This is a genomic window from Streptococcus sp. E29BA (assembly GCF_041807805.1).
GTDB classification, from domain to species: Bacteria; Bacillota; Bacilli; order Lactobacillales; family Streptococcaceae; genus Streptococcus; species Streptococcus entericus.
Genome location: NZ_JBGTZA010000005.1, coordinates 1 through 56444 on the forward strand (window position 1 = coordinate 1; position 56444 = coordinate 56444).

A 56444-nucleotide genomic window follows, 5' to 3' on the forward strand; every position below is an offset into this window, starting at 1 on the left:
CACCTATGGTTAAGCGAGTTATCGCTTAACAAAAACACTTTATAAAAATTGTACAGAAAAGGGGTGCCTTTTCACCTGCTTGCTAAAATGTCAAAAGGGACAGACTCGAAGCTGAGTTTATAAAAGAGACCGTTTTTAAAGAGAAATTGAATAGTACTGTCAACGGTGTCGTCCCCTTGTAATTTTAAAAGAGCATAATACTCAAGTCGTCGATAATAAAGCGGTTCCCTACCTTGACTATCAAGGGGGTCGTAAAAGGTCAATAACTTCTGTAAATGGTCATCAATAGAAATCTTTTTTTGGAAGAGACACATCTGACAAAATTCGGCTCTTGACTTTTTTGATTTTGAAAATTTATCTAGAGAATCCTCAATCCAGGTTAAACTATTGCTAACTATAGCAAGTATATCATCTTTCCAATTCTTCATAATAGTGTCTTATTTAACTAAAAGCCAGAAGATTAAAATCTTGTAAATTGTCTTGTAAGGGATCGGTTTGCGTAATGACTACAAAAGCACCATCTTTACTAATAAATATTGTTACTCCACAGTTTATCGATAGCTCTTTAATATCGTCTGAAAATTTTGACAAAAAATTATTTTTCATATTTCTAAAATAGCATAAATTGGAGAGATGACAATCTTGCTTAAGAAAAGTTTACTAAATAAAAAGTATTCTGTCAATTAAAAAAGACAGAATTTTTAGTTTTTAGCTAATTATTTCATTGAAAATTCTAAAATGAAATTAGCCACTTGAGAGTATGAAAAAGTCTCTCAGAGCGATATAGTTGTAGTGCATGACAAATAACAATTACGGAGCCCCCCAAGAGACGAAGTAACAGTTGTTGCGATGATAGAACACACTGTGCATGCTGACCATGACCACGAACATGGCGAGGGCTGTAGTCATGAAGCGGTTGTTCACGACGATTATATTGACTATGTCCACGATGGTCACTTGCACCATAAGCATGACGACCACTGGGACGAATGCACGGTTAGTCATGAAGTGAGCTAGCGGTATCCGTCGTTCTAAGAGCAAACAGGTGAGGAAAAATTTGGGGAAGTTTTAAAAAGCAGCTGTCACCATACGTTATGTGACATCTGCTTTTTCTGATTTAAGTTGGAAAAAAAGAGATATTATGGTATAATAACTAAAAATTCTTATGCGGGTAAGGAGAAGTGAAATTGAAATACTTGAAATGGCTTAGTTTGTGGGTGTTTCCTTTACTAATGACGATGACTGTTTCTGCCAACGACGACTTGGTAAAAATGGCACAAGATTTAGGTTATCCGGCAACATCTGCTATTGCACCCAAGGGAGCGATTGTTATTGAAGCGGATACGGGTCAGATTATCTGGGGTCATGACATTGATTTGCAAAGCGATCCTGCGAGTACGACCAAAACTATGGTCATTTACCTCACAATGGAAGCGATAAAATCAGGTCAAATTTCTTTGGATACTGAGGTTGTAGCGACTGAAACGGACCAAGCGATTTCAAAAATTTTTGAGTTATCAAATAATAAAATAGTTGCGGGAGTAACTTATACGGTTCGGGAGTTGCTGACCATGACGGTTGTACCATCGTCAAATGTTGCAACCCTGATGTTAGCGCATTTAATTCATGATGGAACAGATGCCAGCTTTATCGAGCGAATGAACGCTACTGCTCAGGAGTTGGGAATGACCAATACGGTCTTCTATAATGGCACCGGTGCAGATATTATCTCATTCAAGGGTTATTATGCACCAGAAGGATATGACCCTGTACGCTATAATCTAACAACTGTCAAAGATTTAGCGATTTTAGCGCGAGCTTTATTGACCAAACACCCAGACATATTGGCATTTACCAATAGTGCTGAGGTGACTGTCAAATCAGGAACGCCTTATCAAGAGACCTTTAAAACCTACAATCATTCTTTACCAGGAGCTAGTCTGGCTTTTGAGGGAGTTGACGGCCTGAAAACAGGTTCCAGCCCAACTGCGGGTTACAATGCAATTGTCACTGCTAAACAAGGTGAACGACGTTTGATTGTCGTTGTGATGGGGGCAAGCAAGTGGGGGGATCCAGATGGGGAGCATGTGAGACATTACTTTGTTAATACGCTCTTAAATCACGGCTTCAAAGACTACGAAAAGAAAACCGTTCTGCCATCAGGAAGACAAGAAATAGAGGGAAAACCGTATCAAGTGCAGAAGCCCTTGGTGGTCACCCTAAAAAAAGCATCACCTCAACCAACTCTGGTCATTGACCATCAGCAGGCCACTGTAGCAGGTATTGCTGGTCTAACAGAAAGTATTGCCGTACCTATTGAGGAGGTTATCTCTTTATCAACAGAAAATAGCTCGAGCTCAGAACCTCCTATCAAAAAAGAAGCTGACGAGTGGGCGGCATATTTGAAAGTCATCGCTCTCGTGATTATTGTGATGATTGTAGTGGTGCTAGGGCTGATTATCCATGAGATAAAAAAACACCGTCATTCCTAAGTTGGGGTCAGGTCGTTTGAACACAAAGAAAGCAACAAATTGAGTCGATTATCAACTTAACAGTTCAGAGCAGGAAAGGCTGTCAACTTACTAGGTGAGCAGTCTTTCCTGCTTTTTTGTTTTACCGTAAAATCATGCATGTTTTGTGAATTTGTGGTAAAATGATAGAAAAGGAGAAAAAATGACAGTAACAGTAAAAATGTTAGCCGATAAGCTCAAGCTAAAGGTCATTTATGGAACGCCAGAGTTATTGGAAAAAACCATTACGACAGCGGATATTTCGCGACCGGGTCTTGAGATGACAGGTTATTTCGATTACTATACCTCTGAGCGCGTGCAACTCATCGGTATGAAAGAATGGTCATACATGATGACCATGACCATCCAAAACCGTTATGCCGTTTTGTGCCAGATGTTTCAACAAGAAACGCCAGCCCTTGTCGTGGCGCGTGATTTGGAAATTCCAAAGGAAATGCTACAAGCTGCTGAAGAAGAAGGCGTAGCTATTTTGCAAGGCAGAATGCCGACCAGTCGCTTGTCAGCCGTTATGTCATGGTATTTGGACACGTGCCTTGCAGAGCGGATTAGTGTTCACGGTGTGCTGATGGATATCTACGGCATGGGTGTTTTGATTCAAGGCGATAGCGGTATCGGTAAGAGCGAGACCGGGCTTGAATTGATTAAGCGAGGACACCGTTTAATAGCTGACGATCGTGTGGATGTCTATGCCAAAGATGAGGAGACCTTGTGGGGAGAACCTGCGGAAATCCTTCGCCACATGCTAGAGATTAGAGGCGTTGGTATTATTGATATTATGAGCCTTTATGGTGCTAGTGCGGTTAAGGATTCTTCACAAGTTCAATTAGCTGTGTATTTAGAACAGTCTTCTGAAATAGTCTTCGATCGTTTAGGCAATGGCAATGAAGACATTGAGCTTGCTGGTGTGAAGATTCCACGCGTGCGTATCCCTGTTAAAACAGGACGCAACGTTTCGGTGGTGGTTGAGGCAGCAGCGATGAACTATCGTGCAAAGCAGATGGGCTTTGATGCGACAAATACCTTTGAGGAACGCCTGACAGACCTGATTGCTAGAAATGGGGTGAACGCATGATTGATCCCGTTGCTGTTCAATTAGGCCCGATTAGCATCCATTGGTATGCGATTTGCATCGTGACAGGTCTGTTTCTTGCTGTTTACCTTGCCAAAAAAGAAGCACCACGCAAAAAAATAAAGCCAGACGATGTGATTGACTTTATTTTAATAGCTTTTCCGCTGGCCATCCTTGGGGCTCGGCTGTACTATGTCATTTTTCAATGGCAGGATTACGCAGCTAACCCTGTCAAAATTTTCGCTATTTGGGAAGGTGGACTTGCCATTTATGGGGGACTGATTACTGGTGCGATTGCCCTCTTTGTTTACTCCTACTACCATTTAATCGAACCGCTTGATTTTTTAGACATTGCAGCTCCAGGTGTGATGCTTGCTCAGTCTATAGGGCGTTGGGGCAATTTTATCAACCAAGAAGCTTACGGCAGTGCGGTTGATTCGTTGGCTTATCTGCCTGAATTTATCCAGAAGCAAATGTATATTGATGGTAGTTATCGTCAGCCGACCTTTCTTTATGAAAGCCTGTGGAATCTAGTTGGATTTATCCTTATCCTTATTTTGCGACGTCGCCCCCATCTACTTAGACAGGGTGAACCTACCTTCTTCTACCTGATTTGGTACGGAATAGGACGCTTTGTCATCGAAGGATTACGAACAGATAGTTTAATGTTCGCAGGTTTACGTGTGTCTCAATGGCTATCGGCCCTCCTAGTCATCGCAGGCTTTGCACTTGTTGTTTATCGTCGTTATAAACTTAACCCACCTTATTATCAAGAATAAAGGAGTATCTTATGGACTTAGTTGGAATCTCGTTACTTATTATTGCCATTGCTTTTGCTGCATTGGTTGTCTATCTCGTGATACTGTTAAAAAATGTCAATGAAACTGTCGGTGAAGTTCGCCAAACGGTCAAGCTCTTGACCAGTGACGTTGACACCACCCTTCACCATACCAATGCTTTACTAGCAAAGACGAATGTTTTAGTTGAAGATGTTAATGGGAAAATCAATACCATCGACCCAGTCTTTACAACTTTAGCAGATTTATCAGTCAGTGTGTCAGATTTAAATCAGCAGGCACGTAAATTAACTAGCAAAGCTAGCAACAGCAGTGCAAGCACATTTGGTAAGGTTGGCTCAGCAGCAGTTGTAGCTAGCAAATTATTTAAAGGGAGGAAAAAATAATGGGTAAATTATCTCGTAAAATCGGTTTAGGTCTGGTTCTTGGTGCCGCAGCCGGTCATTATCTGTCAACCGAAAAGGGTCAACAGCTAGTCATGAAAATAAAAAAAGGCTTATCCGCCTATCGTGAACAACCAAACTATTACCAAGAACAAGCCAAGGCTTTTGTTAGCGAACAAGTGGCTTATGTGAAAGAATTGGTCAAAGAAGAGTTTGGCGAGCCATCAGATGCCGAAATCCCTTCATCAGATGCTGAGGATATCATCATCACCTATACTGACGAAGACTTGTAACAAATAACTCACTCCTAGCACATTAGGAGTGAGTTATTTGTTATAATGATTAACAAGAAGTTCTTTGACGCTATAAACGGTCAATAAACTGCTCGCAATAGCAAGCGGTAAAGCAAAGAAGGCTGAGAGCTTAATCGCTAAGAAAAGGAAGGACAGCATAACCGTTAAGATGCAAAAAACTGACAGTTGAGCAAAAAATGCTAGTTCTTCAAAATCAATATCACTGGTGTTAAGATTAAGTTCATCAAATGTTTGGAATTTTGGGGTTTCTTGGATGATGTCGTCATTTAAGCGACTGTCATCGAGTTGTCTTAAGGGACTAGCCATACTTGCCTCCTTTCTATCATTCTTCTATGTGCTTCTATCATAACATAAAAAAGATGACTTTTTGTGATAAAAAGATTACAAAAATTTCTTTTATATTACAGATAAGAGACAAAAAACAATTGTTGCTGTAAAATGATTATATATCGGTTAAAGCTGTAAAATGATCATATATCGGTTAAAATTGGGAAATTTTTCCTATTTTTTGCTATAATTGTAGGAAAGAAGAAAAAGAAGAGGTAACACGATGACTTATCCGAATTTGTTGAATCGTTTCTTAGTTTATGTCAAAGAAAACACGCGTAGCAATCCTGCCAGCCAGACGACACCATCAAGTCAAAATCAGGTTGACTTTGCCTTAAATATTTTAAAACCTGAGATGGAGCGCATTGGTCTGACGGATGTCCATTATATTGAAGAAAACGGCTTTTTAATTGGAACTTTGCCAGCCAACGATCCAAGCTTCCTTTATAAGATTGGCTTCATCTCACACATGGACACTGCTGATTTCAATGCCGAAGGGGTAAAACCACAAATCATTGAAGATTATGATGGCGGTCATATTGAGCTGGGAACATCAGGTTATGTGCTATCTCCAGATGATTTTTCAAACTTGAATAAGTATCAGGGTCAAACGCTGATTACTACTGATGGTACAACCTTGCTGGGAGCTGATGATAAGGCAGGAATCGCTGAAATCATGACAGCTATGGAATACCTCATTGCTCATCCTGAGATTAAACACGGTGAGATTCGAGTGGGATTTGGTCCAGACGAAGAAATCGGTGTTGGTGCAGATAAGTTCGATGCGGCTGACTTTAATGTGGATTTTGCTTATACAGTTGATGGCGGGCCTCTTGGCGAATTACAATATGAGACCTTTAACGCAGCTGTAGCGGAGTTGACTTTCTTTGGTCGTAACGTTCATCCTGGCACAGCTAAAGATCAGATGATTAGCGCTCTTCAACTAGCGATTGATTTTCACAATCAGTTGCCTGAAAAAGACCGTGCCGAGCATACGGAAGGGCGCGAGGGCTTTATCCATTTGATGGACTTGTCAGGAAATGTCGAAGAAGCCAAAGCCACCTATATTATCCGAGATTTTGATGACGATGATTTTGACGGTCGCAAGATGCTTTTAGACCGCATTGCTGACCATATGAACGTTTTCTTTGGTATGGATCGCGTGGGTCTTGAGATCGAAGACCAATATTATAACATGAAGCGGATTATTGTCAGAGATATGACGCCGATTGAACTGGCTAAAAAAGCCATGGAAAAGCTGGATATCACTCCTATCATTGAACCAATTCGTGGTGGAACAGACGGTTCTAAAATTTCCTTCATGGGTATTCCGACACCGAACCTCTTTGCTGGTGGTGAGAACATGCATGGACGATTTGAGTATGTTAGTTTGCAAACCATGGAGAAGGCTGTTGATACCATTATCGGTATCGTCTCTCACAGGATTAACGCATGATTAAAATTTTTGGCAAAGTGCGTTACCACTGGCAGCCAGAGTTATCCTTAGCCATCATCTATTGGTCGCTGGCCTGGTTACCAACCTTTTTCGCTCTCTCTTTGATTTATGAACATAGCAGAGCGACGCATCTGATTTTTGGTGGTTTTTGGTTAACGGTTATCCTAACGATTTTTGGCTTTCATCGGTATTTTACTATCGGAGAGGATGGTTATCTTGGGATCACATCCCTCAATCCATTTACCAAGAAAAAAATACCGATTTCAGCCATTGAAAAGGTTGAAATTAGCAAGTATCGTGTGTCTTTACGCCTCACTGATCATCAAAAAAAGACCGTTTTCATGAGAAAATGGCCAAAAAAATATTTTTTAGATGCCTTGGCGATTCACCCAGCCTTCAACGGCGAAGTGGAATTACACGATAATTTGACCCGTCATGACTATTTCTGGGCTTATCGCAAAGATAAAAAACCTTCAGTCAAGGACTAACGCCTTGGTCGGGCAGGATTTAACAGCTAGTAGGGTATTGGGACTTTCTGGGAGAACCTTAACAAGGTCGTCACTGTCGGCAAACTTTACAATACCATCGTCATGGTAATCAAAAACAGCAGAATAGGTTTGGCAAAGACCACAGGCGATGCATTTTTCAGGAATCAAAGATACTTTCATAGCACTATTGTAATACGAAAACTTAGAATACACAAGAGGAAAACTGATGAAAAAATTATGGGATACCAAAGCCTTCTTGGCTGATGATAAATCAGGTCAAAAAAACAAGTCAATTGAATGGTTCAGTAGTTACTTTCTGACGATTTTATTGGCAGCTTTCTTGCTTATCGTGGTTTGTATACTGGTCTTTATTTTATGGACATCAAACGGCGGTAGCAATCAAGAACAAGCAGAACAAGCTTTTTATGATCCGAGCAAATCGAGCAGTTTAGTGTCATCAAGCACTGAGGCACCAAGTCAAACTGAAGAAAGAGAAACGACTGAATCAAGTACAGCTTCATCGACATCACCGTCAGCTACTGGCGAGACCCTAACAGTTATGTCTGGCGAAGGTGCTGGTCAGATTGCAGCACGAGCAGGAATTTCTCTCGAGCGTCTCTACGAGCTCAACCCAGACAAGATGGTAGGACCTGGTGGCACTTGGTGGGCAAATCCAGGTGACGTGGTTATCGTCAATTAGAAAGACAGGTATGAGAAAGATTAGAATTGCCATCGATGGACCTGCTTCAAGTGGTAAGAGTACCGTTGTAAAGATTTTAGCAAAAGAACTTGGTTACACCTACTTGGACACAGGTGCTATGTACCGCACAGCGACTTACCTAGCCTTGCGGGCAGGACTGAAAGGGCATCAGGTATCTGATATTTTGGCTTTGATCGATCAGTATCCAATTGGCTTTGGACTAGCAGAAGATGGCACGCAGACCGTCTTTGCTGGGGACGAGGACATCACCTTAGCCATTCGTCAAAACGACGTGACGGCCAATGTCTCTTGGGTTTCCGCATTGGCGGAAGTGCGAGAAAAACTGGTTGCGGAGCAACAGCGGATAGCCCGTGATGGAGGAATCATCATGGATGGTCGTGATATTGGTACAGTGGTCTTGCCTGATGCAGAACTCAAGGTTTTCTTGGTTGCGTCCGTTGAGGAAAGAGCTGAGCGCCGCTATAAGGAAAATATCGAAAAAGGTATTCCAGCAGACCTTAACCAGCTCAAGCAGGAAATTGCTGAGCGGGACTATAAGGACAGTACGAGAGCAGTTTCGCCGCTCAAACCAGCTGACGATGCGATTCATTTTGATACGACTGGGGTATCTATTGAGGGTGTCGTCGCATTTATCTCAAAAAAAGTAGCTGAAATCCTTGACAAGGACTAATAGATAACGTATAATAGTAACAATGAGAAAAGCAGAAGTGAGAACTTCTCGCCTTGCGACTTAGGTTGTCTGGCCCTGACATGTCAAGATTCCATCAGGAAGATTATGTGTGCGGGCTTGATTTATCAAGTCCGCTCTTGTTTTTCTCTAAAAATATGAAGAGGTGAAGAACATAGCTAAGAAGGATTTGTTCATTAATGACGAGATTCGCGTTCGCGAAATTCGTCTCGTTGGTCTTGAAGGTGATCAGTTAGGCATTAAGCCCCTGTCAGAAGCGCAAGCTCTTGCTGATCAGGCAAATGTCGATTTGGTTCTCATTCAGCCACAAGCCACACCGCCTGTTGCAAAAATTATGGACTACGGTAAGTTCAAGTTTGAGTATCAGAAGAAACAAAAGGAGCAACGCAAGAAACAGAGCGTTGTGACGGTTAAAGAAGTACGCCTCAGTCCAGTTATCGACAAAGGTGACTTTGAAACCAAACTCCGTAATGGTCGTAAGTTCCTTGAAAAAGGAAATAAGGTCAAAGTTTCTATCCGATTTAAGGGGCGTATGATTACCCATAAAGAAATCGGCGCTAAGGTGTTGGCTGATTTTGCTGAGGCGACCCAAGATATTGCCATCATTGAGCAACGCGCAAAAATGGATGGTCGTCAAATGTTTATGCAACTCGCACCGATTCCAGACAAGAAGTAACTTGTCGCCTGAAAAATTATTAAGAGGAGAAATCTATCATGCCAAAACAAAAAACACACCGCGCATCAGCAAAACGCTTTAAGCGTACTGGTTCAGGCGGTTTGAAACGCTTCCGTGCTTACACGTCTCACCGTTTCCACGGTAAAACTAAGAAGCAACGTCGTCAGTTGCGTAAAGCACGCATGGTTCACTCAGGTGACTTTAAGCGTATCAAGTCAATGTTGACGCGTCTTCGTTAATCTTAGCATTGACCCTTAGACAGATTAGAGATAGATATTTGGAGGAAAAATAAATGGCACGTGTTAAAGGTGGCGTTGTATCACGCAAACGTCGTAAACGTATTTTGAAACTGGCGAAAGGTTACTACGGAGCTAAGCATATCTTGTTCCGCACGGCAAAAGAGCAAGTGATGAACTCTTACTACTATGCTTACCGTGACCGTCGTCAGAAGAAACGTGATTTCCGCAAATTGTGGATTACCCGTATCAATGCAGCAGCTCGTCTTAACGGTTTATCATACTCTAAGTTGATGAACGGTTTGAAATTGGCTGAAATCGAAGTAAACCGCAAAATGCTTGCTGACCTGGCAGTGAACGATCCAGCAGCTTTCACAGCACTTGCTGATGCTGCTAAAGCAAAATTAGCAAAATAAAAAAAATAATCTGGAACATTTAGTTGTTCCAGATTATTTTTTTATAGTTCGGCTACAATGATTTCTTCAGTATCGTGTTTAAGTTCAGGTGTTTGCTCAATCGTCTTATCCATGTTGATAAGTGTCCATAAGGCTAGTCCGGCTAGAGGGACAAAGACAACGATAATCTCAATCCAGCTTCCAGAGCTGACCGGCTCATTAATGCTGGGCTGAAAATCGATAAGAAAATGAATTAGCATTGGCAACCAGAGGTTATTATACCCCACTCGCAGGGCCGCAAAGCTAAGACCAAAGCAGGTAGCGTAGAAAATCTGTTGAGCGACAGCAAGAGGCTCCGCTTGAGCAAGGTTTACAAGATGGAAGAGTCCAAATAAAACAGAAGTTGTCAGAGCAGTCTTGGTTAAGCTCTGCGATTGTGACCGAAAAAGTGAGAGAAAAGCGGTAAAGAATAGCCCACGTAACCAGATTTCCTCACCGATACCAGCAGTTGCAGCTGCCCAAAAACTTGGCAATATCAGTTCCCAACCGCCTTCAAATAGACCAATCAATCCAGGAATAAAACCGTTGTAAAATAATAGAGCAATGGCCGCGATAAGGTTGGCGTGAATGAGGTGGTTAATAGGTTTAGTCCAAACGATCTTGGGAGAAAAGAGTCGCTGTCCGTGGATGATTTTCCAAATAATAGCTGCAAAGATGAGCGTTAAGAAGAACATGACTTCTACCATGACCGTCTGACTTAGCATGGCAGAACGACCTGTTACCACCAAGAATAAAGAGACCGCTATTGATGATAAAATGATGGTAAAGAATCCGATGAATAAGAGTAGGGCTGCCTTGAAGAAGAGGCTTTTTGTATGTGTTTTAGAAATGATTGTATTGAACATAATGGTCGCCTCTTAGTTCTTAATTAGCTTCTTGAAGCAGCTTTGTCAAGATGTCTTCATTGGTGCTACCGAGCATGACTTGACCAACTGTACCGTCACTGTTGATGATGATATGAGTTGGGAAAGACGTGATGCCAAATTGACTTGCAAAACTATCTTTTGTGTCAAAAAGAACAGGATAGGTTATCTTACTGTCTTTGGCAACTGAGAGAATTTCTTGTTCACTGCTGTCCATTGGGCGTTGATTGTTAAACTTATTGTCGTTGGGAGAAACGACGGACAAGAAAACATAGTCGTCTTTATCTTTAAAGTTTTGGTAGACTTTTTCCAATTCAGGAATTTCTTGTTTGCATGGTCCGCACCAACTGGCCCAGACATTGATGTAGATTTTTTTGCCAGCATAGTCTTTAAGGGAAACCGACTTGCCATCTTTGTCGACGAGAGTGACATCTGGCGCAACTTGTCCCTTGCTAATGCCAATCGGTTCTTGACTTGGTAGGAGGAGTGAGCAACCACAAAGTGTGAAAAGGGCGACAGCCATCATGATGGCGAATTTAAATGATTTAAACATGATAGACTCCTTTAGTATGGTAATTAGTTGTTGTTTTTGATGATAGGTATTGACCTGATAACCATGTTAATGGAAGAAACGGCTGATTGTAGTGAATTGGCCTGTGATAATAGACAGCCCGATAAGAATCAGCAAGATACCAGAAATGCGTTTTGTGTGTTTCATCAGATGTTGGTGCTTTTTGAAATAGGCAAGAACTTTTTGAGAAAAGAAAGCAACTAAAACAAAGGGCAGGATGAAACCTAGGCAGTAGACGCTGATTAAAAGAACGCTAAATATCCCCTGATGGCTACTGGCGTAGAGAAAAGCGCTAGCAAGGATAGGACCGATACACGGTGTCCAGGAGAAGCTAAACGTAAATCCCATAAGAGTAGCAAGCAAAGGTGTGACCTGTTGTCCAGCTTGATAGACTTTGTGTTTGGCTGAAAACTCTCGCTTGGTCAGCATGGTTTGAAAGAGGTCAAGCTGGATTAGCCCCATGATGATGATGAGCAGGCCTCCGATGAGCTGAATCGTTTGCATGTGCTGGGTCAAGAGACGACTGAGCAGGCTGCTAGCAAATCCTAGAACAAAAAAGGTCAGAGTAATACCTAAAACAAAGCAAAGGGTGTTGACCAGGATGCGTCGCTGAACAGAGGAATGTTCTATTTTTTCAGATGACACTTGTCCTCCTAAAATACCAATATAAACTGGTAAAATAGGCAAAACACAGGGAGAAAAGAAGGATAATAGCCCTTCTGCAAATAGCGCTAATAATTTGAAAATACCCATAGGCGATACCTCTTTTATATCAATGTTTTTATGTACCCATAAGATAACACAAAAAGCGACCTTTGTCAAGATACACTTGATTTCTATCGATGCAATTGTTCATGAAGAAAGCGCAAACATACCTATGTAAGCGTTGTAACAGTTGACAGCAACGGCTGTTAAGTATAGAATGGAAAGTAACTGAATGAAAAGAGAACAATCCATGAAAAAGAGTGCTTTTCTGTCTCGGCATGAGCAGTTACGATATGATTATTTAACACAAAATATCCATTTTTTGGGTGAAAAAGAAAAAGCTGAGCTGACTTATTTGTCTGCAAAGGCTGAAGGAAATGAACCAAGAGTCGTTTCTTATGCTCAAGAAGAAAATCAGTTGACGGATAGACAATCTGAACTGTCCTCTCTGCGAAACTTAGAGTTAACGGATGAGAGACCTAGACGGTCGAAAAAGTCTGTCAATAAACAAGTTTCTGCACCAAAGAAGCCTGTAAAAAAGACCAGCTTTGGTCTTAAAGTGAAACGATTTGTCAAAGTAACCGTGGCTCTCATGTTGTTACTTGTCATTGGGATGGCAGTGATGTTTTTCAAGGGCTTGTTTGGTGTGACCTCAGGTCAAGAGAACTTAAAACCAGCCATGACAGAGTATTTTGCTGGTGAAAAGACTGCCGATGGGGTTAACATCCTGATTTTAGGTAGTGATAAGCGCATCACGGAAGAATCAACAGAAGCCAGGACAGACACCATTATGGTGATGAATGTCGGTAATAGTTCAGGCAAGGTAAAGCTAGTCAGCTTTTTGAGAGATACCCTGGTGAATATTGAGGGAGCTTCTTATGAAGGCATGGCTGATCACAAGTTGAATGCAGCCTTTACCATCGGTGAACAGGATAATAGCCAAGGGGCGGAATATGTGCGTCAAGTCTTGAAAAATAACTTTGACATCACTATTGAATATTACATCATGATTGACTTTGAAACCTTTGCTCTGGCAGTTGACACCCTCTTTCCTAATGGTGTAGAGATGGATGCAAAGTTTTCAACTGTGAATGGTGAGGTTGTTGGTGCTGTTGATGTGCCGGATGACTTGGGCTTTGCTTCTGGCGGTAGCCTTTATCAAACGATTCAGGTTGGTCCTCAACGGATGGATGGTAAAACGTTGCTTAACTATGCGCGTTTCAGAAGTGATGACGAAGGAGATAATGGTCGAACGCGTCGCCAACAGGAAGTTATGCAGGCTGTCCTATCCCAGATAAAAGACCCGACCAAGCTCTTTACAGGCTCTGAGGCTCTGGGAAAAATTTACGCATTAACCTCGACCAATATATCATTTCCTTTCATCCTATCTAATGGGCTTTCTGGCTTGACGGCAAGTCAAAAGGGCATTGAACGGATGAGTATTCCTGAGCAGGGAGACTGGATAGATGAGTATGACCTGTATGGTGGTTTAGGTCTACTGATTGATTTTGAGGCTTATAAGCAGCGTTTAGCTGAATTAGGCTTACGTTAGGGAGATGATATGGAAGAGAAAAAGCGCAAAGTCAAGTTAAAAGCCATTCGCTTGTTAAAAAAGGATAAGCTCTTCAGTGCGGTATTTAGCCGAGCGACGATTGTTTTTATCTTAATCCTTTTGCAATTATGGCTAATCTCCATTTCTTTTGGTTGGTTATTGGGAGAGTATCGGGTATTCTTTCAAATTTTTGAGGCTGTTATCACGGTTGCCAGTGTCCTTTATCTGGTCAACAGCCGTATGGATACGACTTCAAAAATTACCTGGTTAGTGATGATTATGCTGGCTCCACTACTTGGTTCCTTGTTTCTATTATATACCAAGCAGGATTTGGGTTATCGAACCTTGAGGAGACGTTTGAAAGAGGTTATTTTAAATAGCTCAAATCTTTTAAAGCAGGACGAGGAGGTTGTCCAAGAGCTCAGTACACAGCACAGCACAGCTTATAATCTTGTCGAATATTTGAGACGTAGCGATAATAAGTTTCCTGTTTATAAAGGGACATCGGTCACCTACTTGCCGACAGGTGAGAGCTTTTTTGCCAAGATGAAAGAAGAAATGCTCAAGGCTAAACAGTTCATCTTTTTGGAGTACTTTATCATTGATGAAGGGCTGATGTGGGGCGAAATTCTAGCCATTTTAAAGCAAAAAGCTAGTGAAGGGGTCGAAATCCGAGTGCTCTACGATGGGATGAACGAGCTGTCTCGCCTGTCCTTCGATTACACTGAGCGTTTGGGCAAATTAGGCATACAAGCGAGGGCTTTTGCTCCCATTACGCCCTTTCTATCGACCTACTACAACTATCGGGATCATCGTAAGATTTTAGTCATTGATGGACAGGTGGCTTTTAACGGTGGTGCCAACCTAGCAGATGAATACATCAATGAAATCGAGCGTTTTGGGCATTGGAAGGATGCAGGTGTCCTCTTAAAAGGTCCTGCTGTTGATAGTTTTACGGTGCTGTTCCTACAGATGTGGACAAGCATGGGAAGCGATGAATCGCTTGCGCCTTATATCGGCTTATCCCAACCAGTTAACAAGGCTGATGGTTATGTGATACCATACGGGGATTCTCCTCTTGATCGTGATAATGTTGGTGAAAATGTCTACATTGACATGTTAAACCATGCGAGAGAATACGTCCATATCATGACACCATATCTGATTTTGAGCAGCGAATTAGAACATGCTATTCGCTTTGCTGCGGAGCGAGGAGTTGATGTCAAGCTCATGATGCCAGGGATTCCGGATAAAAAAATTCCTTATGCTCTGGCAAAAACCTATTACAAAATTCTCATGGAATCAGGAGTGGAGATTTACGAGTACACGCCAGGATTTAATCACTCTAAGGTCTTTGTAGCAGACGGTGTTAAGGCTGTTGTTGGCACCATAAACCTTGATTATCGTAGCCTCTACCATCACTTTGAGTGCGCAACTTATCTCTACCGTTCACCAGCAGTCGCAGCTGTTGAAGCAGATTTTCAACAAACTCTGCTACTTTGCCACCGTGTGACACCAGATGAGCTGTCACAATTACCGATTCTTATGAAATTAACAGGTGTATTCGCTAAAGTCGTTGCACCGCTATTGTAACTAAGGAGTTATAAGGAGATCTTATGTTTAAGAAAATTTTTCAAGCATTTAAAGCTAAAACTGCGCAAAGTTCCCAGTCAACTTTGGTAGATGATTTGCCAGAAGCCATCGAGTGGACGGTAGACAATCTGACAGCTTCTGGTTATCTGGCTGACTTTAGCTTATCAAGCATCGCAGCATTGGATGACTTCTTTGAAACGGAGAAGCAGGAAGGCGGAGTTCTTAGACGACCAGATGGTGGGATTATTTTATTTGCTGTTGCGGCCTATCTAGGTGAAACCTTGATTGCTAACTATGGTGGCAAATGGGAACTGAGCGATGAAGTCTCAGAAGATGATTTGGACATGGTTCTGATACTGGATGGTAAGCCATTTTATCCTGTTAGAGTCTGCCAGCAACGACTAAAGACAGCCTCACCTGATGGGCTACAAAGAGCTGTTACCGAGTTTTTTCAACCAGTAGAACACAGGCCTTTACAAAATGACACAAATGAGTTAGAATAAAAATATGCGATGAGCCGAATTTGGTCACTGACCAAATTTACGCTAGGGAGGTCATAAAGGCAGGAGCCGACCTTGATGAGTTGTGTGAACCAACTGATCTCATCTCGTTTGAGATGCCCTTTCCCCCTTTGTGGGGGATTTTTTGTGTCTAAGAAGCGCAACAGGAGTTGTAGCTTATAAAGCTCCCTTGCCTAGCTGTATACTCTTCTAGGCTGGTCTTGGTTTTATTCGGGTATCAAAAAATCCCTCGATTATCAGGTCGAGGGATTTTGAGTCATAAGAGAGCCTTAGTTTTTCTTGCGACGAGTCAAGTAGTAGGCTGCAAGAGCGGTCATGCTAGCACCGATAAGTGTCAAGACACTTGTCTGGTCACCTGTCTCTGGCAGACTGGCTTTGTGAGAAGTAGCTGCTGCATAAGTTGCTAGATTGCTTGTAGCTGCTGGACGGGGAGCAGGAGCAGCTGGGTTAACGAAGACTTGCCTGTCAGTATTAACCAGCTGGTCAGCAAGTTTGTCCTTAGGATGATCTGGTGTTGAGGTATCTTTGCCACCCTGAACATCAGATGTTTCCTTATCTTTATCCTTCTGGTTATCAGGTGTTTCTTTATTTTCGTCCTGATTGGTAGGAGGTGTAGCAGGTTCCTCATTCTTGACAGGGAAACTGTTCTTATCCAATGGATTGGTGTTAGCATCCAGTTCTTGGCGGTTTGTGAAGCCATCCCCATCATAGTCAGCTTCTAAATCAAAGACTGGTTTATCGTCGTTAAGATTTGGATAACCGTTGTTGGCATTGTCACCAGTTGAGGTTTGTGGGTAAGTACCTGCGTGGAACGGATCGGTGCCTGCTGCCATTTCTTCTGCTGTAGTGAAGCCATCCCCATCATGGTCAGCATTGAGGTCAAAGGCTGGTAAGTCGTCAGCAGTTTCTGCTGCTCCTCCATTTTCTTGGTCACCTTTGGCTGTTTGAGGATAAGATGTAGCATCGGCAGGATCTGTTCCCAGAGTCAGTTCCTCTTGGTTAGAGAAACCATCATTATCTAGGTCAGCATTGGGGTCAAAGGCAGGCAAGTCGTCAGCAGTTTCTGCTGCTCCTCCATTTTCCAAATTACCTTTAGCTTGGAGGGACAGATTTTTAACAGTCAGTTTATCACCTGCGATGGTGTAGGTGAGGTTCTCAATAACGATAGGCTCACCACTTGAGAGGTCGACAGCCTGGTAGCCTGCTGGTAACTCGATGCTAATGGTGTAATCACCAGAGACGATTTTCTTCTCAAAGATGTCCTTGGTGTAACGACCTTGAGGGAGCTCGGTGCGTTTGCCCTTGCTGTCAACGAGGTAAACTTTAGTCCCTACTGGTGGAATGGTGTCAAAGTCCACTGCGAAACTTGTGCGAGACAGTGGTGTTGCCTTGAAGTAGACACCAACCAATGAATGTTCTTCATCAACGGTGAAGGATTTGATGCGTTCATCAATCAAATAGGCTTCATCTTCATCGTGAAGAATCAATTCAACAGTGTAGTCTCCAAATGGGAGGCTGTGGAAAGGTTCGGCAGGGTTGACAGAGGTTGTTTCAGCAGTAACATCGTTGCCTTCTGAATCACGGATAATGTAGCGGAAATCTGCTTCAATCAATTGCTGTGTTTCTGGATTTGAGATACCCAGACGGACTAATCCGCTTTCTGTTCCACCTTGGACAATCTCTGGTAGGACAGCCGACCAAGAGTTTCCTGCACGGTTTTCGATGCGGTACCAGAAATCAGTGATGCGGAGTTCTTTTCCGTTGATGTCGTGTGTCGGCAGGGTGTAAACGCCGTTTTCATCTGGCTTGATGTAGATACGGACGGTGTTTGACCGCGTTACTTCACGACCATTTTTGAGGACTTCCTTGTAATCCTCGGCATTGACATTATAGTAGAGGGTTTCACGATAAATCTCGGTTGCTCCCCATGCAATACCTGGACGTGGTTTGAAAGTACGCGCGTCTTCATCGTAGATTGAAGCAGTGGTAATGGCAGGGCGTGAGGTATCAATCAAGATGTTAAAGCTTATTTCCTGAGATTTTGCACCAGGAACGGTTGGACGATAAGTTACGACGTAGACATATTTACCATCTGGAAGAACCTTGCCGTTATTGTCTTTACCAGCCCAAAGCGTGTTATCAAGAATAGTTGATTTGGAGTTGGCAGGTTTGCCGCCGTAGTAGTTTTTAGTTCCTGCTAGGCTATTCTCGCTGACCCAAACAGGATTAGTACGGTCGATGTCTTCGTCGCGATAAACAGCTGCAGTAACATCTGTAAAGTTCCGTAGCATGACAGCACGTAGCATGACAGCATCACGGTTATTATCACCGTTTGGTGAAATAATGTAGTATGGCTTACCTGTTTCATCACGGTAGAGGATATACTTGCCGTCACTATCTAAGTAAGTTCCAGCAATAATCGGTGTTTCTGGCGTGTAGATCCCCTTATTGTGGTCCCATTCGGATTCTGATGTCAAGAGTGTGGTGTACTCTTCGCTTTCAGTGAAATTCAGCTCGTCTATTTTTGAGCCTTCTTTGCGTTCAGGATAGTAGAACGGCAGGTCACCGTTATTAAAGTCAAATTCACCGATTGGTTTTTCGATAACAGCTAGGTTTTCAAATGCTCCCTTGAAACCAACAAAAGGAATGCTGACCTCATCACCGCCGTCAACAGGGTTGACAAAGCGCACAAAGCCCTCAAGGAAATAACCATTGACCATGAGTTTGCTGAGCTCTTCTGTAAAGGCTGAGCTGTCCACAGTAATCGGAATCAAGACACTGCTGTTGGCAGCTACTGTGACCGTTCCGGTTGTTTGGTTCAGTTCACGTGGTTTGAGGGTGACGCGACCGTCAACAATCTCATCAGTATTCAGGTGAGTGATGTAGTTGAGGGTCTTGTCGCTGTTTGAGGTGTTATACAGACGCACATTAAAAGTAAAGCTGTCATCAACATTCCCCAGAACGATGCTGGTCAGGTCATCGTCGCCTGTCAAGTAAAGGTCAGAGTGAATAGCCTTGTGGGTATCTGCGATACCAGCACCTTGTTGACGAGGAGAAGTATAGGCCTGAGTATCAGTGTTAAAGTGTGGCAGAGCAGTGCTCATCAAAAGCTGTTTGATACGAATTTGCAGATCCTCAGGGCTTAAATCAGGGTATTTTTTCTGAAGAGCCTGTTTCATGAGGACAATAACACCAGCGATATGTGGCGATGCCATGCTGGTACCGTCCATGCTTGCATAACCATTGTTGTTAATGGCAGAGTAAATCGCTCCACCTGGTGCAGAGACATCAGGTTTTAATTCACCATCAGCAGACAAGCCCCAGCTGGTAAAGTCAGACATTTTTCCAGCTTCAGGATTGACCACCGTTTCGTAGGCTTTGTTGAACTGGAACTTGTACTTGCCTGTGCCTGACTCTTTAGCTAACTCTTCACCGAATTGGATAGGGATAAAAATTGATGGGTAAAGCGCTGTTTCAGGTCCAGGGATGTTCATGGTGAAGTCCAGTGTTTGGGTCACGTTGTTGAAGACCACAGCACCGATAGCTCCAGCTTTTTTAGCATTGGCTACCTTGTCAGCAAAGCTGATTTCACCACGTTTGATGAGGGCGATTCTGCCAGTTAAGTCCTGTCCTTCAAAGTCTTCGGTTTTACCTAGTCCAACATAGAGGTAGTCATAGGCTACATTTTCAGCGAACTCTTTTTTACTGTTTGACCCCTTGGTAAAGTTGACCTTACCAAAGTTGAGCTCAGCATTATCTTCCATACCGAGAATGGTGGCAACTTCACGAGTGAGGTGGGTGTTGTTATAAGAAGCGACCGCAATACCATCTCGGGCTGTGGCTGGTGTTGCAACAACAGCATAGTCAGGGTTATCGGCGTAAGGCAAGGATTTACCGTCCCCAAATACCGTATCGTTACCTGCTGCAATGACAACGGTAACCCCTTTTTTACGAGCATCATCAATGGCACGCGTGATGTGGTCGCCAACATCAATCAGGGAGCCGTTTGGTGACCCCAGACTGAGGTTGATTGAGTCAGCACCGAGTTTAACGGCATCTTCGATAGCACGAGCGTAGAGAAACGGAGCTGTACCCCCGCCACGAGTATCAGAAAAGACCCGCATAAACATCAACTGGGCTTCTGGGGCAACCCCAACGATGCGTGTACCACTGCTATCCGTTTGAGTCGGATTACCCACTGAGATACCAGAAACGTGCATACCGTGAGAACGCACATCGCTTTCTTTTAGTTCGGTATTGCTGTCAGTATAGTTGTAGCCAAAAACAACCTTGTCGTTGTACCATTGACCGTAGTTGATACCAGCTTCAGCTTTCTTGGCCTCCATTTCCTCTTCGCTCTTGAATTTAGCAGTGGAAATATCGCTAAGGGTCAAGGCATTGTGCTCAACGTCAAGCCCTGAGTCGATAACAGCAACGACCATGCCTTGCCCCTTGATGTTTTCTTCCCAGACAGGCTGGACATTGATAATAGCATTGCTTTCAACAGATAGGGTCTCGGCTTCTGTTTTAGCATAAAGCTCAGCAAGAGCAAAGTTTGGCTGATTGCTCTCTGATGACGTGGTGCTTGCTTGTGGCTCTGGTGAAATCGCAGAGCTGGTAGCCGTTTCAGCTGTAGTGCTGTCAGAAACAGCTGTGATGGCTGGGCTAGTAGAAGCAATAGTCACATCATCATTAGCAGCTACTGAGTAGCTATTCAGACTAAAGGCTACCAAGGCAGTAAGCAAGGTAGGGCCTAATAGCCTAACTTTTGATGTCATTTGACGACTCATCATCAAACCTCCTAAACATAATTTCCTGAAAAAAATCTTAAAGTCAGGTAAGATGAATTATCGCACATTTTTTTATATTCTGCAAGAGATTATTTAAATTTTTTTCAGAAAATTAGCAAAAAGTGAATAATTGAGTGATTTGCAAAAATAATCTCTTTTCATTGTTAAAGAAAAATAGTATAATTAGGCGTATCAGCAAAGACTGCTGGAAATAAAATTATCTAAAAAAGATAACGGATAAAATTTTTACTAACCTGTAGAAAAAAGAGGTAAAGACATGGGCTATACAGTTGCCGTTGTTGGTGCGACAGGCGCCGTTGGAACACAGATGATTAAGATGTTGGAGGAGAGCACGCTTTCGATTGACCAAATTAAGTTGCTGTCGTCAGCTCATTCTGCTGGTAAGACCTTGACTTATAAGGGACAAGAGGTGACGGTCGAGTTGACCACAGAAGATAGTTTTGAAGGCGTTGATATTGCCCTCTTTTCAGCTGGTGGGTCGACATCGGCTAAGTTTGCACCTTATGCGGTGAAAGCAGGTGCTGTAGTGGTGGACAACACCTCTTACTTCCGTATGAATCCAGATGTGCCTTTGGTTGTTCCAGAGGTCAATGCCCATGCCATGGATGACCACAAAGGCATTATCGCTTGTCCAAACTGCTCCACCATCCAGATGATGGTGGCACTGGAGCCTGTCCGTCAGCAGTGGGGCTTGGAACGCATCATCGTGTCAACCTACCAAGCGGTCTCTGGGGCAGGTATGGGAGCTATCTTGGAAACACAGGCGCAGTTGCGTGCGGTGTTGAATGACGGCGTGGCACCAAAAGAGGTAGAAGCAAACATCCTTCCTTCAGGTGGCGATAAGAAGCACTACCCTATTGGCTTTAATGCACTGCCACAAATCGACCTCTTCACGGACAATGCCTACACCTATGAAGAGATGAAGATGACCAAGGAAACCAAGAAAATCATGGAAGATGACAGCATTGCTGTTTCTGCGACCTGTGTGCGGATTCCAGTTCTCTCTGCCCACTCTGAATCTGTCTACATCGAAACCAAGGAAGTCGCAGACATTGAAGCGGTAAAAGCAGCGATTGCGAGCTTCCCAGGTGCTGTTTTAGAAGATGATATTGCAAACCAAATCTACCCACAAGCCATCAATGCGGTCGGTAGCCGTGATACCTTTGTTGGTCGTATTCGTAAGGATTTGGACAAGGAAAATGGCATTCACATGTGGGTGGTATCTGACAATCTCCTCAAAGGTGCTGCTTGGAATTCTGTTCAAATCGCTGAGACCCTTCACGAGCGTGGTTTGGTGAGAAAAACGGACGAGCTCGTATTTGAGTTGAAGTAGAGTGATGAGATGGCTGGCAAAATCGTCAGTCATCTCGAATCAGTAGCATCGTTAGAAAGGAATTCTTATGTCCATCGAGCAACTACGACAGGCTAAAATCATCACAGCCTTGGTCACGCCTTTTCATGAAGATGGTACCATCAATTTTGAGGCTTTCCCAGCTCTGATTGAACACTTGCTGGCGCACCATACAGATGCCATCTTGCTGGCAGGGACGACGGCAGAAAGTCCGACCCTGACCCATGAGGAAGAGCTAGAGATTTTCAAAGTTGTGCAAGCTATTGTTAAGGGCAGAGTGTCCTTGATTGCAGGGATTGGAACCAATGATACGCGGGATTCCATCGAGTTTGCCAAGGAAGTGGCTAAATTTGGTGGTTTTGCGGCGGGCCTTGCCATTGTTCCTTACTATAATAAGCCATCTCAAGAGGGGCTTTACCAGCATTTCAAGGCCATTGCGGACGCGTCTGACCTGCCGATTATTCTGTATAATATCCCAGGACGAGTCGTGGTGGAGTTGACGCCTGAGACCATGCTTCGCTTGGCAGAACATCCCAATATCATCGGAGTCAAGGAGTGTACAACCCTTGCTAACATTGCCTATCTGATTGAGCACCGTCCAGATGATTTTCTCATCTATACAGGAGAAGATGGCGATGCCTTCCATGCCATGAATTTGGGAGCAGATGGGGTAATTTCGGTAGCCTCTCACACTAATGGTGACGAGATGCACGCCATGTTTGAAGCTATTGAGCGGAGCGACATCAAGGCTGCTGCAGCTATTCAGCGCCAGTTTATCCCTAAAGTCAACGCTCTCTTTAGCTATCCGAGCCCTGCTCCTGTTAAGGCGGTGCTGAACTATTTGGGCTTTGATGTCGGACCGCTTCGCTTGCCCCTTGTTGCAGCACCAGAAGAAGAGGCCAAGCGCATTATCAAGGTCGTCGTTGATGGTGATTATGAAGCGACAAAAGCAACCGTGACAGGTGTGATTCGTCCACGGTATTAAAGCGTGATAATACCAGAGAGCAGAAAATCCTGCTCTTTTTTTGTGGAATATAGTATTTCCATATCGAAATAGTTGACAAAGAAAAAAGGAGATGCTAGAATTATCATTGTTCTATATAGAAATAAAAAAGAAAGGAGCTCCTATGACAAAAGAACAAGGGGGCTATCGCGCGACCCACATTAGCCTCTTGAATGGTCGTCTGTTTCAGCACTTGCTGGCACAGGAGCCAGAGGCACTTTACACGGGAGAACAAGGGAAGATTCTCCACTGTCTTTGGTTACATGGTGGGAGAGGAACTGCGACAGATATTGCCATTCACACAGGGCTTGCCAACAATACCTTAACCTCTATGCTCAAACGTTTGGAGGAGCAAGGCTTGATTGTGCCACAGCCCTGTCCCAATGACAAGAGAAAAAAAATCTGGCACCTGACGGATAAGGGCTGGGGGCAAGAAGTCATCGGAAAGCGGGTTAGCGAGTGCTTGTCAATCATCTTTTACGAGGGATTTAGTGAGGAAGAGGTGACCACCTTTATCAGCTACCAAAAGCGGATTTTGGATAACCTGAGACGAGGTTTGGATAGAAAAGACAAGGACGACGAGGAGGTTGCTCATGTGGACTAGACTGGTTGATTACCTAGCACACAACAGCCACCAATACCTGACCTATCTTTGGGAGCATATCTGGATTAGCCTTCTGGCTCTGGGAATCGCTCTGGTTTTTGGGACCTACTTGGGTTACCTGGCTTACCAGCGCTCCAAACTCCGGCAAGCCATCACAGGCCTGTCTGGTGGTCTGCGGGTCATTCCCTCGCTGGGTGTGCTGTTCTTCCTCATTCCCCTCATCGGTGTTGGGCAAATGCCAGCCCTTATCGCCCTTGTCCTGCTGGGCTTACCGCCCATTATCCTACAAACCTTGGTCGGCTTGGTGCAAGTCCCAGAGAGTTTGAAAGAAGTCGGCAAGGGGCTGGGGATGACCGACAGGCAGGTCTTGCTCAAGGTCGCTTTTCCACTAGCCCTTCCCCATCTCTTGACCGGGCTCAAGTTGGCTCTAGTGGAAATCATCGCCTCCGCTAGCCTAGCCACCTACATCGGAGCAGGAGGACTGGGCACTCTGATTTTCACAGGGTTGGGGCTCTATCGCTACGATCTCTTACTCTTGGGCGGTGGCTCCGTTGCCCTGCTCTCGCTCATTGCCATGTTGAGCCTTGATGGGCTCATTCATCACATCAAACAAACCCACTAAAAAGGAGTTAAACATGACAAACAAAAAACGCCTCGGAGGCCTGTTAGCCCTCCTTGTCCTAGCTGGTTTAGGATTATTTGCCCTCTTTGGGCAAAAGCAGAGCGCACCTGCAGCTGGTGACAAACCAGTCGTGCGGATTGGTTCAAAAGATTTCACAGAAAACCTCATCGTTGCAGAGCTCTATGCTCTAGCCTTGGAAGATGAAGGCTACACCGTTGAGCGCAAGTTTAACATCGCCAGCTCTTTGGTGCATACGTCCTTGACCAATAAGGAAATCGACCTCTACCCAGAGTACACAGGGACAGGTCTGTTGGCTATTTTGAAGTTGCCATTGGAAACCGACCCTGAGCAGGTCTATCAGACGGTTAAAACCGCCTATGCCAAAGACTTTAAGCTGACGTGGTTAGACTACGCCCAAGCGACAGACAGTCAGGGCTTGGTCATTCGGACAGCCGTGGCGAAGCAGTTGGGCATCAAGACCATCTCTGACCTGCAACAACATGCGAGCGAACTCCGCTTTGCGTCCCAAGGGGAATTTGACCAGCGTGAAGACGGCTTGGCAGGCTTGAAGACGGCTTACGGTGAGTTTAACTGGAAATCTTCCAAGGTCTACGACAACAGCCTGAAATACAGCGTGCTGAAAAACGACGAAGCAGATGTGACGCCAGCCTATACTACAGAAGGTCAGCTCATTCAGACAGATGAGTTTACCCTGCTGGAAGATGACAAGGCCTTCTGGCCACCTTACAACATCGCTCCTGTTGCCCAGAGCGACTTGCTTGAGAAAGAGCCAAACCTTGCGACAGCCTTGAACACGATTTCCAGCCAATTAACGACTGAAAAAGTCACCGAACTCAACGCTCAAGTCGATGTTGACGGTAAGGATTATACGGCTGTTGCCAAAGACTTCTACAAGAGCATCGCAAACTAAGGAGACCAGATGACGCAAGCATTAGTGACCTTTGAGGGGGTGGGGAAAACCTACGGCGATACCCCAGTCTTGTCCGATCTGACCTTTACCCTCTCTAAGGGTGAGTTTATTACCATTTTAGGGACATCAGGATCTGGGAAAACGACGACGCTCAAGCTCATGAACCGCCTCTTAGAGCCAGATACAGGGCAGATTTTGTTAGATGGTCAGCCTTTGTCGGCGACCGATCCTGTTGCCCTCCGTCGGCAAATTGGCTATGTGGTTCAGCAGATTGGGCTCTTTCCCCACCTGACCGTCCGAGACAATATCGCCACTGTCCCTAAACTCTTGGGCTGGGAAAACGAGCGGATTGACCAGCGTGTGGAGGAGTTGCTGACCATGGTGCAGCTCCCTGCCAGAGACTTTGCCCATCGCTACCCCAAGGAACTCTCTGGTGGACAGCAGCAGCGGGTCGGAGTAGCCAGAGCACTAGCTGCTGATCCGCAGATGGTGTTATTTGATGAGCCCTTTGGGGCGGTGGACGCCATCACCCGCCATCACCTGCAAGACCAGCTCAAGACTCTCCACCAGTCCTTGGCTGACAAGGCCTTTGTTCTCATCACCCATGATATCCATGAGGCTCTCTATCTGGGCGACCGTGTCATGGTCATGGACCAGGGGCGGTTGGTGCAGTTTGATCGTCCGCAGGAGATTATTGCTTCCCCTCGGACGGATTTTGTCAAATCCCTGCTCGAAACGGTTCAGCGGCAGGACAGGCTAGTAGGAGGATTGACCTGATGGAGTACGCACTCAGCCATCGTGAGGCGCTTTTTCGCTTGGTCTTGGAACACCTCCAATTGACCTTGCTGGCTCTGGGATTTGCCTTGGTTTTTGGAATTGGGTTAACCCTGCTCCTCTGGCGCTTTCCACGCTTGCAGCAAGTATCCGTCTATCTCTTGTCTGTCTTGTATGCGGTGCCCTCATTTGCCTTTTTTGCCCTGCTGATTCCCTTGACAGGTCTAGGGCAGACCACCACGGTTATCGTTTTGACCCTCTATGCCCAGTATATCTTGGTGCGGAGCTTTTTATCGGGCTTGATCGAGATTGACTCAGCTCTTTTGGAGGCGGGACGCGGCATGGGCATGACGGAGGGACAGTTGTTAGTGGCTGTTCAGCTACCCTTAGCCGTACCTGCTCTCTTTGCAGGCATTAAGCTAGCAGCGACCTCCATCATCGCTATGGCGACCATTGGGGCGACCATCAATGCTGGAGGGCTTGGGACGCTCTTGTTTGATGGCTTGCGCACCGCATCTCTGACCAAGCTCATCTGGGGTATCGGACTAACAGTCAGCTTGAGTGGGCTTTTTTCCCTCTTGATTGATTTTTTAGAAGACTTGGCGACGCCGAAACAGTCATCTCTATCAGAAAAGGAGAATTAAGATGACCATCACCACCCGTTTTGCAACACCAGCTGACGCAGCTACCATTTGTGCTATCTGTTCGGCCGCTTGGCGTGTGACCTATAAGGACTTGAATCCTCCAGGGTATATCGAGCAGGTGATCGCTGACTTTTACAACCTCGACCGAGTGACCAAAGAATGCTCAACCAGTGATCAGCACTGGCACGGCTACATGGTCGCTGAGCTAGACGGTCACATCTTAGGGGCTATCGGTGGCGGTGTCAGTGAGGGTAATTTTGGGCATATCTATGTCCTCTATGTTCACCCAGAGCACAAGGGTAAGGGATTGGGACGTGCTCTCGTTAATTTTCTGACCGACCACCAGAAGGCGACTTACGGGATTAACCGCCAACAAGTCACCGTTGCTAAAAACAACCAGATGGGTATCCCTTTTTATGAGCGGATGGGCTTCGTCTGCCAAGGAGAAATTCCTAGCTGGTACGATTCTCAACGTCCCAATAACCTCACCTATGAGCGAGAGGTGGACAGTACAGTTGGGGATTAAAAACCAAAACATCGTAAGAGATGTCTAAAAAACTAGCCACCAAGAGACTGGTTGTAGTCTGTTTGTTGTGACAGCATGAGTAGTGACAGCTTTGCGACTTCACTTGTTGATGGTATTAGTCGTATAGTTACCAGAATAAAGCAGCTTTTTAGCTGTTTTTATTTTCCCTTTTTTGCTATAATGGTAGGAGTAATCGCTCCCTGTTACCTAAGGTGTTTAGGACCACAATAGTCCTATGTGATTAAATTCTTCGCCATGACTGGGAGTTTTAGATCAGATTAGCCATCAGATAGACTGGTATTAAAAGAGTTAAGTCTAAGTCTGATGTTGAAAACCTAATTGATAATTTTCACAAACTGCCATTTCTTAGAAAGTGACCTGTAATGTTCAAGACGATTTCCTCTATTGAGAGACACATTGATTATGTCCTGCTGTTGCCAGTCTTTTTCCTGCTATTGACAGGTTTTTTTTCAGTTTTTATCGCGACAAGTCATGATTATCCAGACCGTGTGGGGATTGTGATGATTCAGCAACTCGCTTGGACAGCTATCGGTCTACTGATGGCTTTGGTGGTCATGCTCTTTAGCAAATCATTTCTCTGGAAGGTCAGTCCCCTGCTCTATGTGTTAGGGCTAGGGTTGATGGTCTTGCCCCTGATTTACTTTGATGCGGGGCTGGTTTCGTCAACGGGTGCTAAAAACTGGGTGACCCTTGGTGGTGCGACTTTATTTCAGCCATCTGAGTTTATGAAAATCGCCTATATTTTAATCTTGGCGGTTGTGACTGTGTGGTATCAAGAGCAGTTTCCTCAGGTATCTATTGCAAGGGACTTGAAATTGCTGGGTCTATACGGGTTATTAACGGTTCCTGTGTTTATCTTGTTAGGTCTTCAGAAGGATTTAGGCACATCTCTTGTCTTTCTGGCAATTTTGTCCGGTATCATTCTCTTATCAGGGGTCAGTTGGCGGCTTATTTTACCTGTTGTCGGAGGATTTGCTGCGGGAATTGCAGGTTTTTTATGGGTATTTACACAATCGTGGGGCAAGGATTTCTTTTTTAACTTGGGAATGGATACCTATCAGATTAACCGAATTTCGGCTTGGCTAGATCCTTTTGCTTATGCTGAAGGCATTTCGTACCAGCAAACCCAGAGCATGATTGCAATCGGTAGTGGTGGCTTGACTGGGAAAGGATTTAACGTGATTGACCTAAATATTCCTGTCCGGGAGAGTGACATGATTTTTACGGTTATCGCAGAGAATTTTGGGTTTATCGGCTCTAGTCTGCTTTTGATTCTTTATCTGCTATTGATTTATCGCATGTTAAAAATCACGCTGGTTTCTAATAATCGGTTTTATGTCTATATTTCGTCCGGCTTCATTATGATGATTCTCTTTCATATTTTTGAAAATATCGGAGCAGCAATCGGTCTTCTTCCCCTAACAGGTATTCCCTTGCCGTTCATCTCTCAAGGGGGGTCTTCTCTAGTTACAAATTTAATCGGAGTCGGTCTAGTCTTATCCATGTCCTTTCAACAATCACTAGAACAAGAACAGAAATCATCATAAACACAGGGCAAGGAGCTGTTGCCAAGTTCCTTGCCTTTTTTCTGTGTAGTCATGAGAAAATATTGGCTAGGTCTCTTTAACTGTCAAACGAGCAATAGACAGAGATTGTTTATCTGGTAGTTAGGAGATACGAAGTGAGTCAAACGGTTATCGTTGCCGTTTTGATGTCGTCCTAGTGATTTTTGCTGGATTAGCTTTATGATTTTCTGAAAATGTGGTAAAATAAAACTATGGTAAAACGTGATTTTATTGCAGGGATATTGTTGATTGTAACAGTCATTCTTGTTTTTGTCGGGCTTCAGTCTTTTGTCTTTGGGACTTATACGATTCAGGAGAGAGATAGCAATTCTTTCCTTAACACAGGTGATCAGGTCTTGTTTTCACGACGAGAGACACCTGATTATGGCAACCTTGTGATTTATGAAGTCGACAACGAGACTCACATCGGGCGTGTCATAGGGCAGGCAGGCGATCAGCTGATGTCTGTTGAGGATATTTTATACCGTAATCAGGAAGTGGTTGAACAGCCCTATATCGAGGAGATGAAACGGGCTTACCTGTCAAAAACAGGTCATGAGATGCCCTTTACGCCAGATTTCAGCTTGGCAATTTTACTGGATGACCCAGATGCTACAGTGCCTAAGGGGCAGTACTTTGTCTTGAACGACAATCGTCAAGAGATGACCGATAGCAGAGAGTTTGGTCCGATTGCTCGTCAGGACATCAAGGGTGTCCTCATCTTTCGCTTGAAACCGTTCGAGAGTTTTGGCTTCTTACGAACAGAGTAACATCAATTATAAAGGATAACGATGACAGAAAAACATATTCCAGCGGTGATGTCCAATTTGCGACGTGAGATTGTTCAAATTCCCAAAGAGATTGCAACTTGTAGCGGCATTTCTATTTATGGGCGTGTGATTAAATCTGTTTTATTTTCCACAGACGTGGCAGTTATCGCCAATAATAATGCGGATGCCATTTTGGTGGTTTATCCATTTACACCACACCCAGCTATCTTAAAAAGTGTCATGTTAGTTGCCTCTGTTCCTGTTTTTGCAGGTGTTGGCGGTGGTTTAACGACAGGTGACCGATCGGCGAATATGAGTTTGTTTGCGGAGTCTGAAGGAGCGATGGCTGTGGTGGTTAATGCTCCGACCGATAGTGACACGATTAAAAAGATTAACAATCGTATTGACATTCCGATTATCTATACCTTGGTTTCAGAGCATTCTGATTTGCCATCACGTCTGAAAGCTGGTGTTGATATCGTTAATGTTAGCGGAGGAGCTAAAACCGCAATGATTGTTAGAAAGATTCGTGAGCAATACCCAGACCTTCCGATTATCGCAACGGGCGGTCAGAGCCGAGAGAGTATTCTAGAGACCATTGCCGCAGGCGCCAATGCCATCAGCTTTACCCCGCCGACCAATGGCGAACTTTTCAAAGAGAAGATGGACAAGTACCGTCAGTTGGCAGAGGCAGAGTGCTGATTAGATGATGCTTGCAATTTTTGTCAAATCACGGTACAATAACAAGGCAAGGTTCCCTTAGTTAAATGGATATAACACCTTCCTCCTAAGAAGTAGTTATCGGTTCGATTCCGGTAGGGAATATCATCTAGTGCCCCTTGCCTTCTGGCGAGGGGTTTTGTGTGCAAGAAGGGAGAAAACATGCGTCAACACCTCTCGGGACTAATGGTATCAGGGCTCGCCGGCATCTTTGCTATTTGGCTGAGTTCATTTCTACCTCTGGTAGATAGTAGCATCCTCTCTCTGGCACTGGGGCTTAGCTTGTCAGGTCTACTGAGACAGGAGAAACACTTGAGCTCTGGGCTAGGGTTAGCCAGTAAACTTGGTCTCCAGTACAGTATTATTTTGCTAGGATTCCGACTGTCCTTTGCAGATATAAAGTCCCTAGGTCTGTGGTCGTTTCAATTAAGTATCCCCCTTCTCTTTCTCGCCTTTGCTGTTGCGCTGGTTTTGGGAAGACAATTAAAGCTTAGTCACAATCTGACCTTGTTGATTGCTTTTGGGACGGCAATCTGCGGAGGATCAGCTATTGCGTCAGCAGCACCTATCCTTGACGCTGAAGAGGACGACATCGTCCTCGCTCTATCGACAGTGTTTTTGTTTAATTTGCTGGGGCTATTGATTTTTCCTGCTCTTGGGCAAGCCCTCGACCTCAGTCAGCAAACCTTCGGTATTTGGGCAGGCACAGCTATCAATGATACTTCCTCTGTTGTTGCCGCAGGTTATAGCTATGGTCAGGTGGCAGGCGATGTGGCAGTGGTGGTCAAATTAGCGCGAACACTATTGATTTTACCAGCCTGTGTCTTTTTTGCTTTTCGACGTTTTGAAAAAGGACAGAGCGGCAGAACACGCCAACTGAGACAGGTTTTTCCGACCTTTGTTTTCCTGTTTTTACTCGCTTCTTTACTGACAAGCTTGGGGCTGATACCGGATGCCTTGAGAGACCTTAGTCAACCCCTATCGAAATGGTTGATGGCTATGGCCCTCTTTGCTGTCGGCAGTAAGCTGTCCATTGCACAGATTAAACGTGCAGGTCTAAAACCGATGTTATTGGGTGCGATGGTCTGGTTTAGTATTGGATTAGCAAGTCTGCTATTGCAGCAAGTGATGACGCCATGACAAGCTTGAACATGGCTACCTTGGCAATAGCGCGAAAAAACTTATCCAAAGCCAGGTTGTGAAAAAATAACTTTCCTACTACCGTATTGAGGGATAATATGGTAAAATGGAAAGGATAAGAAGCAAATAGAAAAGAGGACCTAAAAATGGTGCAACCCAAGTACAATCGTGTCTTGATTAAGCTATCAGGCGAAGCTCTGGCTGGTGAGCGTGGTGTTGGTATTGATTTACCTACCGTTCAGAGCGTAGCGAGAGAAATCCAAGAAGTAGCAGAATCAGGCATTCAGATTGCTTTGGTTATCGGTGGCGGTAACCTCTGGCGGGGTGAGCCAGCGGCAGCAGCTGGTATGGATCGGGTATCAGCGGATTACACTGGCATGCTTGGGACAGTGATGAATGCGCTGGTGATGGCGGACAGCCTCAAGCAGTGCGGTGTAGATACTCGAGTACAGACAGCGATTAACATGCAACAACTGGCTGAACCCTATATTCGAGGGCGTGCCCTTCGTCATCTGGAAAAAGGACGAATTGTTATCTTTGCTGCAGGGACAGGGTCTCCGTACTTTTCAACTGATACGACAGCTGCTCTACGGGCTGCTGAAATTGAAGCGGATGCCATTCTCATGGCGAAAAATGGGGTAGACGGTGTCTACAACGATGACCCTCGTAAAAACGCTGATGCCATCAAGTTTGACGAGCTAACCCATATCGAAGTCCTCAAGCAAGGCTTGAAAATCATGGATTCGACCGCTAGCTCCCTGTCTATGGACAATGACATTGACTTGGTGGTCTTTAACCTCAATGAACCGGGCAACATCAAACGTGTTGTTCTGGGGGAAAATATCGGAACAACTGTTTCCAACCGTTGCTAATCAAAAAAGGAGAATACAATGACAATTATTGCCAAAGCTAAAGAACGTTTTGAACACTCTCACCAGTCCCTCTCTCGTGAGCTTGCTGGTATCCGTGCCGGTCGTGCCAATGCTAGTCTCTTGGACCGCATCTCAGTAGAATATTACGGGGCACCGACACCGCTCAATCAGCTAGCTTCTATCACTGTGCCTGAGGCGCGTGTGCTCTTGATTACTCCCTTTGACAAGTCTGTCTTGAAAGATGTTGAGCGTGCCATCAACGAGTCAGACCTCGGCATCAACCCAGCCAATGATGGCTCAGTTATTCGTTTGGTCATTCCAGCCTTGACAGAGGAAACTCGTCGTGACTTGGCCAAGGAAGTGAAAAAAGTTGGTGAAAACAGTAAGGTTGCTATCCGCAACATCCGCCGTGATGCCATGGATGAGGCTAAAAAACAAGAAAAAGCTAAAGAAATCACTGAAGATGAGCTTAAAAAATTAGAGAAGGATATCCAAGCAGCGACAGACGACGCTGTTAAACACATCGACAAGATGATTGCCGACAAGGAAAAAGAATTGTTGGACATCTAAGCCGTTAGTTAAGAAGAGAGAAAAAGATTTGGCAGGGTGGCAGGTTGGTCGCTCTGCTATTTTTGATAAAGATGACGACAGATTAACGAGTGCTGCGACGACTAGCTGATGTTAGTAGCGCTAGCCCTTGAAGCTCTTGTTGGATCTGCAAAATGATGACAGACATGGAGATTGAGCACGATGAGGTATTATTTGGCTAGGGTATTAACCGAAATGGTATTTGACCCTCCTCGGTCGGATTATTCGTCTTTTTCGGAGTTGATCATCATCGGTCGTGCTAAAATGAATCTGGATTATTCAAGGGTTTTATATGATGACAGACGAGATATTCTTGACCAGCTCTTAGCAGAGTACGAAAACAGCTTAGCTCTCAGCTACCAGACAGCAGACAACCACCGTTTGACCAGATGCTTGCGTGAGATTGTTAAGTTGGAGGAGATTTTAGACCATATCAGTCTTGGTCAAGAGCTGATTGAGGTTGATGAGCGCCTCTATACCTTTGACCATGCCTTATCGTTTGAGGCTTTTAAGACCATGTATGAGTTTGGGCAGTTTGGTGGCTAGCTTAGCACTCAGAGCGCTATAACCTTGTCTAAAAGAGGCTGATAGAAATCTTTTGATGACCAGAGGTGCTTAGCCATGACAAAGGAATGTGACACAAAGAAAGGAACATGATGACGATACAATTAGCAAAAACCATAACAGCCATGGTGACCGATGAGAACAAGGACTACTATTTTGTTCAAAAAGACGGGGTCACCTATGCGCTAGCAAAGGCGGAAGGGTCCCATCAACTCGGTGAGATGATCACTGGCTTTGCTTATCAGGATATGACACAGAAAAATCGCCTGACGACCCTAGAGCAGACAGCAACCCAGACCAGTTATGGCTGGGGGCAGGTGACTGATGTTCGTAAGGATTTGGGTGTCTTTGTCGATACAGGCTTACCAGATAAGCAAGTTGTGGTGTCTCTTGATGTCCTACCTGAGCTCAAAGAACTCTGGCCTAAAAAAGGCGACAAGCTTTATGTGACATTGACTGTTGATAAGAAAGACCGACTCTGGGCCTTGCCTGCTGAGCAAGAAGTTTTCCAACGCTTAGCTGGTAAGGCCTACGACAACATGCAGAATCAGCAGTTGAGTGCCATTGTTTACCGTCTGAAACTGTCAGGCACCTTTGTTTACCTGCCTGATAATAACATGTTGGGCTTTATCCATCCTAGTGAGCGTTTTACAGAACCGCGTCTGGGGGAGGAATTGTCGGTGCGTGTCATTGGTTTCCGAGAAGTTGACCGCACGCTCAATCTCTCGCTCAAACCACGATCGTTTGAGATGTTGGAAAATGATGCTCAGATGATCTTGACTTACTTGCAGGGACAGGGCGGGTTCATGACCCTGAATGATAAATCCAGTCCAGATGAGATCAAGGCTACCTTTGGTATTTCTAAAGGGCAATTCAAAAAGGCTCTCGGTGGTCTGATGAAGGCTGGCAAGATTAAACAGGATGCCTTTGGAACAGAAGTGATCGGTTAAGTCAGAGCACACTCCTTGGTTGCTGTAAAATCCAAGACAGGAACATGATATAGTGCTTCTGTTTTAAAAACAGTTGAAAGCAGAAAATCTTGTTCCTCTATCAAATGATAGTCTGACATTAACGATTAGTCTTTTAAGAGTGGAATGATGATAAAAACCGACCTGAATGGATTTAAGGGCTCCAGTTCAGGTCGGTTTTTTGTCTAGGTCATCTCAAGGTCAATCCATTTTTCTGAGCTATTGAGGCTCTCCTGATGGCTGACGAGGAGAATGGTTTTGTCTTGCTGTTTATCAAGATAGGCGTTGATGGTCTGTCGACTGATTGGGTCAAGGGCTGAGGTGATTTCGTCCAGTAACCAAATCGGTTTATCCTCTAGGGCACCTCGTAAAAAGCTCAGCCGTTGTGCCTGTCCGCCTGATAAGCTCTCCTGACTAATCTGACTATCCAGCCCATCTGGTAGCTGCGCTAGCCATTGCCCCAAACCGATAGCGACTAAGCCATCGAGCAGGGGCTCATCAGGGATAGTCCGCCCCAGTGTGAGGTTGTAGCGGAGGGTGTCGGTGAAGATAAAGCTGTCCTGAGGGACATAGGTGGTCAGTTGGGTCAGCGCCCTTGTCCTAGCAGGTAGGCTATCCATCGTTAGCTGTCCTGTCGTCGGGGTCAAGCGACCAGAGAGGAGCATGAGCAGTGTGGACTTGCCTGAACCAGACGGTCCCATCAGGCGGTAGTGCTTGCCCTTAGTTAACGTGATATTAGGAAAGTCAAGGATCAGCTGCTCGTTGACCATCAGTTGTATATCATGGGTTGTGAGCGCTGTGCCCATGGTTGTTATCTGGTCTGCTCCAGATTTGGTCGCTTCAGGAATGTTCTGGAACTTCGTAAAAATTGGCGCAATCGATCGCACTTCTGCCCAGTTGGCAAAGAAGCCAGTCAAGCCAGCAAAGGTGATGGAGGCAAAGTAGGGGCTGCTGGACACTGCACCGATGGGCACCTGATTAAAGGCAAAGAGGAGACCAGCCTGAGCCAAAATGGTCAGCTGACTGAGAAAACTCAGTCCATTTTGTGTCGCCATCATCTTGCCCAGCGTCTGCTGATAGCTCACTCGGCTAGCGGCGTAGGCAGCTTCTGGCGCGCCCACACGCCGCACCAATTCACTTAAACGCCCAGCTCCAAAGAGTGTACCATAACCCTTCAGGGTGTGGTTGATGCTGGTAAGCAGTTGGTCATTTTTTTCGGAAAATAGCAGAGCTTTGTCTGCCAGTTTCTGCTCAAAGCGTTTAGGCAGGAGGCTCATCAAGCCAGTGAGAAGCAAAACTGAGAGGGCAAAACTTGGGTGGTAAGAGATTAAGGTTATTGCAGAAAAGATAAGGTTCAGCAACTGCGTCAGCATGAGCTCTAAGGTTTCAAAACCCAGCTCGTTGATTGTCAGAATGTCATTGGTCAACCAAGAGGTGTAGGTATCCGCAGACTCACGCTGGAACTGCTCATAGTTGGTCTGACTCAGTCGTGTGAGAATATCCGTCCGCATCTCATGGTTCATGGCTTGTAGGGCATGCTCACGAGCAGGGACAATCTGTTTAATCTGAAGCATCCAGAGTAAGTAGACCAAGAGGTTCAGACCTGTAGACATGAGAAAAGCTCGAACATCTTGGGCGACGAGATTGGTCAGAGCTTGGGCAGACAAGAGCCCGTTTGCCAAGACACAAAGCGAGTTAAGGACAAGCCAAAAGAGCAGTTTGGCATTCTCCCGTTTGCAACGAAGAAGATAAGTTGTGATCGACATGTTTTTCCTTTCACAGGGCTAAGGAGGGAAATCCCTCAGGCAAAGGAAAACAAGCAGAGAGCAGACAAAAAGGCAGGCAAGCGCCAGCCTCCAATCGCTATCGTCCATCGGTCGATGACTTGTTCATCAGATGTTTCATGAAAAAGCTGATGTTAACAAGGCACTAGACCGTACGTGTTTTCCTGACGACAATGAGTTGGGGTTGGTGTCATCATATTTAGCATAGTCTAGTCCTCGCTTTCGTTTAAGATAGGTTTAGTATAACATAGCTGGTTTTAAAATACAAGGGGAATGATTTAAGTTGTGACAATAGAGGGTCAAAAAATATAAAACCACACTGATACGCTGTCTTGAATATTTTTTCAAGACGTGGGTACAGTGTGGTTTTGAGGTTAGTTTTTGTTTGAGTTATGTGTTGAACAGAATTGGCATTACTTCAAAAAATCTGCAGCAAGGTAAGGAATCCCCTCATGGTAGTAATAGAAGCCTTGATTGCTAGACTGTCCAATGTGGGCATTTGCGATTTTTTCCTCGAGTAATTGAAGTCGAGGTATTGGTCACAAAAATAGCTTGTTTGGGTGCAAGATCTGCAACAGATGACCAGAAGGCTTTTTTGATATCCAGGCGTTCAGCGACTGCTTCAATGACCAAGTCAACAGTCGTAAAAGCTTCTGTAATATCTGTAGTATAGGTGATAGACTGCTCTGCTTTTTCCAAAACTGCCAAGGGGGTCCCTAAATCTTGATGGTGCATGTTAGCCCAAGTGTGGATTTTTCCCTTGGCTGTTTCTAAAGCCTCTTGACTGATGTCGTATAAGGTAACCTCAAAACCATAGACAGCCGCTTGGTAAGCAATTTGACTACCTAGAACACCGCCACCAGCAACGGTTACACGCTTGATAGACATAAAGGATACTCCTTATAGAAATTATTTTCATGCTTACTATTTATTTTACGATAAAACGCTTTCAAAAGCAATTAAAAAACAGACAAAAATTATTTTTTGTGCTAGACTAATAAGAACATTGAAGGAGGTTTGAGATGAACGGGTTGATGATGCAATATTTTGAGTGGCATACCCCAAACGATGGTGAGCACTGGAATCGTCTGGCAGCTGATGCCGAGCATTTGGCGGAGTTGGGAGTGACAGCGGTTTGGCTACCACCCTGCTATAAGGGTGGTGATCAAAATGACGTTGGCTATGGCGTGTATGACTTGTATGATTTGGGGGAGTTTGACCAAAAAGGAACTGTCCGGACCAAGTACGGCACGAAGGCGGAGCTTTTAGTAGCTATTGATCGGTTGCATGAATGTGGCATTCAGGTCTATGCTGATTTGGTGCTAAACCACCGAGGAGGAGCCGACGAGCTAGAGCGTTTTACAGTTGTTGAAGTTGACCCAAATAGCCGTCAAGAGGTTTTAACAGATCCTTACGATATTGAGGGTTGGACAAAGTTTACCTTCCCTGGACGTGGCGAAACTTATTCATCCTTTAAATGGCACTGGTACCATTTTTCAGGTTTGGATTTCAATAATGAAAACGGCAAGTCAGCGATTTACATGATTCAAGGTGACGGTAAGGGTTGGGCGGACAACGAGATGGTTGACGGTGAAAAGGGCAACTACGACTATCTGATGAATGCGGATATTGATTACAGCCACCCTGAGGTCATGACTGAAACTAAAAAATGGTTGTCGTGGTTCATCACCCAAACCGGTGTCGATGGGGCAAGGTTAGATGCGGCCAAGCATATTGATGCGACTGTCTTAGAGGAGTTAATAGATTATGTTCGGCAGGAACATGGTGATGATTTCTTTTTTGTGGCGGAGTATTGGCATCATGACTACGGGCAACTAGACGAATTTTTTGGATTGACCTTTGGAAAAGTGGATAGTTTTGATGTACCCTTGCACCAACACCTTAGACAAGCCAGCCTAGAAGGTAGAAATTACGATTTACGTCAGATATTTGACGGCACAGTTGTCGTCCAGAACCCGACAAGGGCGGTCACTTTTGTGGATAATCATGATTCGCAACCTGGGGAGGCCTTAGAATCATTCGTTGACGCCTGGTTTAAGCCGCATGCTTATGCCTTGATTTTACTGAGGGAAGCAGGTTTTCCTTGCTTATTTTACGGTGATTACTATGGCATAGACGGGCAAGAAGGGCACAAAGAAGTATTGGATAAATTGCTCCATCTTCGTAAAGAACATGCCTACGGTGCTCAAGATGATTATGCTGATGACCCGACTTGCTTGGCTTGGGTTAGACGAGGAAGAGCAGAACATCCAGGTGCTTGCGCAGTTTTGGTGAACACAGCAGACCAAGCACAGAAACGTCTTTTTGTCGGGGAAAATAGAGCAGGTGAAGTATGGTATGATGCCATGGGGCATCACGAAGAAACAGTTACCATCGCCCCTGATGGCTTTGGTGAGTTTACAGTACCAGCGGGTCAGGTATCCGTTTGGATCAATCAAGATAAAGGAGAATAGTATGGAACGAGCAATTTTTGCAGGTGGTTGTTTTTGGTGCATGGTTAAGCCTTTTGAGCTGACGGACGGTGTTCTCTCTGTCCTGTCGGGTTATACGGGTGGTCATGTTGAAAACCCGACCTATGAGCAGGTCTGCAGCAAAACGACAGGGCACACCGAGGCGGTTGAGATTATCTTTGACCCTGAGAAGATTTCTTACAGCGACTTGGTTGAGCTTTACTGGCGCCAGACGGATCCGACCGATGCTTTTGGCCAGTTTCAGGATCGAGGGGATAGCTACCGCCCTGTGATTTTTTATACGACCGATGCCCAGCGGGCAATAGCAGAGCAGTCTAAGCAGGCGTTAGCTGATTCTGGACGCTTTGATCGCCCTATCGTGACTACGATTGAGCCAGCCCAGACCTTCTACCCAGCGGAGGGCTATCACCAGGCCTTTTACAAGACAAATCCTGTTCGTTACAAGATGAGCAGTGGGGTGCGTGAGGCCTTTATTGCGAGGAATTGGCAGTGAGAACATCCTTCTACCATTGGTTGATGACGCAACGCCATCCGAAATCAACTGCCCCAGTAGCGATACTGGCTGATTTGGCTTTCTCAGAGAGTGATTTTCCTAAGCACACTGATGATTTTGACACCATCAGTCGTTTCTTGGAACAGGAAGCTAGTTTTAGCTTTTCACTCAGTGATTTTGACCAAATTTGGGAAGACTACCTCGCCCACTAGGATAGGGTCGACCAGTTAATTTTGATGTCGTTTCTATGTTGACAACTGAGTTGTTTTAATGATACAATAGTCCAATTTTTTTAAGAAAGGGCATTTTTTATGAAACACTTAAAAAGACGTGAGCTAACGATTATCATTAGCTTAGCTCTGCTATTTGCCATTTGGAACCCTTTGGGCTTTTCGTTCAATCAGACCGTGTTAGTGTCAAGTCTTATCATCACGGTTGCCTCATGGGCGACCGATGCGGTGCACAAGAGCCTAGCTTGTCTCTTTTTACTAGCGAGCTTTATCATTTTTGGACAGATGCCTCCTATCGAGATATTTGGCTTTCTCTGGGGAGATATGAACCTGCTGATCATGAGCACGACCTTGCTCAGCATGGGCATGATGAAGACAGGTCTGATTCAGGCCTATGTGGAAAAGTGGCTGGCGACATCAGCTAACAATACTAATCTCTTGTTGTTAGTGCCCTACGCTTTGGGTTTGGTCTTGATTATCCTGATTCCTCAGGCCTTTGTGCGTGTGATTATCTTAGGGACTATTTTGGACGGTCTCTTGCAGGCCAGAACAACAGAGGAAATGGCTGCCAAGCGAGTGTTGATGATGAACGGTTTTATCGGTGTATCGATTGCCTACATGCTGGTGCGGCAGGGTGATATCTTGCTCAATTTGTCAGCTATCAGTTTCGGTGGCCAAGACGTTGCAGCGACCTTGACCAGCTGGAACTGGTTCAAACTCATGAGCTTGCCAGTTGTGGTTACCGCTGCTGTGACCATCTTAGTGACCAAAACTCTCTTCAAAAAAGAGTTATCAGCTTTTAGCTCTGCCATGCTCCTAAAACCAGATAAGTCTCATCAGAGTTTATCTGCCAACCAGCAGCGTCTCAGCCTGCTAGTCATCGCAGGGGTTGTGCTTTCTTGGACAATAGTTGGATGGCACCAGCTGCCAGCCTGGTTGCCGGTCGTGGTTGGTGTGGTCATCTTTTTTGCGACAGGCATTTTGACCAAGGATGATTTGTCTGCCATCAACCCGCACTTTATCCTTTTTTTAACGACTATTTTCTCGATTGGCAAGGTGCTGGGACAGGCTGGCATTACCGGGCTGGTCTTTGAACAGATGAAGGTTCTGATTCCCAGTGGGCAGTCACCCATCTACCTCTTGGTGATTATCGTGATTATCATGCTGTTTCATGTCTTGATTGGGTCATCGGTCGCTACCATGTCGGTTGTTCTGCCGATTGTCGCGCCTCTGATGGCGGCCGCAGGTTATCAAGCGCACTTAGTGACCTTGATGACTTATACCCTTGTCAACATTCATTTTCTCTTGCCCTTCCATCATGCGATTATCCTCTTGGGGATTGGCAAGGGCTATTACCCTGACCACTACATGCTCCGCTACGGGATTGTCATGACGGTCTTGACACCGCTCTTGCTCCTTGGCATTTACTGGACTTGGTGGAGGTTATTCTGATGAGAGAGATTAAACGCGGGCAGGCTCCTGCCCTTTGTGGCATTATCAATGTGACCCCTGATTCTTTTTCTGATGGGGGAAAATACCTGGCGGTAGACGCAGCGGTCCAGCAGGCCGAAGAGCTGATTGCAGCGGGGGCCACGATGCTTGACATCGGTGGTGAATCGACCAGACCAGGATCAACCTATGTTTCCGTGGCTTATGAGATTGCTCGTGTTGTCCCCGTTATCCTAGCCATTCGAGCCATCAGTGATATCCTCATCTCCATTGACACGTGGAAAGCAGACGTCGCGGCGGCTGCTCTGCAAGCAGGGGCAGATGTGGTCAATGACATCACAGGCTTTCTGGGAGATCCCAAGATGGCTCAGGTGGTCGCCCAGCATGGCAAACAGGCCATTCTGATGTTTAATCCAGTCATCGCTCGTCCCCAAAATCCGAGCAGCCAAATTTTTCCGACCTTTGGGACAGGCTGGGCCTTTACCGCAGAGGAGTTGGAAGAGTTTGCGGAGCTACCGATCCTTGACCTGATGCAGGCTTACTTGTCTCGCTCGATAGCAATAGCAGAGCAGGCAGGGATTTCAGCTGATCGCTTGGTCTTAGATCCAGGAATTGGCTTTGGATTGACGCAACGGGAAAATTTGTTGTTATTACAACACCTATCTGTGCTTCATGATAGGGGTTATCCCATCTTTCTCGGAGTATCTCGTAAACGGTTCATCATGAGCTTGCTAGAGGAGGCTGGGTTAGAGACTGATGTCGCTAGCCCAGCAGGCTTTGCCAATCGTGATCTGGGTTCCTGTTACCTAACTGCTATCGCTGCCAGTCAGGGGGTTGAAGTCCTGCGTGTCCATGATGCGGCGGCTCACCGTTTGGGTCTACTGATGGGCTCTGCCATTGCCCAAGCCCAACAACAAACGGATAAGCATTTATCAGCTTACAAGAAATAAGGAACAGCCCCCTGAGGGCTGTTTTTAGCTTGAAAGTGCTTTGAAAAAAGGGTAAAATAAAAAGATAAAAAGAAGGGGGTTGCCATGGATTTAGGCAAGATTGAAGCAGCAGTAGAACAGATTATTGAAGCGATTGGAGAGGACAAGCAACGGGAAGGCTTGCAAGAGACCCCAGCCCGTGTGGCGCGGATGTATACGGAGGTGTTTTCAGGTTTGGGACAGACAGCCGAGGAGCACTTGACTAAGTCTTTTGAAATTGTTGACGATCACATGGTCATCGAGAAGGACATCACCTTCACCTCCATGTGTGAGCACCATTTTCTTCCTTTTTATGGTAAGGCTCATATCGCTTATATTCCTAACGGCCGTGTCGCAGGGCTGTCCAAACTAGCGCGGTCAGTCGATGTTTATGCCAAGAAACCTCAGATTCAAGAGCGTCTGACCATGGAAATCGCTGATGCCCTCATGACCTACCTTGATGCCAAAGGAGCTCTGGTCGTTATCGAGGCAGAGCACCTGTGCATGACCATGCGAGGGGTTAAAAAACCAGGAACGCTCACAGTAACCAGTGTTGCTCGGGGGCTTTTTGACACCGATAAGGACTTGAAAAACGAGGCCTACCGCCTCATGGGGGTCTAGGATGGACAGGCTAGAGATTTTAGGATTGGAGATTTTTGCAAACCATGGGGTGTTCCCAGCGGAGAAAGCATTAGGGCAGAAGTTCATCATTGACCTGACACTGACTTATGATATGACTAAGGCAGCAAGGACAGGCGATTTAACGGCTTCAATTCATTACGGTGAGCTCAGCCAGCAGCTGACGGACTGGTTGCAGGAGACCAGCCATGACCTGATTGAGACGGCGGCTTATCGGCTAGTGGAGCAGATTTTTGAGCATTACCCGATTAGTCAGTCAGTCACCCTTACCCTCAAAAAGCCTTGGGCACCTGTGCATTTGCCCTTAGAGACTTGTTCGGTCGCGCTCACGCGTGAAAAGAGCAGAGCCTTTATCGGACTTGGCACAAACTTGGGGGACAAACAGGATCACCTGACTCAGGCCGTAGAATTGATGAGGCAGGCGGGTCTAACCATCGTTAAGCAATCTAGTGTCCTAGAAACTGAGCCTTGGGGCGGTGTGGAGCAGGATAGTTTTCTCAATCAAGTGATTGAAATTGAAACCTGGTTGACACCGGAAGCCTTGCTTGACACCTTATTGGCTATTGAAGCTCAGATGGGCAGGATACGTGAGGTCAAGTGGGGTCCTCGCGTCATTGACTTGGATATTCTATTTGTTGGTGATAAGACCCTCTACACAGACAATTTACTTGTGCCCCATCCCTATGTGGCTGAACGAGAATTTGTTTTGCAGTCGTTAGCGGAAATTGCCCCTCATTATACCCATCCAGTTCTGAACAAGACAATGCGCCAACTCTTGGCAGAATTAGTGCGCCAGTAGGATAATATGGCTGACAGTGATAGCCAAAATTTATCAGTTACTAGGTAGCAAATAGGGTCAATATGTGTTATACTAATAGTCATAATGAGTCCCGAAAAGGTAGTTTGGGGTCAGTCTTTGTACGGTTGGTCGGAGCAATTGCTTGCTCATGACGAGCATTGTTTATGAGGGACTGACCACAAGCTAGTGCTTTGTAACTCGTTTTAGGGGGGATAGGCTGTTTTTTGCTGTGTCCTCCCGTCTTGGTGCTGGTGGTTGACCTAGTCAATACGAGCATACATCATTTTAGGGGGGACATTTTATGTCAGAACGGAAATTATTCACGTCTGAGTCAGTATCGGAAGGGCATCCTGATAAGATTGCTGACCAGATTTCAGATGCGATTTTGGATGCGGTTTTAGCCCAAGATCCAGATGCCCACGTGGCAGCAGAGACGGCTGTTTACACAGGGACGGTGCATGTTTTTGGGGAAATCTCAACGACAGCCTATGTCAATATTGACAAGGTGGTACGAGATACCATCGCAGAGATTGGCTACACTAAAAATGACTATGGTTTTTCAGCTGAGTCGGTCGGGGTACACCCATCCTTGATTGAGCAGTCTCCAGATATTGCCCAAGGGGTCAATGAAGCTCAAGAGGTGCGGGATGGTGATATGGATAGCCTGAGCCTCATCGGTGCGGGAGACCAAGGGCTGATGTTCGGCTTTGCCATTGATGAAACGCCTGAACTCATGCCGCTGCCTATCTCGCTGTCCCATGCCTTGGTTCGGAAATTAGCCGAACTCCGCAAATCAGGCGCCATCAGCTACCTACGACCAGACGCCAAATCGCAGGTGACGGTGGAGTGTGATGAAACCGACCGCCCAGTCCGCGTAGATACGGTGGTTATCTCGACCCAGCATGACCCAGAGGTGACCAATGCGCAAATCCGCAAAGATATGATCGAACAGGTGATTAAGGCGGTGATTCCAGCTCAGTATCTGGATGAAGAGACCAAGTTCTTTATCAATCCGACGGGTCGCTTTGTGATTGGTGGACCGCAGGGAGATTCTGGTCTGACGGGTCGAAAGATTATCGTGGATACCTATGGTGGTTTTGCTCGTCATGGTGGCGGTGCTTTTTCTGGCAAGGATGCGACCAAGGTTGACCGTTCCGCTTCCTATGCTGCCCGTTACATCGCTAAAAATATCGTCGGTGCAGGTTTGGCTAAAAAAGCAGAAGTCCAACTGGCCTATGCCATCGGAGTTGCCCACCCTGTCTCTGTTCGCATTGATACCTTTGGTACTGGACAGGTAGCGGAGAGCCAACTAGAGGCTGCGGTTCGAGAGGTTTTTGACCTGCGACCAGCTGGCATCATCCAGATGCTGAATCTCAAACGTCCGATTTATCGTCAGACAGCGGCCTATGGCCACATGGGGCGGACAGATATTGACCTCCCGTGGGAGCGCTTGGACAAGGTGGAAGATCTGAAAAAGGCAGTGCAATAAGACAAAGATGAGAAGACTAGCCACGGCTGGTCTTTTTTGGTAAAATAAAGGGAAAGATTAAGGAGAGGCTTTGTGCAGATTACCATTCAAAATAAAATTCAGATAGATGATGATGTCGAGCTGATTCACGAAACGCATACAGGCGATTTAGTCGTCAAAGGTGACTGGCTATACTTGATTTACCATAACAGCGAGGGGGAGAAAGTTATCATCAAGCTCAACACTAATGAGTTGCTGATGACTCGTTATTCCGCTCCCTTGACGCAACTGAGGTTGGTTGCTGGCGGCATCGGTACGGCCAATCTTCCGACACCGATGGGGGTTCAGCGGTTAGTGACCAATAGCAGAGCGTTTAACTTATCGGCAAGTCAGCAAACCGTTCTTGTCAGTTATGACCTCTTGCCCTCACCAGAAGCTCAGCAGCCTTTTGCTAGTTATGAGTTACACATTTCTTGGCAAAAATAAACTGACGAAATTCTTGCTATTTTGCTGATGATTTGGTAAACTAGTAGACATATTCAAGGGAGTAGCAGCAGCTGGCAACAGCTGGGCAGGGTCGTCATTCCGAAAATTATTTTCCGGCGCTGTCTGAAACCGCGAGACTTGTTTTAGAAAAAACAGGTCTTTTTCTATTGGCATGGAAAAAGACTAGAAAAGGAGAACACATGTCAAAAGAACAAAAACGTGACGCCTATTATGCCAAGCATGAAGACGTCGTGTTGGCAGAGTTGGAGGCCAGCATTGATGGTCTGACCAATGATCAGGTGAAGGCTCGTCTAGCAGACTATGGTCGCAATGAGCTCGATGAGGGAGAAAAACGCACCCTCTTGCAGAAATTTATCGACCAATTTAAGGATTTGATGATTATCATCCTCTTGGCAGCGGCGATTTTGACCGTAGTGACAGAAGGGATGCACGGCTTGGCGGATGCCATCATCATCTTAGCCGTTGTCGTTCTAAATGCTGCCTTTGGTGTTTACCAAGAAGGACAGGCAGAAGCTTCCATTGAAGCCCTAAAGAGCATGTCTTCGCCTGTTGCCCGCGTCCGTCGGAACGGTCATGTCATCGAAGTGGACTCAAAAGACTTGGTGCCTGGCGACATCGTCATGCTAGAAGCAGGGGATGTGGTGCCAGCGGATATGCGTCTCTTGGAAGCCAACTCCCTGAAAATCGAGGAAGCTGCTCTGACGGGTGAGTCAGTTCCTGTTGAGAAAGATTTGACAGTCACCTTGGCTGCGGATGCTCCGATCGGTGACCGTGTCAACATGGCCTACCAGAACTCAAACGTGACCTACGGTCGAGGCTCTGGTGTCGTGACCAATACAGGGATGTACACTGAGGTCGGTCATATCGCTGGTATGTTGGCAAACGCAGATGAGAGCGATACCCCGCTCAAGCAAAACCTCCATCAGTTGTCTAAGGTGCTGACCTATGCGGTCTTGGTGATTGCAGCTATTACTTTTGCTGTTGGTGTCTTTGTCCAAGGAACGCCAGCTCTGAAAGGGTTGACAACAGCGATTGCCCTTGCGGTTGCGGCTATTCCAGAAGGACTGCCAGCTATCGTGACCGTTGTTTTGTCACTTGGTACAAAAGTATTGGCTAAGCGGAATGCCATTATCCGTCAGTTGCCAGCGGTAGAAACGCTCGGTTCGACTGAGATAATCGCTTCGGATAAAACGGGTACTCTGACCATGAACCAGATGACCGTTGAGAAGGTGTATACAAATGGTGAATTGCTCAATGCGTCAGCGGCGTTTGACGCTAGCAACTCAACCCTTCGTGTCATGAACTTTGCCAATGACACCAAGATTGACCCATCAGGCAAGCTCATCGGTGACCCGACGGAGACAGCCTTGGTGCAGTTTGGTCTGGACAAGAACTTTGATGTGCGTGAGGTGTTAGCAGGGGAACCACGTGTGGCAGAGTTGCCATTTGACTCAACGCGTAAGCTCATGTCCACTATTCACCAACAGGCAGATGGTCGCTACTTTGTAGCGGTCAAAGGTGCGCCAGACCAGCTCCTCAAGCGGATTACCCAGATTGAGGACAAGGATCAGGTGCGTACCCTGACAGACGCTGACCGTGAAGCCATCCTTGAGACCAATAAATCGCTGGCCAAGCAAGCACTTCGTGTCCTCATGATGGCTTACAAGTATGTGGACAGCATTCCGACACTTGAGATAGAAGTGGTTGAAAATGACCTCATTTTCGCAGGCTTGGTCGGTATGATTGACCCAGAGCGTCCAGAAGCAGCGCAAGCTGTTGCTGTGGCAAAAGAAGCGGGTATCCGTCCAATCATGATCACAGGTGACCATCAGGATACTGCGGAAGCTATTGCCAAGCGCCTCGGGATCATCGATCCGAATGACACGGAAGATCACGTCTTCACAGGAGCAGAGCTCAATGAGTTGACCGATGAAGAGTTCCAAAAAGTCTTCAAGCAATACTCTGTCTATGCCCGTGTATCGCCTGAGCACAAGGTGCGGATTGTCAAGGCTTGGCAAAATGAAGGCAAGGTTGTTGCCATGACAGGTGACGGTGTCAACGATGCACCGTCGCTCAAGACAGCTGACATCGGTATCGGGATGGGTATCACAGGTACGGAAGTTTCAAAAGGTGCTTCTGACATGGTGCTGGCGGATGACAACTTTGCCACCATCATCGTCGCAGTTGAAGAAGGTCGGAAGGTCTTCTCCAATATCCAGAAAACCATCCAGTACCTCCTGTCAGCCAATACCGCAGAAGTGCTCTGTATCTTCCTTGCAACCCTCTTTGGTTGGGACGTTCTGGAGCCAGTTCACCTGCTCTGGATTAACTTGGTAACCGATACCCTGCCAGCCATTGCCTTGGGTGTGGAGCCTGCTGAGCCAGGTGTGATGAGCCACAAGCCTCGTGGACGCAAGTCCAGCTTCTTCTCAGGTGGCGTGCTAGGAGCCATCATTTACCAAGGTATCCTGCAAACCATCTTGGTCTTGGGGGTTTACTGGTTTGCCTTGCAATTCCCAGAGCATGCAGGTGACCATCATGCCATCCACGCAGACGCTTTGACCATGGCGTATGTGACCCTTGGTCTCATCCAGCTCTTCCACGCCTTCAACGTCAAGTCTGTTTACCAGTCTATCTTTACAGTCGGTCCATTTAAGAACAAGCTCTTCAACTGGTCGATTGTAGTGGCCTTCCTCATGTTGATGGCAACGATTGTGGTGCCAGGTTTTAACACCTTCTTCCACGTGACGGTGCTGACACCGACCCAATGGCTGGTAACAGTCATCGGTGCAGGTCTCATGATTGTGGTGGTTGAGCTTGTTAAGGCTGTGCAACGTGCGACTGGACAAGATAAGAATGCGATTTAACCCTCGAACTCAGCGATTCGCTGGGTTCTTTTTTTCTTGACAGAGAAGGGGGATATGATATAATAAAATCAAAAAAAATGGGAGAGAATGATGGTTTCTGTTACGCAACGTATCAGTGCGATTAAACAACCAAGAGGTGGTTATGTTAAACCATCTCGTTTTGAGGTCACTCAGTTGCCTATTGGTGAAGAGTTAGCGCCTGCTGAAAATATCCATAGCAGCTTGGTTGGTTTGGCGGTTGATTATTTAACGCGTTTTACATTGGGTACAAAGGCTGAGGAGACGTTTCGGATTTCCCTCTATGGTGCTCAGATGATAGATGAACTTGAGCATGCTTTGGAATTGTTGGAGAGCATCATTGGTTTGGATAGTTATTCCATTACTTGCGCTTGTCAATTAGTCGGCTATGATGTGGTCTTCCGTGCTGGTCGCTCTGGTTATAAGCCTGTTGAGAGCATCGTTCCGGATATGTGGACTATTGAAAATATTCGAATAATGGTCGAGCGGAGTTTAGTCTTTTTCAATCATTATGGTCCTGTTATTAAAGACGGTTTTAACATGCTGGGAGGTTATACAGAAACCATTGATAGTGGGGATGGAGACTTTTTAACCAGTGATACCCTGTGGGATTTTAAGGTGAGTAAGGCAAAACCAACAGCAAAGCACACCCTTCAGGTACTCGTTTATTACTTGATGGGTCTCCAATCTTATGATGATCATTTTAAGTAACTTCTTTATCTTGGAATTTACAACCCACGCTTGCATCACGTTTACCGCATGAGGATTGACAGTGTCGATGGCGAGACGATTGATACCATCTGTCGAGAGGTGATTGGCTATTCTGTCTGAACTGGGTATCTTCATCTGTCAAACAGTTTTCTTGTTCACCAATCCGAAAGGGTTGGTTTTTATGTCACCAACTTGTAACGCTAGCTTCTTGCGCTTGTCACTTTTTTGGCGTACAATGAGAGTATGGATTTAGAGGCTCAGATTCAGCAACTCGCGCGAGAGATTGGCATTTCAAAAATCGGCTTTACCACGGCTGATGATTTTTCGTATTTGGAGAAAAGCTTGCGCGCAGCAGCTGATGAGGACAGGTTGTCAGGCTTTGAGCACAAAAACATTGAGGAACGTTTGGATCCCAAGCTGAGCTTGGCATCAGCCAAAACCATCATCTCCATAGCGGTTGCTTACCCCCATAAACTGCCGATTGAACCTCAAAAGACCAATTACAAGCGGGGTAAAATCACCCCAAACAGCTGGGGACTTGATTACCATTATGTTCTCCAAGACAAGCTCAATCGTTTAGCAGCAGGCATTCGAGAGTTGTGCAAGGCTTTTCCGTTAGAGCACAAGGCCATGGTGGATACGGGCGCTCTGGTTGATACAGCGGTAGCCAGACGAGCAGGGATTGGTTTCATCGGTAAAAATGGCTTGGTCATCTCCAAAGAATACGGCTCGTATATGTATCTGGGAGAGCTAATTACTAATCTGGAGATTGAGCCCGACCAGCCTGTGGACTATGACTGTGGGGACTGCAGGCGGTGTTTGTATGCCTGTCCGACGTCCTGTTTGATTGGGGATGGGAGCATGGACGCCAAGCGTTGTCTATCCTTTCAAACCCAGGACAAGGGCATGATGGCGCTGGAATTTCGCAAGAAAATCAAGATTGTTATCTATGGTTGTGACATCTGCCAAATCTGCTGCCCTTACAATAAAGGGTTAAATAATCCCTTGGCCAGCGAGATTGACCCTGAACTGGCTTGGCCAGAGCTGATTCCCTTCTTGGAATTGACCAACTCGACCTTCAAGGAAAAGTTTGGCATGATTGCCGGTTCTTGGCGAGGGAAAAATATCCTCCAACGCAATGCCATCATCGCCCTTGCCAATGCTCACGACAAGACAGCAGTCGTCAAGCTCTTGGAAATCATTGATAAAAACAATAACCCCATTCACACGGCGACAGCGCTTTGGGCCTTGGGGGAAATCATCAAAACACCGAACGATGATATGCTAGAGCTGGTGCTGGCGGTGAAGACGGACAACGCTGATATTCTGACGGAGCGTGAGCAACTGCTTCAAAAATGGCAAGTTAGCTAAAAATATGATAGAATAGAAAAGTTATGGCAGTTTCCTGCCAATTAACCGAAACGGACTAACACTGGGGTGCAGCTCTGCTATTGCCCTAAAAAAGAACCAGCGAGGTAAACTATGGATATGATTGACAGCCGCAACAAGATTGCGAACCTGCGTGCAAAGCTAACCAGCTTTGGGAGGTCTCTTTGACCTCGACCGTTTGGAAGAGGACATCGCGACCTTAGAGCACCTTATGACTGAGCCAGATTTTTGGAATGATAATCAGGCGGCGCAAAAGGTCTCTCAGGAGCTAAATGACCTCAAAACAACCTACCAGACCTTTCATGACATGACGGAGCTCTGCGACGAGTGCGAGTTGCTGCTGGAGATGGGAGCAGAGGACGAGAGTTTGTTGGAGGAGTTGTCTGACAGTTTGACGAGGCTTGAGGGTCTGATGACCAGCTACGAGATGACGCTACTCTTATCAGAACCCTATGATAGCAACAACGCTATTTTGGAGATTCACCCAGGCTCTGGTGGTACTGAGGCTCAGGACTGGGGTGATTTGCTGCTTCGCATGTACATGCGTTTTGGCAATGCTAGAGGGTTTAAGGTAGAAACCTTGGACTATCAGGCGGGAGACGAGGCTGGGATTAAGTCAGTGACCCTGTCTTTTCAAGGGCCAAATGCCTACGGTTTATTAAAGTCAGAGATGGGGGTTCACCGTTTGGTGCGGATTTCACCCTTTGACTCGGCGAAACGTCGTCATACCTCATTTGCCTCTGTTGAGGTCATGCCGGAGTTAGACGATAACATCGAGATTGCTATCCGTGATGATGAGGTCAAGATGGACACCTTCCGTTCAGGTGGTGCAGGTGGTCAGAACGTCAACAAGGTCTCAACAGGGGTGCGCTTGACCCACATTCCGACAGGAATTGTTGTCGCTTCAACTGTTGACCGCACCCAGTACGGCAACCGAGACAGAGCCATGAAGATGCTCCAAGCCAAGCTCTATCAGTTGGAAGAAGAGAAAAAGGCGGCTGAAGTGTCTGCCCTCAAAGGTGACAAGAAAGAAATCACATGGGGCAGCCAGATTCGTTCCTATGTCTTTACCCCTTACACCATGGTCAAAGACCATCGGACCAGCTATGAGGTTGCTCAGGTGGACAAGGTCATGGATGGTGAGATCGATGGCTTTATCGACGCCTACCTCAAGTGGAAAATGGGTGTGGATGAGTAAAACAAGCCAGTGGCTTGTTTTAGCCTGAGCTTGAAAATGAGATAGCGAGGGAAAGCCAGTGGCTTGTTTTGGCCTGAGCTTGAAAACGAGAGAGTGAGGAAAAGTTCTGCCCTTTGCATTCTTATTTATCTGAACCTCTTAGGTTTAGGATTTTCTGAGAAATAGCAGAGCTGAGCAACTGCTCTGAGCTGAAAAACGAAAGGAGTGTCTATGGCACTGATTGAATTACGCGATGTGATCAAGAAATACCATCGCTCGACAACTGCCTTGCGCGGTGTTGACCTTGATGTCAACCAAGGCGAATTTGTCTATATCGTTGGCCCCTCAGGGGCTGGTAAATCAAGTTTTATCAAACTGATTTATCACGAGGAAAAGGCGACCAGTGGTCGTATTAAGGTAGGTGAGTTTGATGTCACCAACCTCAAACCCAAACACCTGCCCTATCTTCGTCGCTCGATTGGCGTTGTTTTCCAAGACTATAAACTTCTGCCCCGTAAGACTGTTTTTGAGAATGTCGCTTACGCTATGGAAGTTATCGGTGAAAGACGTAAAACCATCAAAAAACGTGTTCCTGAAGTGCTAGAACTTGTTGGTCTCAAGCACAAGATGCGTGCCTTTCCTGACCAATTATCAGGTGGTGAGCAACAGCGTGTGGCTATCGCGCGAGCTATTGTTAACAATCCGAAACTCTTGATTGCTGATGAGCCGACAGGTAACCTTGATCCTGATAACTCTTGGGAAATCATGAAGCTTCTTGAGCGCATCAATATGCAAGGGACAACTATTTTAATGGCGACCCACAACAGCCAGATTGTCAACACCTTGCGCCACCGCGTTGTCGCTATTGAAAATGGGCGCGTGGTCAGAGACCAAGAGAAAGGAGATTACGGTTACGATGATTAGACCATTTAGACATTTTTGGGAAGCCGTGAAAGGATTGATTCGAAACGGCTTGATGAGTGTGATTGCGACATCATCTGTTAGCCTAACCTTGACCCTGTTGGCTTTCTTCTCAGTTATTATCATCAATGCGGAACGCCTAACAACAGGCGTTGAGGGCAATGTTCAAATCAACACTTTCCTTTTGTACGAATCAACGGATAATAACGAAACGATTGTCAATGACCGTGGAGAAACAGTGCCAAACCCTGATTATCACAAGGTTTATGATCAAATCATGGCCTTGCCAGATGTTGACCAAATCACCTTTTCTAGTAAGGATGAGCAGCTCGTTGCCTTGAAACAAACCATGGGTGAAGCTTGGGAAATCTATGATCAGGATAACCCTCTATCAGATATTTACATTGTTTCTACTAAGACACCTGATTCAGTTAAGTCGGTCACAGCTGCCATTGAAAAAATTGCTGGGGTTGACTCAGTGTCTTACGGCGGTCTGAAAGCTGAAGCTCTCTTCAAATTGGCGGATACTGTTCGAATTTGGGGGGTAGGCATTACAGCGCTCATTTTAGTCATGGCCATATTTTTTATTTCCAATACCATCAGAATGACCATTATCTCACGCAGCCGTGAGATTCAGATTATGCGTTTGGTTGGTGCTAAGAGCGGCTATATTCGCGGACCTTTCTTTATTGAGGGATCTCTTGTAGGCTTACTTGGGGCGATCATGCCTGCCTTATTGGTTTATTTTGGTTACCATTTTGCCTATAGCGAATGGAATCCTGGATTAGTTGTGCAGAACCTTTCTCTGTACCCACCAGTGCCTTTCCTATACTATGTTGTCGGCGGACTATTTGCTGTCGGGATTGTGATTGGTGCGATTGGGTCTAGCCTATCTGTCCGTAAATATTTGAAATTCTAAACAAAATCTCTTGCATTTTTTATTAGAATATGCTAGAATCAATTCAGAATATCTTTAAATTCGTCCAGAGAGGCGAGCAAGGTAACTGAATCTGACAAATAGCGTATGGGAAAATGGTTATGTTTTCTAGGCTTTATTGTGTTACCCGAACGATAGGGTAACGTTAGAAAAACAACCAGCTGACCCTAGCAGTCAAAGAGCATACACCAGAAATTTTATTGCTGATGATGTCTTTGCTGTATCCAACTTGTTGTGAAGCCATTTACAGGTGCCTTGTCGATGACAGGGCACTTTTTTGTTGCCTGAGGCTAATTAAGGAGGCGTGATGACAAAAACCATACTGGCACTGGATGTGCCTACTGCCGATCAAGCATGGGATTTGCTTGCTGATTTTCCAGAACCGATCTATGTCAAGGTTGGCATGGAGCTGTACTACGCTCTGGGGGCTGATTTTGTTAGTGAGTTGAAAGCTAAGGGATTTCAGGTTTTTCTTGACCTCAAGCTCCACGATATCCCAAACACCGTCGCCCAAGGCATGACCCAACTGGCGACACTGGGTGCGGACATGCTAAATGTGCATGCTGGAGGTGGCATAGCCATGATGACAGCGGCTGTCAATGCTGTCAAGTTAGTCAATCCAGATAGCCTCTGTATTGCAGTGACCATCCTGACCTCGCTTGATGATCAGCAACTCCAGAAAGAGCTTGGTCTCTCTCAACCTGCCCTAGAGACAACCTTAGCTTACGCTCGCAACGCTAAAGCAGCTGGTATGGACGGGGTGGTGTGCAGTGTCCATGAGGTAGCAGCCATTCACGATGCCTGTGGGGCGGACTTTATCTGTGTGACGCCCGGGATTTCTTTTGGAAATAGCCGAGCAGCTGACCAGAAACGGGTAGCGACACCGGCTCTTGCCAAGACAGCTGGGTCTGATTATATTGTCGTTGGGCGCAGCATCAGCCAATCAGCACACCCTTACCAAACCTATCTAGCTATTGAGGAGGAACTTCTATGACAAAAACTGCTCTTGCAAGACTGCTCTTAGAGACTAAGGCTGTCTTTCTATCACCAGATCAGCCCTTTACTTGGGCTAGCGGTATCCAGTCGCCGATCTACTGTGACAATCGCCGTGTACTGGCTTTTCCTGAACAACGTCGTCAGGTGAGGGATGCCTTAGTTGCCCAGATTCAATCCCTAGATTATGACGCCATCATGGGGACTGCCACGGCAGGTATCCCGATGGCTTCGATCTTAGCAGACCATCTCAATAAGCCACTGGGTTATGTCCGAAGTAGTCAAAAGAAGCACGGTCGTAGCCAGCAAATTGAAGGGTATCAAATCCCAAACACCAAGGTCGTCTTGATTGAAGACTTGATTTCAACTGGAGGTAGTGTTTTGGAGGCCGTTCACATCTTGCGTCAAGCTGGTATTGAAGTGGTTGGAGTTGTGGCGATTTTTACCTATCAGCTCAAGAGAGCCGAGAAGGCCTTTGCAGCAGCAAATGTGCCACTGTACACCCTGTCTGACCGAGAAACCTTGCTGAGGTTGGCTGTTGAAGAGGGCTATTTAGCACAATCGGACTTATCTCAGGTTCAGCACTTTTTTCAAGAACTTGATAAGCCGAGTATTGACACGAGCTAGAAAACTCATCTGTTTAGCTCAGCTATTTTCCCTAAACCAACCCTACGGGGTAAGAAAGGAGTTGTGATGATCAACCTTATCCGCATGTCGGACCTGACAACTGAGCAAGTCTATGGACTAATCCATCGAGCTTTGGCGCTGAAAGCAGGTAGCCCACCCCTGCATCGTTCAGATCTCTTCGTTTCTAATCTCTTTTTTGAACATTCGACCCGAACCAAGCACAGTTTTGAGGTGGCAGAGCAAAAACTGGGGCTTCGTGTTATCAATTTTGACGCGGATACTTCCTCAGTCAACAAAGGCGAAAGTCTCTACGATACCTGTCAGACTATGGCAGCTATTGGTTGTCAGTTGCTGGTTATCCGCCACCCTAAAGAGAATTATTATACTGATGAACTAGCGGGTCTGACGGCGCCAGTAATCAACGGAGGTGACGGCAGCGGTGAACACCCCAGCCAGTGTCTGTTGGATCTGATGACCATTTATGAGCGTTTTGGTCGCATTGAAGGGCTCAGGGTAGCTATTGTTGGCGACATCAAGCACTCTCGAGTAGCCAGAAGCAATTACCATACCTTGAAAAGGCTAGGCGCGACGGTTGTCTTTGTCGGTCCAGAAGCTTTTGAGGATAAGACCTTAGGTGAAATGGTTGATTTTGACACCGTTTTACCAGAGTTGGATGTCTGCATGCTTTTACGTCTGCAGCATGAGCGGCATTTTGGAACGAAATTGTCAGACATATCAAGCTATCATCAGGCTTATGGGCTGACCTTGGAACGCTACAAGAAACTCAAACAAGAGGCGATTGTTATGCACCCTGCTCCTGTTAACCATGGGGCGGAGATTGCTAGCCAGTTGGTGGAAGCGGACAAGTCAGTTATTTTTGAGCAGATGACCAATGGTGTTTTCATGCGGCAGGCGATTTTAGAGCACATCATCACCGGCAACAACTTATAGGAGGGACAGATGTTAATCACAAATGCCACGATTTTCCTAGACGGAAAGTGGGTTAAGCGAGACATTCTCATTGCCCAAGGGTATATCGGAGAAATAGCCGAGCGGATTGATCCGATAGGGGATGAGGTACTTGATGCAGCTGGTCGCTATGTGTCGCCAGGCTTCATTGATGTTCATGTCCACTGGCGAGAACCAGGTTTTCCGCACAAGGAAACCATTGCTCAGGCCAGTCGAGCGGCTGCCAGAGGTGGATTTACAACAGTCATGCCCATGCCAAACCTCAATCCTGTCCCAGACAGTCGAGAACATTTGCAGCAGCAACTAGACTTGATTGCCCAGCATAGTGTTATCAGGGCGCTTCCTTATGGCGCGATTACCAAAGAGGAAATGGGGCAGGACTTGGCAGATATGACGGATTTGGCACAGCGTGTTTTTGCCTTTAGTGATGATGGGCGTGGGGTTCAAGATGCCAATACCATGTATGAGGCCATGCGTTTGGCAACTTCATTGGGCAAGCCGATTGTCGCTCATTGCGAGGAAAATTCTCTTATACGAGGCGGTTGTATGCACGAGGGTAAACGTAGTCAGGAGCTAGGGTTGCCAG

At 45.8% G+C, this 56444-nt stretch carries 59 protein-coding genes, 1 tRNA gene, 1 pseudogene and 1 other annotated feature (1 of these 62 running past the window's edge); of the genes and pseudogenes, 52 read left to right on the forward strand and 9 right to left on the reverse strand.

Features of this window, described 5'->3' with window-relative positions:
- Positions 1 to 441: 441 nt before the first annotated feature.
- Positions 442 to 606, reverse strand: coding sequence for a hypothetical protein (locus tag ACERC8_RS01705; RefSeq protein WP_373658182.1), 165 nt, complete (start codon positions 604 to 606; stop codon positions 442 to 444).
- A gap of 243 nt (positions 607 to 849) precedes the next feature.
- Here ACERC8_RS01705 and ACERC8_RS01710 point away from each other — a divergent pair, with 243 nt between their 5' ends.
- The 6 genes from ACERC8_RS01710 to ACERC8_RS01735 all read left to right on the forward strand — a co-directional run bounded on the left by ACERC8_RS01710 (position 850) and on the right by ACERC8_RS01735 (position 5073).
- Entirely contained in the window at positions 850 to 1017 is a 168-nt protein-coding gene (locus tag ACERC8_RS01710) for a hypothetical protein (protein ID WP_373658183.1), read from the forward strand.
- A 164-nt stretch (positions 1018 to 1181) separates the two neighbouring features.
- Positions 1182 to 2492 carry a serine hydrolase gene (locus tag ACERC8_RS01715; protein ID WP_373658184.1) on the forward strand — a complete coding sequence of 437 codons (1311 nt, stop codon included), beginning with the start codon at positions 1182 to 1184 and terminating at the stop codon, positions 2490 to 2492.
- A gap of 181 nt (positions 2493 to 2673) precedes the next feature.
- Positions 2674 to 3603 (forward strand): HPr(Ser) kinase/phosphatase, encoded by a 930-nt coding sequence (gene hprK, locus ACERC8_RS01720; RefSeq protein ID WP_373658185.1) that lies wholly within the window; start codon positions 2674 to 2676, stop codon positions 3601 to 3603.
- Entirely contained in the window at positions 3600 to 4379 is a 780-nt protein-coding gene (lgt, locus tag ACERC8_RS01725; RefSeq protein ID WP_373658186.1) for a prolipoprotein diacylglyceryl transferase, read from the forward strand. Before hprK ends, lgt begins: the two co-directional genes overlap by 4 nt.
- Before the next feature lie 11 nt (positions 4380 to 4390).
- Positions 4391 to 4783 (forward strand): DUF948 domain-containing protein, encoded by a 393-nt coding sequence (locus tag ACERC8_RS01730; protein WP_018367773.1) that lies wholly within the window; start codon positions 4391 to 4393, stop codon positions 4781 to 4783.
- Entirely contained in the window at positions 4783 to 5073 is a 291-nt protein-coding gene (locus ACERC8_RS01735) for a YtxH domain-containing protein (protein ID WP_373658187.1), read from the forward strand. The genes ACERC8_RS01730 and ACERC8_RS01735 overlap by 1 nt, the downstream gene beginning before the upstream one ends.
- Before the next feature lie 33 nt (positions 5074 to 5106).
- Here the strand turns inward: ACERC8_RS01735 and ACERC8_RS01740 are convergent, their stop codons facing one another.
- Positions 5107 to 5400, reverse strand: coding sequence for a DUF3270 family protein (locus ACERC8_RS01740; RefSeq protein ID WP_373658188.1), 294 nt, complete (start codon positions 5398 to 5400; stop codon positions 5107 to 5109).
- 244 nt (positions 5401 to 5644) lie between these two features.
- Here ACERC8_RS01740 and pepT point away from each other — a divergent pair, with 244 nt between their 5' ends.
- Together pepT and ACERC8_RS01750 are read left to right on the forward strand one after the other, a co-directional pair.
- Complete coding sequence (pepT, locus tag ACERC8_RS01745) at positions 5645 to 6877, forward strand: peptidase T (RefSeq protein WP_373658189.1); 1233 nt, start codon at positions 5645 to 5647, stop codon at positions 6875 to 6877.
- A complete protein-coding gene (locus tag ACERC8_RS01750) occupies positions 6874 to 7365 on the forward strand; it encodes an EbsA family protein (protein ID WP_018367777.1) in 492 nt (163 codons plus the stop codon). The genes pepT and ACERC8_RS01750 overlap by 4 nt, the downstream gene beginning before the upstream one ends.
- Here ACERC8_RS01750 and ACERC8_RS01755 read toward each other — a convergent pair.
- Entirely contained in the window at positions 7351 to 7545 is a 195-nt protein-coding gene (locus tag ACERC8_RS01755) for a ferredoxin (protein ID WP_373658190.1), read from the reverse strand. The genes ACERC8_RS01750 and ACERC8_RS01755 overlap by 15 nt on opposite strands.
- A gap of 46 nt (positions 7546 to 7591) precedes the next feature.
- On the opposite strand from ACERC8_RS01755, the gene ACERC8_RS01760 reads away from it, so the two are divergent.
- The 5 genes from ACERC8_RS01760 (at position 7592) to rplT (ending at position 10102) form a co-directional block, all read left to right on the forward strand.
- Positions 7592 to 8065 (forward strand): SAG1386/EF1546 family surface-associated protein, encoded by a 474-nt coding sequence (locus tag ACERC8_RS01760; protein WP_373658191.1) that lies wholly within the window; start codon positions 7592 to 7594, stop codon positions 8063 to 8065.
- Positions 8066 to 8075: 10 nt separating this feature from the next.
- On the forward strand, positions 8076 to 8756 hold the full coding sequence (cmk, locus tag ACERC8_RS01765; RefSeq protein WP_373658192.1) for a (d)CMP kinase: 681 nt from the start codon (positions 8076 to 8078) through the stop codon (positions 8754 to 8756).
- A gap of 23 nt (positions 8757 to 8779) precedes the next feature.
- Positions 8780 to 8905 (forward strand) — a sequence feature (ribosomal protein L20 leader region).
- Between the two features lie 14 nt (positions 8906 to 8919).
- Positions 8920 to 9450, forward strand: coding sequence for a translation initiation factor IF-3 (gene infC, locus ACERC8_RS01770; RefSeq protein WP_373658193.1), 531 nt, complete (start codon positions 8920 to 8922; stop codon positions 9448 to 9450).
- Between the two features lie 38 nt (positions 9451 to 9488).
- Positions 9489 to 9689 (forward strand): 50S ribosomal protein L35, encoded by a 201-nt coding sequence (rpmI, locus tag ACERC8_RS01775; protein ID WP_018367781.1) that lies wholly within the window; start codon positions 9489 to 9491, stop codon positions 9687 to 9689.
- Positions 9690 to 9742: 53 nt separating this feature from the next.
- Positions 9743 to 10102, forward strand: coding sequence for a 50S ribosomal protein L20 (gene rplT, locus ACERC8_RS01780; protein ID WP_018367782.1), 360 nt, complete (start codon positions 9743 to 9745; stop codon positions 10100 to 10102).
- 41 nt (positions 10103 to 10143) lie between these two features.
- On the opposite strand, the gene ACERC8_RS01785 is transcribed toward rplT, so the two are convergent.
- The 3 genes from ACERC8_RS01785 to ACERC8_RS01795 all read right to left on the reverse strand — a co-directional run bounded on the left by ACERC8_RS01785 (position 10144) and on the right by ACERC8_RS01795 (position 12328).
- Positions 10144 to 10986, reverse strand: a complete 843-nt coding sequence (locus ACERC8_RS01785) for a CPBP family intramembrane glutamic endopeptidase (protein ID WP_373658195.1) — start codon at positions 10984 to 10986, stop codon at positions 10144 to 10146.
- A gap of 19 nt (positions 10987 to 11005) precedes the next feature.
- Positions 11006 to 11557 carry a TlpA family protein disulfide reductase gene (locus tag ACERC8_RS01790; protein ID WP_373658196.1) on the reverse strand — a complete coding sequence of 184 codons (552 nt, stop codon included), beginning with the start codon at positions 11555 to 11557 and terminating at the stop codon, positions 11006 to 11008.
- 66 nt (positions 11558 to 11623) lie between these two features.
- On the reverse strand, positions 11624 to 12328 hold the full coding sequence (locus ACERC8_RS01795) for a cytochrome c biogenesis CcdA family protein (RefSeq protein WP_373658197.1): 705 nt from the start codon (positions 12326 to 12328) through the stop codon (positions 11624 to 11626).
- A 184-nt stretch (positions 12329 to 12512) separates the two neighbouring features.
- On the opposite strand from ACERC8_RS01795, the gene ACERC8_RS01800 reads away from it, so the two are divergent.
- The 3 genes from ACERC8_RS01800 to ACERC8_RS01810 are packed head-to-tail and all read left to right on the forward strand — an operon-like array spanning position 12513 to position 15928.
- On the forward strand, positions 12513 to 13832 hold the full coding sequence (locus tag ACERC8_RS01800; protein WP_373658198.1) for an LCP family protein: 1320 nt from the start codon (positions 12513 to 12515) through the stop codon (positions 13830 to 13832).
- Between the two features lie 9 nt (positions 13833 to 13841).
- Positions 13842 to 15425 carry a phosphatidylserine/phosphatidylglycerophosphate/cardiolipin synthase family protein gene (locus ACERC8_RS01805; protein WP_373658199.1) on the forward strand — a complete coding sequence of 528 codons (1584 nt, stop codon included), beginning with the start codon at positions 13842 to 13844 and terminating at the stop codon, positions 15423 to 15425.
- A 23-nt stretch (positions 15426 to 15448) separates the two neighbouring features.
- Entirely contained in the window at positions 15449 to 15928 is a 480-nt protein-coding gene (locus tag ACERC8_RS01810; protein WP_373658200.1) for a hypothetical protein, read from the forward strand.
- A gap of 287 nt (positions 15929 to 16215) precedes the next feature.
- On the opposite strand, the gene ACERC8_RS01815 is transcribed toward ACERC8_RS01810, so the two are convergent.
- The gene (locus tag ACERC8_RS01815) at positions 16216 to 20739 is read right to left on the reverse strand and encodes a S8 family serine peptidase (protein ID WP_373658201.1); all 4524 of its coding nucleotides are present in this window, start codon (positions 20737 to 20739) and stop codon (positions 16216 to 16218) included.
- Between the two features lie 274 nt (positions 20740 to 21013).
- Here ACERC8_RS01815 and ACERC8_RS01820 point away from each other — a divergent pair, with 274 nt between their 5' ends.
- From ACERC8_RS01820 to ACERC8_RS01900, 17 genes are all read left to right on the forward strand, one after another.
- The gene (locus tag ACERC8_RS01820; RefSeq protein ID WP_373658202.1) at positions 21014 to 22090 is read left to right on the forward strand and encodes an aspartate-semialdehyde dehydrogenase; all 1077 of its coding nucleotides are present in this window, start codon (positions 21014 to 21016) and stop codon (positions 22088 to 22090) included.
- Positions 22091 to 22157: 67 nt separating this feature from the next.
- Positions 22158 to 23093: a 4-hydroxy-tetrahydrodipicolinate synthase gene (gene dapA / locus ACERC8_RS01825; RefSeq protein WP_373658203.1), complete on the forward strand. Its 936-nt coding sequence runs from the start codon at positions 22158 to 22160 to the stop codon at positions 23091 to 23093.
- A gap of 142 nt (positions 23094 to 23235) precedes the next feature.
- Positions 23236 to 23715 (forward strand): MarR family winged helix-turn-helix transcriptional regulator, encoded by a 480-nt coding sequence (locus tag ACERC8_RS01830; RefSeq protein ID WP_373658204.1) that lies wholly within the window; start codon positions 23236 to 23238, stop codon positions 23713 to 23715.
- On the forward strand, positions 23705 to 24337 hold the full coding sequence (locus ACERC8_RS01835) for an ABC transporter permease (RefSeq protein ID WP_373658205.1): 633 nt from the start codon (positions 23705 to 23707) through the stop codon (positions 24335 to 24337). Before ACERC8_RS01830 ends, ACERC8_RS01835 begins: the two co-directional genes overlap by 11 nt.
- A gap of 13 nt (positions 24338 to 24350) precedes the next feature.
- A complete protein-coding gene (locus tag ACERC8_RS01840) occupies positions 24351 to 25268 on the forward strand; it encodes a glycine betaine ABC transporter substrate-binding protein (RefSeq protein WP_373658206.1) in 918 nt (305 codons plus the stop codon).
- Between the two features lie 9 nt (positions 25269 to 25277).
- The gene (locus ACERC8_RS01845; RefSeq protein WP_373658207.1) at positions 25278 to 26045 is read left to right on the forward strand and encodes an ABC transporter ATP-binding protein; all 768 of its coding nucleotides are present in this window, start codon (positions 25278 to 25280) and stop codon (positions 26043 to 26045) included.
- Complete coding sequence (locus ACERC8_RS01850) at positions 26045 to 26686, forward strand: ABC transporter permease (RefSeq protein WP_373658208.1); 642 nt, start codon at positions 26045 to 26047, stop codon at positions 26684 to 26686. Before ACERC8_RS01845 ends, ACERC8_RS01850 begins: the two co-directional genes overlap by 1 nt.
- Before the next feature lies 1 nt (position 26687).
- Positions 26688 to 27212: an N-acetyltransferase family protein gene (locus ACERC8_RS01855; protein ID WP_373658209.1), complete on the forward strand. Its 525-nt coding sequence runs from the start codon at positions 26688 to 26690 to the stop codon at positions 27210 to 27212.
- A 383-nt stretch (positions 27213 to 27595) separates the two neighbouring features.
- A complete protein-coding gene (locus tag ACERC8_RS01860; RefSeq protein WP_373658210.1) occupies positions 27596 to 28780 on the forward strand; it encodes an FtsW/RodA/SpoVE family cell cycle protein in 1185 nt (394 codons plus the stop codon).
- 230 nt (positions 28781 to 29010) lie between these two features.
- The gene (gene lepB, locus ACERC8_RS01865) at positions 29011 to 29568 is read left to right on the forward strand and encodes a signal peptidase I (protein ID WP_373658211.1); all 558 of its coding nucleotides are present in this window, start codon (positions 29011 to 29013) and stop codon (positions 29566 to 29568) included.
- Positions 29569 to 29589: 21 nt separating this feature from the next.
- Positions 29590 to 30270 (forward strand): hydrolase, encoded by a 681-nt coding sequence (locus ACERC8_RS01870; protein WP_373658212.1) that lies wholly within the window; start codon positions 29590 to 29592, stop codon positions 30268 to 30270.
- A gap of 51 nt (positions 30271 to 30321) precedes the next feature.
- Positions 30322 to 30393 (forward strand) — tRNA-Arg (locus ACERC8_RS01875).
- A 57-nt stretch (positions 30394 to 30450) separates the two neighbouring features.
- A complete protein-coding gene (locus tag ACERC8_RS01880; protein WP_373658213.1) occupies positions 30451 to 31428 on the forward strand; it encodes a YeiH family protein in 978 nt (325 codons plus the stop codon).
- A 146-nt stretch (positions 31429 to 31574) separates the two neighbouring features.
- Entirely contained in the window at positions 31575 to 32300 is a 726-nt protein-coding gene (pyrH, locus tag ACERC8_RS01885) for a UMP kinase (protein ID WP_018369182.1), read from the forward strand.
- 18 nt (positions 32301 to 32318) lie between these two features.
- A complete protein-coding gene (frr, locus tag ACERC8_RS01890; RefSeq protein WP_018369181.1) occupies positions 32319 to 32870 on the forward strand; it encodes a ribosome recycling factor in 552 nt (183 codons plus the stop codon).
- A 180-nt stretch (positions 32871 to 33050) separates the two neighbouring features.
- Positions 33051 to 33434: a hypothetical protein gene (locus ACERC8_RS01895; protein ID WP_373658214.1), complete on the forward strand. Its 384-nt coding sequence runs from the start codon at positions 33051 to 33053 to the stop codon at positions 33432 to 33434.
- A gap of 110 nt (positions 33435 to 33544) precedes the next feature.
- Complete coding sequence (locus ACERC8_RS01900) at positions 33545 to 34402, forward strand: S1 RNA-binding domain-containing protein (protein WP_373658248.1); 858 nt, start codon at positions 33545 to 33547, stop codon at positions 34400 to 34402.
- A 203-nt stretch (positions 34403 to 34605) separates the two neighbouring features.
- Here the strand turns inward: ACERC8_RS01900 and ACERC8_RS01905 are convergent, their stop codons facing one another.
- Positions 34606 to 36186, reverse strand: coding sequence for an ATP-binding cassette domain-containing protein (locus tag ACERC8_RS01905; protein ID WP_373658215.1), 1581 nt, complete (start codon positions 36184 to 36186; stop codon positions 34606 to 34608).
- 495 nt (positions 36187 to 36681) lie between these two features.
- Positions 36682 to 37092 carry a 3-hydroxyacyl-CoA dehydrogenase NAD-binding domain-containing protein gene (locus ACERC8_RS01910; RefSeq protein ID WP_373658216.1) on the reverse strand — a complete coding sequence of 137 codons (411 nt, stop codon included), beginning with the start codon at positions 37090 to 37092 and terminating at the stop codon, positions 36682 to 36684.
- Between the two features lie 134 nt (positions 37093 to 37226).
- On the opposite strand from ACERC8_RS01910, the gene ACERC8_RS01915 reads away from it, so the two are divergent.
- From ACERC8_RS01915 to ACERC8_RS02005, 19 genes and pseudogenes are all read left to right on the forward strand, one after another.
- Positions 37227 to 38678: an alpha-amylase gene (locus ACERC8_RS01915; protein WP_373658217.1), complete on the forward strand. Its 1452-nt coding sequence runs from the start codon at positions 37227 to 37229 to the stop codon at positions 38676 to 38678.
- Between the two features lies 1 nt (position 38679).
- Positions 38680 to 39189: a peptide-methionine (S)-S-oxide reductase MsrA gene (gene msrA, locus ACERC8_RS01920; RefSeq protein WP_373658218.1), complete on the forward strand. Its 510-nt coding sequence runs from the start codon at positions 38680 to 38682 to the stop codon at positions 39187 to 39189.
- Positions 39186 to 39401, forward strand: coding sequence for a YozE family protein (locus ACERC8_RS01925; protein WP_018369174.1), 216 nt, complete (start codon positions 39186 to 39188; stop codon positions 39399 to 39401). Before msrA ends, ACERC8_RS01925 begins: the two co-directional genes overlap by 4 nt.
- A 99-nt stretch (positions 39402 to 39500) precedes the next feature.
- Entirely contained in the window at positions 39501 to 40871 is a 1371-nt protein-coding gene (locus tag ACERC8_RS01930) for an SLC13 family permease (protein WP_373658219.1), read from the forward strand.
- Entirely contained in the window at positions 40871 to 41818 is a 948-nt protein-coding gene (gene folP, locus ACERC8_RS01935) for a dihydropteroate synthase (protein WP_373658220.1), read from the forward strand. Before ACERC8_RS01930 ends, folP begins: the two co-directional genes overlap by 1 nt.
- Before the next feature lie 84 nt (positions 41819 to 41902).
- A complete protein-coding gene (folE, locus tag ACERC8_RS01940) occupies positions 41903 to 42457 on the forward strand; it encodes a GTP cyclohydrolase I FolE (RefSeq protein ID WP_373658221.1) in 555 nt (184 codons plus the stop codon).
- A gap of 1 nt (position 42458) precedes the next feature.
- The gene (gene folK / locus ACERC8_RS01945; RefSeq protein WP_373658222.1) at positions 42459 to 43274 is read left to right on the forward strand and encodes a 2-amino-4-hydroxy-6-hydroxymethyldihydropteridine diphosphokinase; all 816 of its coding nucleotides are present in this window, start codon (positions 42459 to 42461) and stop codon (positions 43272 to 43274) included.
- A 301-nt stretch (positions 43275 to 43575) separates the two neighbouring features.
- Positions 43576 to 44763 (forward strand): methionine adenosyltransferase, encoded by a 1188-nt coding sequence (gene metK, locus ACERC8_RS01950; RefSeq protein WP_373658223.1) that lies wholly within the window; start codon positions 43576 to 43578, stop codon positions 44761 to 44763.
- Positions 44764 to 44835: 72 nt separating this feature from the next.
- Positions 44836 to 45228, forward strand: a complete 393-nt coding sequence (locus ACERC8_RS01955) for a DUF1934 domain-containing protein (protein WP_373658224.1) — start codon at positions 44836 to 44838, stop codon at positions 45226 to 45228.
- 200 nt (positions 45229 to 45428) lie between these two features.
- The gene (locus tag ACERC8_RS01960) at positions 45429 to 48116 is read left to right on the forward strand and encodes a cation-translocating P-type ATPase (RefSeq protein WP_373658225.1); all 2688 of its coding nucleotides are present in this window, start codon (positions 45429 to 45431) and stop codon (positions 48114 to 48116) included.
- Between the two features lie 90 nt (positions 48117 to 48206).
- A pseudogene (locus ACERC8_RS01965) lies at positions 48207 to 48965 on the forward strand (hypothetical protein).
- Between the two features lie 123 nt (positions 48966 to 49088).
- Complete coding sequence (gene queG, locus ACERC8_RS01970) at positions 49089 to 50216, forward strand: tRNA epoxyqueuosine(34) reductase QueG (protein WP_373658226.1); 1128 nt, start codon at positions 49089 to 49091, stop codon at positions 50214 to 50216.
- Between the two features lie 111 nt (positions 50217 to 50327).
- Positions 50328 to 51432 (forward strand): peptide chain release factor 2 gene (prfB, locus tag ACERC8_RS01975; protein ID WP_373658227.1). Its coding sequence is split into 2 segments (ribosomal slippage): positions 50328 to 50399 and positions 50401 to 51432, totalling 1104 coding nucleotides; the frame shifts between segments, so codons are not numbered across the junction.
- A gap of 210 nt (positions 51433 to 51642) precedes the next feature.
- On the forward strand, positions 51643 to 52335 hold the full coding sequence (gene ftsE / locus ACERC8_RS01980; RefSeq protein WP_373658228.1) for a cell division ATP-binding protein FtsE: 693 nt from the start codon (positions 51643 to 51645) through the stop codon (positions 52333 to 52335).
- On the forward strand, positions 52328 to 53251 hold the full coding sequence (gene ftsX, locus ACERC8_RS01985; protein ID WP_373658229.1) for a permease-like cell division protein FtsX: 924 nt from the start codon (positions 52328 to 52330) through the stop codon (positions 53249 to 53251). The genes ftsE and ftsX overlap by 8 nt, the downstream gene beginning before the upstream one ends.
- 325 nt (positions 53252 to 53576) lie before the next feature.
- Positions 53577 to 54263, forward strand: coding sequence for an orotidine-5'-phosphate decarboxylase (pyrF, locus tag ACERC8_RS01990; protein ID WP_373658230.1), 687 nt, complete (start codon positions 53577 to 53579; stop codon positions 54261 to 54263).
- Entirely contained in the window at positions 54260 to 54889 is a 630-nt protein-coding gene (pyrE, locus tag ACERC8_RS01995; RefSeq protein WP_373658231.1) for an orotate phosphoribosyltransferase, read from the forward strand. Before pyrF ends, pyrE begins: the two co-directional genes overlap by 4 nt.
- Before the next feature lie 66 nt (positions 54890 to 54955).
- On the forward strand, positions 54956 to 55840 hold the full coding sequence (locus ACERC8_RS02000) for an aspartate carbamoyltransferase catalytic subunit (RefSeq protein ID WP_373658232.1): 885 nt from the start codon (positions 54956 to 54958) through the stop codon (positions 55838 to 55840).
- 9 nt (positions 55841 to 55849) lie between these two features.
- On the forward strand, positions 55850 to 56444 hold the start of the coding sequence (locus ACERC8_RS02005) for a dihydroorotase (protein WP_373658233.1). It continues 668 nt past the right edge of the window; 595 of the gene's 1263 nt are visible here — the first part of the coding sequence; the start codon lies at positions 55850 to 55852; its stop codon lies off the right edge, out of view.

Excerpts from the sequence above, each read along its gene's own strand:
- ACERC8_RS01705 (WP_373658182.1), bottom strand. The coding sequence starts at position 606 with ATGAAAAATAATTTTTTGTCAAAATTTTCAGACGATATTAAAGAGCTA.
- ACERC8_RS01710 (WP_373658183.1), top strand. The coding sequence starts at position 850 with ATGATAGAACACACTGTGCATGCTGACCATGACCACGAACATGGCGAG.
- hprK (WP_373658185.1), top strand. The coding sequence starts at position 2,674 with ATGACAGTAACAGTAAAAATGTTAGCCGATAAGCTCAAGCTAAAGGTC.
- lgt (WP_373658186.1), top strand. The coding sequence starts at position 3,600 with ATGATTGATCCCGTTGCTGTTCAATTAGGCCCGATTAGCATCCATTGG.
- ACERC8_RS01730 (WP_018367773.1), top strand. The coding sequence starts at position 4,391 with ATGGACTTAGTTGGAATCTCGTTACTTATTATTGCCATTGCTTTTGCT.
- ACERC8_RS01735 (WP_373658187.1), top strand. The coding sequence starts at position 4,783 with ATGGGTAAATTATCTCGTAAAATCGGTTTAGGTCTGGTTCTTGGTGCC.
- ACERC8_RS01740 (WP_373658188.1), bottom strand. The coding sequence starts at position 5,400 with ATGGCTAGTCCCTTAAGACAACTCGATGACAGTCGCTTAAATGACGAC.
- pepT (WP_373658189.1), top strand. The coding sequence starts at position 5,645 with ATGACTTATCCGAATTTGTTGAATCGTTTCTTAGTTTATGTCAAAGAA.
- ACERC8_RS01750 (WP_018367777.1), top strand. The coding sequence starts at position 6,874 with ATGATTAAAATTTTTGGCAAAGTGCGTTACCACTGGCAGCCAGAGTTA.
- ACERC8_RS01755 (WP_373658190.1), bottom strand. The coding sequence starts at position 7,545 with ATGAAAGTATCTTTGATTCCTGAAAAATGCATCGCCTGTGGTCTTTGC.
- ACERC8_RS01760 (WP_373658191.1), top strand. The coding sequence starts at position 7,592 with ATGAAAAAATTATGGGATACCAAAGCCTTCTTGGCTGATGATAAATCA.
- cmk (WP_373658192.1), top strand. The coding sequence starts at position 8,076 with ATGAGAAAGATTAGAATTGCCATCGATGGACCTGCTTCAAGTGGTAAG.
- rpmI (WP_018367781.1), top strand. The coding sequence starts at position 9,489 with ATGCCAAAACAAAAAACACACCGCGCATCAGCAAAACGCTTTAAGCGT.
- rplT (WP_018367782.1), top strand. The coding sequence starts at position 9,743 with ATGGCACGTGTTAAAGGTGGCGTTGTATCACGCAAACGTCGTAAACGT.
- ACERC8_RS01785 (WP_373658195.1), bottom strand. The coding sequence starts at position 10,986 with ATGTTCAATACAATCATTTCTAAAACACATACAAAAAGCCTCTTCTTC.
- ACERC8_RS01790 (WP_373658196.1), bottom strand. The coding sequence starts at position 11,557 with ATGTTTAAATCATTTAAATTCGCCATCATGATGGCTGTCGCCCTTTTC.
- ACERC8_RS01795 (WP_373658197.1), bottom strand. The coding sequence starts at position 12,328 with ATGGGTATTTTCAAATTATTAGCGCTATTTGCAGAAGGGCTATTATCC.
- ACERC8_RS01800 (WP_373658198.1), top strand. The coding sequence starts at position 12,513 with ATGAAAAGAGAACAATCCATGAAAAAGAGTGCTTTTCTGTCTCGGCAT.
- ACERC8_RS01805 (WP_373658199.1), top strand. The coding sequence starts at position 13,842 with ATGGAAGAGAAAAAGCGCAAAGTCAAGTTAAAAGCCATTCGCTTGTTA.
- ACERC8_RS01810 (WP_373658200.1), top strand. The coding sequence starts at position 15,449 with ATGTTTAAGAAAATTTTTCAAGCATTTAAAGCTAAAACTGCGCAAAGT.
- ACERC8_RS01815 (WP_373658201.1), bottom strand. The coding sequence starts at position 20,739 with ATGATGAGTCGTCAAATGACATCAAAAGTTAGGCTATTAGGCCCTACC.
- ACERC8_RS01820 (WP_373658202.1), top strand. The coding sequence starts at position 21,014 with ATGGGCTATACAGTTGCCGTTGTTGGTGCGACAGGCGCCGTTGGAACA.
- dapA (WP_373658203.1), top strand. The coding sequence starts at position 22,158 with ATGTCCATCGAGCAACTACGACAGGCTAAAATCATCACAGCCTTGGTC.
- ACERC8_RS01830 (WP_373658204.1), top strand. The coding sequence starts at position 23,236 with ATGACAAAAGAACAAGGGGGCTATCGCGCGACCCACATTAGCCTCTTG.
- ACERC8_RS01835 (WP_373658205.1), top strand. The coding sequence starts at position 23,705 with ATGTGGACTAGACTGGTTGATTACCTAGCACACAACAGCCACCAATAC.
- ACERC8_RS01840 (WP_373658206.1), top strand. The coding sequence starts at position 24,351 with ATGACAAACAAAAAACGCCTCGGAGGCCTGTTAGCCCTCCTTGTCCTA.
- ACERC8_RS01845 (WP_373658207.1), top strand. The coding sequence starts at position 25,278 with ATGACGCAAGCATTAGTGACCTTTGAGGGGGTGGGGAAAACCTACGGC.
- ACERC8_RS01850 (WP_373658208.1), top strand. The coding sequence starts at position 26,045 with ATGGAGTACGCACTCAGCCATCGTGAGGCGCTTTTTCGCTTGGTCTTG.
- ACERC8_RS01855 (WP_373658209.1), top strand. The coding sequence starts at position 26,688 with ATGACCATCACCACCCGTTTTGCAACACCAGCTGACGCAGCTACCATT.
- ACERC8_RS01860 (WP_373658210.1), top strand. The coding sequence starts at position 27,596 with ATGTTCAAGACGATTTCCTCTATTGAGAGACACATTGATTATGTCCTG.
- lepB (WP_373658211.1), top strand. The coding sequence starts at position 29,011 with ATGGTAAAACGTGATTTTATTGCAGGGATATTGTTGATTGTAACAGTC.
- ACERC8_RS01870 (WP_373658212.1), top strand. The coding sequence starts at position 29,590 with ATGACAGAAAAACATATTCCAGCGGTGATGTCCAATTTGCGACGTGAG.
- ACERC8_RS01880 (WP_373658213.1), top strand. The coding sequence starts at position 30,451 with ATGCGTCAACACCTCTCGGGACTAATGGTATCAGGGCTCGCCGGCATC.
- pyrH (WP_018369182.1), top strand. The coding sequence starts at position 31,575 with ATGGTGCAACCCAAGTACAATCGTGTCTTGATTAAGCTATCAGGCGAA.
- frr (WP_018369181.1), top strand. The coding sequence starts at position 32,319 with ATGACAATTATTGCCAAAGCTAAAGAACGTTTTGAACACTCTCACCAG.
- ACERC8_RS01895 (WP_373658214.1), top strand. The coding sequence starts at position 33,051 with ATGAGGTATTATTTGGCTAGGGTATTAACCGAAATGGTATTTGACCCT.
- ACERC8_RS01900 (WP_373658248.1), top strand. The coding sequence starts at position 33,545 with ATGACGATACAATTAGCAAAAACCATAACAGCCATGGTGACCGATGAG.
- ACERC8_RS01905 (WP_373658215.1), bottom strand. The coding sequence starts at position 36,186 with ATGTCGATCACAACTTATCTTCTTCGTTGCAAACGGGAGAATGCCAAA.
- ACERC8_RS01910 (WP_373658216.1), bottom strand. The coding sequence starts at position 37,092 with ATGTCTATCAAGCGTGTAACCGTTGCTGGTGGCGGTGTTCTAGGTAGT.
- ACERC8_RS01915 (WP_373658217.1), top strand. The coding sequence starts at position 37,227 with ATGAACGGGTTGATGATGCAATATTTTGAGTGGCATACCCCAAACGAT.
- msrA (WP_373658218.1), top strand. The coding sequence starts at position 38,680 with ATGGAACGAGCAATTTTTGCAGGTGGTTGTTTTTGGTGCATGGTTAAG.
- ACERC8_RS01930 (WP_373658219.1), top strand. The coding sequence starts at position 39,501 with ATGAAACACTTAAAAAGACGTGAGCTAACGATTATCATTAGCTTAGCT.
- folP (WP_373658220.1), top strand. The coding sequence starts at position 40,871 with ATGAGAGAGATTAAACGCGGGCAGGCTCCTGCCCTTTGTGGCATTATC.
- folE (WP_373658221.1), top strand. The coding sequence starts at position 41,903 with ATGGATTTAGGCAAGATTGAAGCAGCAGTAGAACAGATTATTGAAGCG.
- folK (WP_373658222.1), top strand. The coding sequence starts at position 42,459 with ATGGACAGGCTAGAGATTTTAGGATTGGAGATTTTTGCAAACCATGGG.
- metK (WP_373658223.1), top strand. The coding sequence starts at position 43,576 with ATGTCAGAACGGAAATTATTCACGTCTGAGTCAGTATCGGAAGGGCAT.
- ACERC8_RS01960 (WP_373658225.1), top strand. The coding sequence starts at position 45,429 with ATGTCAAAAGAACAAAAACGTGACGCCTATTATGCCAAGCATGAAGAC.
- queG (WP_373658226.1), top strand. The coding sequence starts at position 49,089 with ATGGATTTAGAGGCTCAGATTCAGCAACTCGCGCGAGAGATTGGCATT.
- ftsE (WP_373658228.1), top strand. The coding sequence starts at position 51,643 with ATGGCACTGATTGAATTACGCGATGTGATCAAGAAATACCATCGCTCG.
- ftsX (WP_373658229.1), top strand. The coding sequence starts at position 52,328 with ATGATTAGACCATTTAGACATTTTTGGGAAGCCGTGAAAGGATTGATT.
- pyrF (WP_373658230.1), top strand. The coding sequence starts at position 53,577 with ATGACAAAAACCATACTGGCACTGGATGTGCCTACTGCCGATCAAGCA.
- pyrE (WP_373658231.1), top strand. The coding sequence starts at position 54,260 with ATGACAAAAACTGCTCTTGCAAGACTGCTCTTAGAGACTAAGGCTGTC.
- ACERC8_RS02000 (WP_373658232.1), top strand. The coding sequence starts at position 54,956 with ATGATCAACCTTATCCGCATGTCGGACCTGACAACTGAGCAAGTCTAT.